Annotated in this window: 64 protein-coding genes (2 of these 64 running past the window's edge); 15 read left to right on the top strand and 49 right to left on the bottom strand. The window is 64.2% G+C overall.

What is annotated here, in order from left to right:
- From secY to rpsJ, 23 genes are all read right to left on the bottom strand, one after another.
- Positions 1-340, bottom strand: partial view of a preprotein translocase subunit SecY gene (secY, locus tag A8V01_RS26445; protein WP_103099213.1) — the 5' end (the start) only. It extends 1,028 nt beyond the left edge of the window; the window shows 340 of its 1,368 coding nt (coding positions 1-340); its start codon is at positions 338-340; its stop codon lies beyond the left edge, outside the window.
- A 242-nt stretch (positions 341-582) separates the two neighbouring features.
- Positions 583-1,062 (bottom strand): 50S ribosomal protein L15, encoded by a 480-nt coding sequence (gene rplO / locus A8V01_RS26440; protein WP_103099212.1) that lies wholly within the window; start codon positions 1,060-1,062, stop codon positions 583-585.
- 120 nt (positions 1,063-1,182) lie between these two features.
- Positions 1,183-2,382, bottom strand: coding sequence for an ankyrin repeat domain-containing protein (locus A8V01_RS26435; RefSeq protein WP_103099211.1), 1,200 nt, complete (start codon positions 2,380-2,382; stop codon positions 1,183-1,185).
- A 211-nt stretch (positions 2,383-2,593) separates the two neighbouring features.
- Positions 2,594-2,770 (bottom strand): 50S ribosomal protein L30, encoded by a 177-nt coding sequence (gene rpmD, locus A8V01_RS26430; RefSeq protein WP_103099210.1) that lies wholly within the window; start codon positions 2,768-2,770, stop codon positions 2,594-2,596.
- 5 nt (positions 2,771-2,775) lie between these two features.
- Positions 2,776-3,507: a 30S ribosomal protein S5 gene (gene rpsE / locus A8V01_RS26425; RefSeq protein WP_103099209.1), complete on the bottom strand. Its 732-nt coding sequence runs from the start codon at positions 3,505-3,507 to the stop codon at positions 2,776-2,778.
- Positions 3,508-3,509: 2 nt separating this feature from the next.
- Positions 3,510-3,848 (bottom strand): 50S ribosomal protein L18, encoded by a 339-nt coding sequence (gene rplR / locus A8V01_RS26420; protein ID WP_008828222.1) that lies wholly within the window; start codon positions 3,846-3,848, stop codon positions 3,510-3,512.
- Positions 3,848-4,381 (bottom strand): 50S ribosomal protein L6, encoded by a 534-nt coding sequence (gene rplF, locus A8V01_RS26415; protein ID WP_103099208.1) that lies wholly within the window; start codon positions 4,379-4,381, stop codon positions 3,848-3,850. The genes rplR and rplF overlap by 1 nt, the downstream gene beginning before the upstream one ends.
- On the bottom strand, positions 4,381-4,776 hold the full coding sequence (gene rpsH / locus A8V01_RS26410; protein ID WP_008828224.1) for a 30S ribosomal protein S8: 396 nt from the start codon (positions 4,774-4,776) through the stop codon (positions 4,381-4,383). Before rpsH ends, rplF begins: the two co-directional genes overlap by 1 nt.
- Positions 4,777-4,788: 12 nt before the next feature.
- Complete coding sequence (gene rpsN / locus A8V01_RS26405; RefSeq protein ID WP_008828225.1) at positions 4,789-5,094, bottom strand: 30S ribosomal protein S14; 306 nt, start codon at positions 5,092-5,094, stop codon at positions 4,789-4,791.
- Positions 5,095-5,120: 26 nt separating this feature from the next.
- A complete protein-coding gene (gene rplE / locus A8V01_RS26400) occupies positions 5,121-5,702 on the bottom strand; it encodes a 50S ribosomal protein L5 (RefSeq protein ID WP_103099207.1) in 582 nt (193 codons plus the stop codon).
- On the bottom strand, positions 5,695-6,012 hold the full coding sequence (gene rplX, locus A8V01_RS26395) for a 50S ribosomal protein L24 (RefSeq protein ID WP_103099206.1): 318 nt from the start codon (positions 6,010-6,012) through the stop codon (positions 5,695-5,697). The genes rplE and rplX overlap by 8 nt, the downstream gene beginning before the upstream one ends.
- Positions 6,012-6,380, bottom strand: coding sequence for a 50S ribosomal protein L14 (gene rplN / locus A8V01_RS26390; protein WP_103099205.1), 369 nt, complete (start codon positions 6,378-6,380; stop codon positions 6,012-6,014). The genes rplX and rplN overlap by 1 nt, the downstream gene beginning before the upstream one ends.
- Positions 6,381-6,575: 195 nt before the next feature.
- Complete coding sequence (gene rpsQ, locus A8V01_RS26385; protein WP_103099204.1) at positions 6,576-6,845, bottom strand: 30S ribosomal protein S17; 270 nt, start codon at positions 6,843-6,845, stop codon at positions 6,576-6,578.
- Positions 6,846-6,856: 11 nt separating this feature from the next.
- A complete protein-coding gene (rpmC, locus tag A8V01_RS26380; RefSeq protein ID WP_211295213.1) occupies positions 6,857-7,060 on the bottom strand; it encodes a 50S ribosomal protein L29 in 204 nt (67 codons plus the stop codon).
- Positions 7,060-7,494 carry a 50S ribosomal protein L16 gene (gene rplP / locus A8V01_RS26375; protein WP_103099202.1) on the bottom strand — a complete coding sequence of 145 codons (435 nt, stop codon included), beginning with the start codon at positions 7,492-7,494 and terminating at the stop codon, positions 7,060-7,062. The genes rpmC and rplP overlap by 1 nt, the downstream gene beginning before the upstream one ends.
- A 21-nt stretch (positions 7,495-7,515) precedes the next feature.
- Positions 7,516-8,211: a 30S ribosomal protein S3 gene (rpsC, locus tag A8V01_RS26370; protein WP_103099201.1), complete on the bottom strand. Its 696-nt coding sequence runs from the start codon at positions 8,209-8,211 to the stop codon at positions 7,516-7,518.
- Positions 8,212-8,214: 3 nt separating this feature from the next.
- Positions 8,215-8,592, bottom strand: a complete 378-nt coding sequence (gene rplV, locus A8V01_RS26365) for a 50S ribosomal protein L22 (RefSeq protein WP_103099200.1) — start codon at positions 8,590-8,592, stop codon at positions 8,215-8,217.
- The gene (rpsS, locus tag A8V01_RS26360; protein WP_008828234.1) at positions 8,589-8,870 is read right to left on the bottom strand and encodes a 30S ribosomal protein S19; all 282 of its coding nucleotides are present in this window, start codon (positions 8,868-8,870) and stop codon (positions 8,589-8,591) included. The genes rplV and rpsS overlap by 4 nt, the downstream gene beginning before the upstream one ends.
- 6 nt (positions 8,871-8,876) lie before the next feature.
- A complete protein-coding gene (gene rplB / locus A8V01_RS26355) occupies positions 8,877-9,713 on the bottom strand; it encodes a 50S ribosomal protein L2 (RefSeq protein ID WP_103099199.1) in 837 nt (278 codons plus the stop codon).
- Positions 9,714-9,719: 6 nt separating this feature from the next.
- Entirely contained in the window at positions 9,720-10,028 is a 309-nt protein-coding gene (locus A8V01_RS26350) for a 50S ribosomal protein L23 (protein WP_103099198.1), read from the bottom strand.
- Complete coding sequence (rplD, locus tag A8V01_RS26345) at positions 10,021-10,647, bottom strand: 50S ribosomal protein L4 (RefSeq protein WP_103099197.1); 627 nt, start codon at positions 10,645-10,647, stop codon at positions 10,021-10,023. The genes A8V01_RS26350 and rplD overlap by 8 nt, the downstream gene beginning before the upstream one ends.
- A gap of 2 nt (positions 10,648-10,649) precedes the next feature.
- A complete protein-coding gene (rplC, locus tag A8V01_RS26340; protein WP_103099196.1) occupies positions 10,650-11,405 on the bottom strand; it encodes a 50S ribosomal protein L3 in 756 nt (251 codons plus the stop codon).
- 338 nt (positions 11,406-11,743) lie between these two features.
- The gene (gene rpsJ / locus A8V01_RS26335; protein WP_007011873.1) at positions 11,744-12,055 is read right to left on the bottom strand and encodes a 30S ribosomal protein S10; all 312 of its coding nucleotides are present in this window, start codon (positions 12,053-12,055) and stop codon (positions 11,744-11,746) included.
- 227 nt (positions 12,056-12,282) lie between these two features.
- Between rpsJ and A8V01_RS26330 the strand changes: the two genes are divergently transcribed.
- Positions 12,283-12,768, top strand: coding sequence for a hypothetical protein (locus A8V01_RS26330; RefSeq protein WP_103099195.1), 486 nt, complete (start codon positions 12,283-12,285; stop codon positions 12,766-12,768).
- 145 nt (positions 12,769-12,913) lie between these two features.
- On the opposite strand, the gene tuf is transcribed toward A8V01_RS26330, so the two are convergent.
- From tuf to A8V01_RS28420, 5 genes are all read right to left on the bottom strand, one after another.
- Positions 12,914-14,104 carry an elongation factor Tu gene (gene tuf, locus A8V01_RS26325; protein WP_103099194.1) on the bottom strand — a complete coding sequence of 397 codons (1,191 nt, stop codon included), beginning with the start codon at positions 14,102-14,104 and terminating at the stop codon, positions 12,914-12,916.
- Positions 14,105-14,226: 122 nt separating this feature from the next.
- Positions 14,227-16,311 (bottom strand): elongation factor G, encoded by a 2,085-nt coding sequence (gene fusA, locus A8V01_RS26320; protein WP_103099193.1) that lies wholly within the window; start codon positions 16,309-16,311, stop codon positions 14,227-14,229.
- A gap of 161 nt (positions 16,312-16,472) precedes the next feature.
- Positions 16,473-16,943, bottom strand: a complete 471-nt coding sequence (gene rpsG / locus A8V01_RS26315; RefSeq protein WP_103099192.1) for a 30S ribosomal protein S7 — start codon at positions 16,941-16,943, stop codon at positions 16,473-16,475.
- Positions 16,944-17,032: 89 nt separating this feature from the next.
- Positions 17,033-17,404, bottom strand: coding sequence for a 30S ribosomal protein S12 (gene rpsL / locus A8V01_RS26310; RefSeq protein WP_007011879.1), 372 nt, complete (start codon positions 17,402-17,404; stop codon positions 17,033-17,035).
- Positions 17,405-18,028: 624 nt separating this feature from the next.
- On the bottom strand, positions 18,029-18,940 hold the full coding sequence (locus A8V01_RS28420; protein WP_146037396.1) for a hypothetical protein: 912 nt from the start codon (positions 18,938-18,940) through the stop codon (positions 18,029-18,031).
- A gap of 159 nt (positions 18,941-19,099) precedes the next feature.
- Between A8V01_RS28420 and A8V01_RS26300 the strand changes: the two genes are divergently transcribed.
- Positions 19,100-19,801: a hypothetical protein gene (locus A8V01_RS26300; RefSeq protein ID WP_245892844.1), complete on the top strand. Its 702-nt coding sequence runs from the start codon at positions 19,100-19,102 to the stop codon at positions 19,799-19,801.
- Positions 19,802-19,838: 37 nt separating this feature from the next.
- Here the strand turns inward: A8V01_RS26300 and A8V01_RS26295 are convergent, their stop codons facing one another.
- Positions 19,839-21,269 carry an aromatic ring-hydroxylating oxygenase subunit alpha gene (locus A8V01_RS26295; protein WP_245892843.1) on the bottom strand — a complete coding sequence of 477 codons (1,431 nt, stop codon included), beginning with the start codon at positions 21,267-21,269 and terminating at the stop codon, positions 19,839-19,841.
- A gap of 256 nt (positions 21,270-21,525) precedes the next feature.
- Here A8V01_RS26295 and katG point away from each other — a divergent pair, with 256 nt between their 5' ends.
- Complete coding sequence (katG, locus tag A8V01_RS26285) at positions 21,526-23,784, top strand: catalase/peroxidase HPI (RefSeq protein WP_103099188.1); 2,259 nt, start codon at positions 21,526-21,528, stop codon at positions 23,782-23,784.
- 67 nt (positions 23,785-23,851) lie between these two features.
- Here katG and A8V01_RS26280 read toward each other — a convergent pair whose 3' ends face one another.
- Both A8V01_RS26280 and A8V01_RS26275 read right to left on the bottom strand, forming a co-directional pair.
- Complete coding sequence (locus tag A8V01_RS26280) at positions 23,852-26,296, bottom strand: PhoX family protein (RefSeq protein ID WP_103099187.1); 2,445 nt, start codon at positions 26,294-26,296, stop codon at positions 23,852-23,854.
- A 137-nt stretch (positions 26,297-26,433) separates the two neighbouring features.
- A complete protein-coding gene (locus A8V01_RS26275) occupies positions 26,434-27,186 on the bottom strand; it encodes a Crp/Fnr family transcriptional regulator (protein ID WP_103099276.1) in 753 nt (250 codons plus the stop codon).
- A 281-nt stretch (positions 27,187-27,467) separates the two neighbouring features.
- On the opposite strand from A8V01_RS26275, the gene A8V01_RS26270 reads away from it, so the two are divergent.
- Together A8V01_RS26270 and A8V01_RS26265 are read left to right on the top strand one after the other, a co-directional pair.
- A complete protein-coding gene (locus tag A8V01_RS26270) occupies positions 27,468-28,034 on the top strand; it encodes a biliverdin-producing heme oxygenase (RefSeq protein WP_103099275.1) in 567 nt (188 codons plus the stop codon).
- Entirely contained in the window at positions 28,027-30,594 is a 2,568-nt protein-coding gene (locus A8V01_RS26265) for an HWE histidine kinase domain-containing protein (protein WP_103099186.1), read from the top strand. Before A8V01_RS26270 ends, A8V01_RS26265 begins: the two co-directional genes overlap by 8 nt.
- Before the next feature lie 53 nt (positions 30,595-30,647).
- Here A8V01_RS26265 and A8V01_RS26260 read toward each other — a convergent pair whose 3' ends face one another.
- The 4 genes from A8V01_RS26260 to A8V01_RS26245 form a co-directional block, all read right to left on the bottom strand.
- The gene (locus tag A8V01_RS26260) at positions 30,648-32,411 is read right to left on the bottom strand and encodes a putative bifunctional diguanylate cyclase/phosphodiesterase (protein ID WP_103099185.1); all 1,764 of its coding nucleotides are present in this window, start codon (positions 32,409-32,411) and stop codon (positions 30,648-30,650) included.
- A gap of 68 nt (positions 32,412-32,479) precedes the next feature.
- Positions 32,480-32,974, bottom strand: a complete 495-nt coding sequence (locus A8V01_RS26255; RefSeq protein ID WP_103099184.1) for a response regulator — start codon at positions 32,972-32,974, stop codon at positions 32,480-32,482.
- The gene (locus tag A8V01_RS26250; RefSeq protein WP_146037395.1) at positions 32,967-34,412 is read right to left on the bottom strand and encodes a sensor histidine kinase; all 1,446 of its coding nucleotides are present in this window, start codon (positions 34,410-34,412) and stop codon (positions 32,967-32,969) included. Before A8V01_RS26250 ends, A8V01_RS26255 begins: the two co-directional genes overlap by 8 nt.
- A 212-nt stretch (positions 34,413-34,624) precedes the next feature.
- Positions 34,625-35,116, bottom strand: a complete 492-nt coding sequence (locus A8V01_RS26245; RefSeq protein ID WP_103099183.1) for an asparaginase domain-containing protein — start codon at positions 35,114-35,116, stop codon at positions 34,625-34,627.
- Between the two features lie 116 nt (positions 35,117-35,232).
- Between A8V01_RS26245 and A8V01_RS26240 the strand changes: the two genes are divergently transcribed.
- Positions 35,233-36,435: an MFS transporter gene (locus A8V01_RS26240; protein ID WP_103099182.1), complete on the top strand. Its 1,203-nt coding sequence runs from the start codon at positions 35,233-35,235 to the stop codon at positions 36,433-36,435.
- Positions 36,436-36,445: 10 nt separating this feature from the next.
- Here the strand turns inward: A8V01_RS26240 and A8V01_RS26235 are convergent, their stop codons facing one another.
- A complete protein-coding gene (locus A8V01_RS26235; protein ID WP_103099181.1) occupies positions 36,446-37,435 on the bottom strand; it encodes a DNA topoisomerase IB in 990 nt (329 codons plus the stop codon).
- Between the two features lie 115 nt (positions 37,436-37,550).
- On the opposite strand from A8V01_RS26235, the gene A8V01_RS26230 reads away from it, so the two are divergent.
- Both A8V01_RS26230 and A8V01_RS26225 read left to right on the top strand, forming a co-directional pair.
- Positions 37,551-38,033, top strand: coding sequence for a hemerythrin domain-containing protein (locus A8V01_RS26230; RefSeq protein WP_103099180.1), 483 nt, complete (start codon positions 37,551-37,553; stop codon positions 38,031-38,033).
- 99 nt (positions 38,034-38,132) lie between these two features.
- A complete protein-coding gene (locus A8V01_RS26225) occupies positions 38,133-38,597 on the top strand; it encodes a pyridoxamine 5'-phosphate oxidase family protein (RefSeq protein ID WP_103099179.1) in 465 nt (154 codons plus the stop codon).
- A 107-nt stretch (positions 38,598-38,704) separates the two neighbouring features.
- On the opposite strand, the gene A8V01_RS26220 is transcribed toward A8V01_RS26225, so the two are convergent.
- The 3 genes from A8V01_RS26220 to A8V01_RS26210 form a co-directional block, all read right to left on the bottom strand.
- Positions 38,705-38,959 (bottom strand): hypothetical protein, encoded by a 255-nt coding sequence (locus A8V01_RS26220; protein WP_103099178.1) that lies wholly within the window; start codon positions 38,957-38,959, stop codon positions 38,705-38,707.
- A gap of 79 nt (positions 38,960-39,038) precedes the next feature.
- Positions 39,039-39,461, bottom strand: coding sequence for a response regulator (locus A8V01_RS26215; protein ID WP_245892842.1), 423 nt, complete (start codon positions 39,459-39,461; stop codon positions 39,039-39,041).
- A 16-nt stretch (positions 39,462-39,477) separates the two neighbouring features.
- The gene (locus A8V01_RS26210) at positions 39,478-40,134 is read right to left on the bottom strand and encodes a sigma-70 family RNA polymerase sigma factor (protein ID WP_103099176.1); all 657 of its coding nucleotides are present in this window, start codon (positions 40,132-40,134) and stop codon (positions 39,478-39,480) included.
- Between the two features lie 445 nt (positions 40,135-40,579).
- Here A8V01_RS26210 and A8V01_RS26205 point away from each other — a divergent pair, with 445 nt between their 5' ends.
- Complete coding sequence (locus A8V01_RS26205; RefSeq protein WP_103099175.1) at positions 40,580-41,371, top strand: response regulator; 792 nt, start codon at positions 40,580-40,582, stop codon at positions 41,369-41,371.
- A 39-nt stretch (positions 41,372-41,410) separates the two neighbouring features.
- Here the strand turns inward: A8V01_RS26205 and A8V01_RS26200 are convergent, their stop codons facing one another.
- Both A8V01_RS26200 and A8V01_RS26195 read right to left on the bottom strand, forming a co-directional pair.
- On the bottom strand, positions 41,411-41,758 hold the full coding sequence (locus A8V01_RS26200; RefSeq protein ID WP_103099174.1) for a PilZ domain-containing protein: 348 nt from the start codon (positions 41,756-41,758) through the stop codon (positions 41,411-41,413).
- Between the two features lie 74 nt (positions 41,759-41,832).
- A complete protein-coding gene (locus tag A8V01_RS26195) occupies positions 41,833-43,515 on the bottom strand; it encodes a CHASE domain-containing protein (protein WP_103099173.1) in 1,683 nt (560 codons plus the stop codon).
- A gap of 271 nt (positions 43,516-43,786) precedes the next feature.
- Between A8V01_RS26195 and A8V01_RS28415 the strand changes: the two genes are divergently transcribed.
- Both A8V01_RS28415 and A8V01_RS26190 read left to right on the top strand, forming a co-directional pair.
- On the top strand, positions 43,787-43,972 hold the full coding sequence (locus A8V01_RS28415; RefSeq protein ID WP_146037394.1) for a NepR family anti-sigma factor: 186 nt from the start codon (positions 43,787-43,789) through the stop codon (positions 43,970-43,972).
- Complete coding sequence (locus A8V01_RS26190) at positions 43,965-44,513, top strand: sigma-70 family RNA polymerase sigma factor (RefSeq protein WP_103099172.1); 549 nt, start codon at positions 43,965-43,967, stop codon at positions 44,511-44,513. The genes A8V01_RS28415 and A8V01_RS26190 overlap by 8 nt, the downstream gene beginning before the upstream one ends.
- 102 nt (positions 44,514-44,615) lie before the next feature.
- Here A8V01_RS26190 and A8V01_RS26185 read toward each other — a convergent pair whose 3' ends face one another.
- From A8V01_RS26185 to A8V01_RS26175, 3 genes are all read right to left on the bottom strand, one after another.
- The gene (locus A8V01_RS26185) at positions 44,616-45,218 is read right to left on the bottom strand and encodes a superoxide dismutase (RefSeq protein ID WP_103099273.1); all 603 of its coding nucleotides are present in this window, start codon (positions 45,216-45,218) and stop codon (positions 44,616-44,618) included.
- 255 nt (positions 45,219-45,473) lie between these two features.
- Positions 45,474-45,749: a hypothetical protein gene (locus tag A8V01_RS26180; RefSeq protein ID WP_103099171.1), complete on the bottom strand. Its 276-nt coding sequence runs from the start codon at positions 45,747-45,749 to the stop codon at positions 45,474-45,476.
- 130 nt (positions 45,750-45,879) lie between these two features.
- A complete protein-coding gene (locus A8V01_RS26175) occupies positions 45,880-46,149 on the bottom strand; it encodes a GlsB/YeaQ/YmgE family stress response membrane protein (protein ID WP_008830173.1) in 270 nt (89 codons plus the stop codon).
- A gap of 149 nt (positions 46,150-46,298) precedes the next feature.
- Here A8V01_RS26175 and A8V01_RS26170 point away from each other — a divergent pair, with 149 nt between their 5' ends.
- From A8V01_RS26170 to A8V01_RS26155, 4 genes are all read left to right on the top strand, one after another.
- Positions 46,299-47,048: an energy transducer TonB gene (locus A8V01_RS26170; protein ID WP_103099170.1), complete on the top strand. Its 750-nt coding sequence runs from the start codon at positions 46,299-46,301 to the stop codon at positions 47,046-47,048.
- A 129-nt stretch (positions 47,049-47,177) separates the two neighbouring features.
- The gene (locus A8V01_RS26165) at positions 47,178-47,630 is read left to right on the top strand and encodes an RrF2 family transcriptional regulator (protein ID WP_103099169.1); all 453 of its coding nucleotides are present in this window, start codon (positions 47,178-47,180) and stop codon (positions 47,628-47,630) included.
- A 103-nt stretch (positions 47,631-47,733) separates the two neighbouring features.
- Positions 47,734-47,910, top strand: a complete 177-nt coding sequence (locus tag A8V01_RS26160) for a YezD family protein (RefSeq protein WP_103099272.1) — start codon at positions 47,734-47,736, stop codon at positions 47,908-47,910.
- Positions 47,911-48,069: 159 nt separating this feature from the next.
- Entirely contained in the window at positions 48,070-48,843 is a 774-nt protein-coding gene (locus A8V01_RS26155; RefSeq protein ID WP_103099168.1) for a sulfite exporter TauE/SafE family protein, read from the top strand.
- Between the two features lie 28 nt (positions 48,844-48,871).
- Here A8V01_RS26155 and A8V01_RS26150 read toward each other — a convergent pair whose 3' ends face one another.
- The 5 genes from A8V01_RS26150 to A8V01_RS26130 all read right to left on the bottom strand — a co-directional run.
- Complete coding sequence (locus tag A8V01_RS26150; RefSeq protein WP_245892841.1) at positions 48,872-49,369, bottom strand: Csu type fimbrial protein; 498 nt, start codon at positions 49,367-49,369, stop codon at positions 48,872-48,874.
- Positions 49,369-51,702 carry a fimbria/pilus outer membrane usher protein gene (locus A8V01_RS26145; protein WP_103099167.1) on the bottom strand — a complete coding sequence of 778 codons (2,334 nt, stop codon included), beginning with the start codon at positions 51,700-51,702 and terminating at the stop codon, positions 49,369-49,371. Before A8V01_RS26145 ends, A8V01_RS26150 begins: the two co-directional genes overlap by 1 nt.
- 17 nt (positions 51,703-51,719) lie before the next feature.
- The gene (locus A8V01_RS26140; protein WP_103099166.1) at positions 51,720-52,418 is read right to left on the bottom strand and encodes a fimbrial biogenesis chaperone; all 699 of its coding nucleotides are present in this window, start codon (positions 52,416-52,418) and stop codon (positions 51,720-51,722) included.
- Positions 52,418-52,945, bottom strand: coding sequence for a Csu type fimbrial protein (locus A8V01_RS26135; RefSeq protein ID WP_103099165.1), 528 nt, complete (start codon positions 52,943-52,945; stop codon positions 52,418-52,420). Before A8V01_RS26135 ends, A8V01_RS26140 begins: the two co-directional genes overlap by 1 nt.
- Before the next feature lie 82 nt (positions 52,946-53,027).
- A protein-coding gene (locus A8V01_RS26130) for a CaiB/BaiF CoA transferase family protein (RefSeq protein WP_211295210.1) crosses the window boundary here: on the bottom strand, positions 53,028-54,237 show its 3' portion. Its footprint extends 26 nt past the window's final position; 1,210 of the gene's 1,236 nt are visible here — the last part of the coding sequence; its start codon lies beyond the right edge, outside the window; it ends in the stop codon at positions 53,028-53,030.

The following is a 54,237-nucleotide window of genomic DNA, read 5'->3' as shown; positions in this document are numbered from 1 at the left end:
CGCCTTCCTTCTTCAGCGCGACCAGCGCAGGATGCAGCGACGCGGCCAGCTGCACCACGATCGAGGCAGTGATGTAAGGCATCACGCCAAGCGCGATCAGGCTCATGCGCGAAAGCGAACCGCCCGAAAAGGTGTTGAACAGGTCAAGGATGCCGCCCTGCGTCTGCAGGTAGAGGTCGCGCAGCGCGACCGGGTTGACGCCCGGCAGCGGCACGAAGCTCAGGAAGCGGAACACGATAAGCGCGCCGATGGTGAACCAGATGCGGTTCTTAAGCTCGGTGGCTTTGGAGAAATTGGCCAGGCTGAGCGTGCTGGCGATGTTGTCGGCGCGTGAAGCCATGACGTTCTAGAAAGCCTCGAAGAATCTGATCGGACTCGCCCTTAGCGGCTCATGCCTGCCTTGTCGAACCCGGGAAGGAAACTGGCCATATAGACATTGGAACAAGGTCGGAAAGACCTGCCCCGCACGAATCGGCTCCAGTGTGCCGCCCGCGCATCACATTTGTCGCCACGTTACAGCAAGAGAGGGCGAAGCGCCCGGCGCCCGCCCTCTCCTTATGCCTTAGCGTGTCGCGCCGGAAATCAGGCCGCAGCCTCTTCCTTGGCGGGAACGATCACCGAACCGCCAGCCTTTTCGACTGCGGCAACAGCGGCAGCCGAAGCGCCCGCAACGTTGAAGGTGACCTTGGCGGTCAGCTCACCCTTGGCGAGCAGGCGAACGCCGTCCTTGCCGCCACGGGCCAGGCCCGCGCCCTGCAGGGCTGCGTGGTCGATAACGCCCGATGCGTCGAGCTTGCCGGCGTCGATGAACTTCTGGATCAGGCCCAGGTTCACTTCTGCGTAGTCCTTGGCGAACTTCTTGTTGTTGAAGCCGCGCTTCGGCAGACGCATGTGCAGCGGCATCTGGCCGCCTTCGAAGCCGTTGATCGAAACGCCCGAACGCGCCTTCGCACCCTTCTGGCCGCGACCGGCGGTCTTGCCCTTGCCCGAGCCGATACCACGGCCCACACGGATGCGGCGGTGACGGGCGCCGGCGTTGTCACGGATGTCATTCAGTTTCATGTCTTGCACTCGCTTTCGCTTTGAGTCGCGCTGATAGGAAGCGGCGCCCCTAGCGGATGAGCGCCGCATTGTCACGCCCTTTCGGCCCGGACCGCGTCACCGCCGCTCCTGCCGCTTGCCTCAGCTACCGCCGCCGAATCCGACCAGTAGCCTGGCACTTTCCGGCACGCGCGTGCCGAAAGCGTCGCGCGCAGGGGCCCAGCGCACGATCTCCACGGCAAGGCCACACAGTTCCTTGTCGAAGCCCGGCGCCACAGAGGCCGGATCCATCCTGCATTCGGTCGTGTTGCCCCGCTCGTCGACCTGGAAGTTCAGGTCGTAACGGCCGAACGGCTTGGCGCGCAGCTGACTGTCGTAGCGCTCCTTGAGTTCGGTGAGCGCGTGGTTGAATTCCACCAGGCTGGCATCGTCCCAGCGCGGCTTCTGGCGCAAGCTGGCGAACTGCTCTTCGGTCACCAGCGGACGCATCGCCCGGATCACGCCGTACCAGCGCATGACGCGGGCGATCTGAAGCGGCGACTGGCGATCGATGGTCGTCTGGCAGACACCTCCGATCGGGTTCGCCTTGGCGCGCAAAAGGGCCTGCGCGGCAGGCCAGCGATGATAGGCGACCGCCCAGCCCAGCGGGGTCAGGCCAAACAGATCCGGCTTGTCGATCGCCTTGGGATCGCGTTCAAGCAGGATGCCGATATCGCGGATCGAGCCACGCCGCGCCGCCGCGCCCAGCCCATGCTCCATGCGCGCGACGCCCAGTTCAGCGAAGCCGTAAGGCTGCTCGATCCCGGCGTCGGGGTTCTCCGGCAATGCCGGTTGCGCCCCCGCCTTGTCGACCGCACGGCAGACGTCAGCATAAGGATAGCGCGGGTCGGCCAGCATCGCGGCGTTGTAGCGGCGCCCGAAACCGGTGACGGTATCGTCCGGCTTCTGCTGCCCCCCCTCGACCTTGCCTTCGGGGACGAACGCTACCGCGCGCACGGTCCATGGCGACAGGCCACCCAACATGCGGCATTGAACGCCGTAGGCCTCGGTGGAGATGCCGGTCGCCGTCGTCGCTGCGATCAGGCGAAAATCGCCCATGTCGAGCGCCTTGTGCGCTTCGGCGACCGCGTTTGCACTCCCATCCTTGAGCTTGCGCCGCAAGCGGATGTCGCTGCTGCGCAACTTCCCGAGGAATGCGGTGTCCGCCCGCAGGTCGCCGCATTGGGTAACAGCAGCGCCTTCGACGCCGAGATTGCCTTCAGGCGCCTCGTTGGAACACGAAACCGCGCCCATCGCGCCCATTGCCAGGATCGTGGCCGTAAGGAGCCGCTTGCCGTTCAAGACCTATCCCCGAATGGAAATGCCAAGGCGCCCGCGCGGCGCCGATGAAGCCCGCGCGAATAGCATAGCGGGCCAAGGTTGGAAGAGCATTCGTTGCACATCGGGATCACCCCCGTCGCTGCAACTGCGATGGAGCGGCCGAAACGAGAAAAGGCCCCGGCGTTTCCGCCGAGGCCCTTCCTGATTTCGTTCAACGTGAACCGGTAACGGTTCAGTCGACGATCGCAACCATGTGCGGCAGCTTGGCAATGGCACCGCGCACTTCGGCGGTGTCTTCCAGCTCCACGACGCGGTGCATCTTGCCCAGACCCAGACCGATAAGGATCTTCTTCTGGCTCTCGGGGCGACGGATCGGCGAACCGATCTGCTTGATCTTGATCTTCGCCATGATGCTTACTCCACGATGGCTTCGGCGGCGGCTTCAGCCTCCACCTCAGAAGCACCACCGCGACCAAGCAGGTCAGCGACCTTCTTGCCACGACGCTGCGCAACCGACTTCGGCGAAGTCTGGTCCTGCAGCGCGTCGAAGGTGGCGCGGATCATGTTGTACGGGTTCGAGGTGCCCACCGACTTGGTGACGACGTCTGCGACGCCCAGGCTCTCGAACACGGCGCGCATCGGACCGCCGGCGATGATGCCGGTACCCGACGGGGCGGTGCGGACGCTGACCTTGCCGGCGCCGAAGTGGCCCTTGCCGTCGTGATGGAGGGTACGGCCCTCCTTCAGAGCGACGCGGATCATCTTCTTCTTGGCCGAGGCAGTCGCCTTGGTGATCGCTTCAGGAACTTCGCGAGCCTTCGAGTGACCGAAGCCCACGCGACCCTTGCCGTCACCGACGACGACCAGAGCTGCAAAGCCGAAGCGCTTGCCGCCCTTCACGGTCTTGGAAACGCGGTTGATGTGGACGAGCTTTTCGATGAGCTCTTCGCCCTGCTCTTCCTCAGCGTTGCCACGACCACGACGGTCGTCACGGCGGCCACGGCCACCGCGCTCACCGCCACGATCGTTGCCGCCACGGCCACGACCGCCACGGCCACGGCCGCCTTCGCGGTTACCCTCGAAGGGCGCGCCGCCCTGGGGCGCGTCAGCCGAAACCGGCTGCTGGTTGATGTTTTCGTCAGCCATGATCAGAACTCCAGCCCGCCTTCACGGGCGGCTTCGGCCAGCGCCTTGACGCGACCGTGATACAGGAAGCCACCGCGGTCGAACACGACCGAGGTAACACCCGCCTTCTTGGCGGCCTCGGCGAGTTCCTTGCCAACGCGGGTCGCGGCGTCGAGGTCGGTGCCCTTGGCGCCCAGCGTGTTGGCTGCAGCGACGGTGTGGCCCTGCGCATCGTCGATGATCTGCGCATAGATGTGACGGCCGGTGCGGTGCACCGACAGACGGGGACGACCACCCGAACGGGCCTTGAGCGCGGTGCGAACGCGGCGCGCGCGGCGATCGAAGAGAGACAGCTTTGCCATTACTTCTTCTTCCCTTCCTTGCGGAAGATGTACTCGCCACGATAGGCGATACCCTTGCCCTTGTAGGGCTCGGGCTTGCGCCAGCGGCGAATCTCGGCCGCAAGCTGGCCGACCTTCTGCTTGTCGATGCCGGAGATTTCGACCGTGGTGTTATCCGGGGTCTTGACCTCGATGCCTTCCGGCACGGCGATGTCCACGTCGTGCGAGTAACCGAGCTGCAGCTTCAGGGTCTTGCCCTGAGAATTCGCGCGGTAGCCGACGCCCTTGATTTCCAGAACCTTGCTGAAGCCGTTCGTGACGCCTTCGACGAGGTTGGAAACCAGAGTGCGCTGCATGCCCCAGTGGCTGCGGGCCTGCTTCGACTGGCTGATCGGCTGAACGGCGATCGAACCATCTTCCACCGCGTAGGTGACCTGGTCCGACAGGCTGAGGGTCAGGGTGCCCTTGGGACCCTTGACCGACAGAACGCCGTTGTCGATGGTGGCGGTGACGCCGCTAGGAACGGTCACCGGCTTCTTACCGATGCGGCTCATTAGAACACCTCCGCCAGCACTTCGCCGCCGACATTCTGCGCGCGGGCTTCGGCATCCGAAAGCACGCCGCGGGGCGTCGAGACGATGGTGATGCCAAGGCCGTTGCGCACAACCGGGAGTTCCTTCGAACCCGAGTAGACGCGGCGGCCGGGCTTGGAGACACGAGCGATGTGCTTGATGGCGGCTTCGCCTTCGAAGTACTTCAGCTCGATGCGCAGCTGCGGGTGGGCGCCGGTGGCGTCGTCGGAGAAGCCACGGATGTAGCCTTCACGCTGGAGCACTTCCAGGACGCGCGCACGCAGCTTCGAGGCCGGCGACAGGACGGAGTCCTTCTTCGCCTGCTGGCCGTTGCGGATGCGGGTGAGCATATCACCCAGGGGATCGGTCAATGCCATTGCTTCTAACCCTTACCAGCTCGACTTGGTCACGCCGGGGATCATGCCCTTGTTGGCAAGATCACGCAGCTCGACGCGGCACAGGCCGAACTTGCGGTAGTAACCGCGCGGACGGCCGGTCGTGGCGCAACGGTTGCGAACCCGGGTGGGGTTTGCGTTGCGCGGGATCTCGGCCAGCTTCAGGCGAGCAATGAGACGCTCGGTTTCATCGAGCGACTGATCGTCAGCGACCGCCTTGAGGCGTTCGTACTTGCCTGCATACTTCTTGACGAGCTTCTTGCGACGCTCATTCTTGTTCACGGAACTCAGTTTCGCCATGGACTTAAGCTCTCTTCCTCAGCGGCTCACGCCGCCTCCTGCTGTTCCGACTCTTCAGCCGGGAACGGGAAACCGAACAGACGCAGCAGCTCGCGCGCTTCGTCGTCGGTCTTCGCGGTGGTGGTCACGATGATGTCCATGCCACGAACCTTGTCGATCTTGTCGTAGCTGATCTCCGGGAAGATGATCTGCTCCTTCAGGCCCATGGCGTAGTTGCCACGGCCGTCGAACGACTTGGGGTTCAGGCCACGGAAGTCGCGGATGCGGGGCATCGCGATCGTGACGAGACGATCGAGGAACTCGTACATGCGCTCACGGCGGAGCGTCACCTTGCAGCCGATCGGCATGCCTTCGCGCAGCTTGAACTGTGCGATCGACTTGCGGGCCTTGGTGATGACGGGCTTCTGACCGGCGATGGCTTCCATCTCGGCAGCGGCAGTCTGGACCTTCTTCTTGTCCTGGCTGGCTTCACCGACGCCCATGTTGAGCGTGATCTTTTCGATCTTCGGGATTTCCATCACGTTCTTGTAGCCGAACTTCTCGGTCATCGCCTTGGCGATTTCCTCATCGAACTTCGTGCGCAGACGCGGGGTGTACTTGTCAGCCATCGATGGTCTCCCCGGACTTCACGGCCACGCGGACCTTGACGCCGTCCTTGGTTTCGAAGCGAACGCGGGTCGGCTTGCCGTCCTTGTCGGCAACGGCAACCTTGCTGATCGCCATCGGCGCCGGAACGCGGTCGATGCCACCCTGCGGGTTCTGCTGGGTCGGCTTGCGGTGCTTGGTCGCGACGTTCACGCCCTCGACGACAACCTTGCCGTCCTTGGGGAGAACCTGGAGCACGGTGCCGGTGCGGCCCTTGTCCTTGCCGGACAGGACGACGACGGCGTCACCCTTCTTGATCTTAGCGGCGGCCATTACAGCACCTCCGGCGCGAGCGAGATGATCTTCATGAAGCCACGGCCGCGCAGTTCGCGGACCACGGGGCCGAAGATACGGGTGCCGATCGGCTCCTCGTTCTTGTTGATCAGCACGGCAGCATTGCTGTCGAAGCGGATCACGCTGCCATCGTTGCGGCGCACGTCCTTGCGGGTGCGCACGATCACGGCGCGGTGCACGTCGCCCTTCTTGACGCGAGCGCGGGGCTGCGCCTCCTTGATCGACACCACGATGATGTCGCCGACGCCGGCGAAACGACGCTTGGAGCCACCCAGTACCTTGATGCACTGGACGCGCTTTGCGCCGCTGTTGTCCGCCACGTCGAGATTGGATTGCATCTGGATCATCGATCCGAGTCCTTCTCATCTGGCTTGCCGGAACAAGTCCGGCAGTTCCTAAAAAGACAGGCCCCCGAAGAGGCCCGAGTCGCCCTGCACGGGCGAAGGCGGCCCTTTGCCGCATTCACCCCGTCAGGTCAACACTTGTGTCAGGTAAGGCCAAAGCCGGGGCCTTGCGACCCCGGCTTCGATCTCCACCGAGGATCAGACCTCGGCTTCGAGCGCCGTACCCTTGCTCGCCTGAAGACGGTCAAGAACCTTCCAGGTCTTGGTCTTCGAGTACGGAGCGGTCTCCTCGATCCGGACCTTTTCGCCAATCTTGAAGGCGTTGTCCTCGTCGTGAGCGTGGTACTTCTTCGAGCGGCGGATGATCTTCCCGTAGAGGGGGTGCTTCACCTTGCGCTCGACGAGCACGGTAACGGTCTTGTCCGTCTTGTCGGAGACGACGGTCCCGCTAAGAATACGCTTGGGCATCGTGTTTCTCCTTACGCCTTCGCCGCTGCGGAACGCTCAGCCTGGAGCGTCTTGATGCGGGCGATGTCGCGACGGACTTCCTTGATGCGTGCCGGGGCCTCGAGCTGGCTCGTGGCAGCCTGGAAACGCAGGTTGAACTGCTCGCGCTTGAGCTCGACGAGCTCAGCGGTCAGCTGGTCGTCGGTCTTGGCGCGAAGATCTTCGGTCTTGGCCATTATTCGCCTCCCAGGTGGGTAGTGTCACCCAGACGGGCGACGACCTTGGTCTTGATCGGCAGCTTCATCGCAGCGCGGCTGAAAGCCTCTGCGGCGAGCGGACCGGCAACACCGTCGACTTCGAACAGGATACGGCCGGGCTTGACGCGGGCCGCCCAGTATTCGACCGAACCCTTGCCCTTACCCTGACGGACTTCGGCAGGCTTCTTCGAAACCGGCACGTCCGGGAAGACGCGGATCCAGAGACGACCCTGGCGCTTGAGGTGACGCGTGATCGCGCGGCGGGCCGCTTCGATCTGGCGGGCGGTGATCCGCTCGGGCTCCATGGCCTTGAGGCCGTAGGAACCGAAGTTCAGGTCGGTGCCACCCTTGGCGTCGCCCTTGATCCGGCCCTTGAAGGCCTTGCGGAACTTGGTCTTTTTCGGTTGCAGCATGGTGCTAACTCTATCCTAGACTCAGCGGGCCGGACGGACGCCGGAGGTCTGAGCCTCCATCATCAGTCGATCCTGCGCCATCGGGTCGTGACCAAGGATCTCGCCCTTGAAGACCCACACCTTGATGCCGATGATGCCATAGGCGGTCAGCGCCTCGGCAGCGGCATAGTCGATGTTCGCACGCAGCGTGTGAAGCGGCACGCGACCTTCGCGGTACTGTTCGACACGGGCGATTTCAGCGCCGCCGAGACGGCCGCCGCACATGATCTTGATGCCTTCGGCACCCAGACGCATGGCCGACTGCATCGCGCGCTTCATCGCACGGCGGAACGCCACGCGACGGATCAGCTGGTCCGCGATGCCCTGTGCGATCAGCTTGGCATCGACTTCCGGCTTGCGGATTTCGACGATGTTCAGCTTCACTTCGCTGCCAGTCATCGACGAGAGCTGCTTGCGCAGCTTTTCGATGTCGGCGCCCTTCTTGCCGATGATCACACCGGGGCGGGCTGCGAAGATCGAGATGCGGCACAGCTTGGCCGGACGCTCGATCACCACCTTCGAGATGGCAGCCTGGGGCAGCGTCTCGATGATGAACTTGCGGATCTTGAGGTCTTCCTCAAGCAGCTTGCCGTAGTCCCGGCCTTCCGCAAACCAGCGGCTGTCCCAGGTACGGTTGATCTGCAGGCGCAGACCGATCGGATTGCTCTTATGACCCATGGATCAGGCCTCCTCGACTTCGCGAACGACGATCCGCAGGCGCGAAAACGGCTTGAGGATGCGGGTGGACTTGCCGCGGCCACGAGCGTGGAAACGCTTCATGGTCACCGACTTGCCGACCGACGCCTCGGCGACGACGAGAGCGTCGACGTCGAGGTTGTGGTTGTTTTCCGCGTTGGCGATCGCCGAAGCGAGAACCTTGCGGGCATCCACGGCCATGGCCTTCTTCGAGAAGGCCAGGACGTTCATGGCGTCTTCTGCGCGCATGCCGCGGATCAGGGCAGCGACCAGGTTGAGCTTCTGGGCCGAACCACGAATGTTCGTGTTGACCGCGAGCGCTTCCTTGTCACCTACGCGACGGGGTGCTGCTGGCTTGCTCACTTGCGCTTGCCCTTCTTGTCGGCGGCGTGGCCGGGGAACGAGCGGGTGGGAGCGAACTCACCCAGCTTGTGACCGACCATGTCCTCGTTGACCGCAACGGGGATGAACTTGTGCCCGTTGTAGACCTGGAAGGTCAGACCAACGAACTGCGGGAGAATGGTGGAGCGACGCGACCAGGTCTTGATCGGACCAGCGCGGCTGCCGGCATCCTGCGCGACTTCGGCCTTCTTGAGAAGGTAGAGGTCGACGAAGGGGCCTTTCCAGACGGAACGTGCCATCGTGACTTACCTCTTCTTCTTGGCGTGACGCGAACGGATGATGAGCTTGTCCGTCTGCTTGTTGTTGCGGGTGCGCGCACCCTTGGTCGGCTTGCCCCAGGGCGTAACCGGGTGACGACCACCCGAGGTACGACCTTCACCACCACCGTGCGGGTGGTCGACCGGGTTCTTCGCGACACCGCGGGTAAGCGGACGACGGCCCAGCCAGCGACCGCGACCGGCCTTGGCGAGAGTCTGGTTCGAGTTGTCGGGGTTCGAGACCGCGCCAACCGTGCCCATGCAGTCGCCGCGCAGGTAGCGCTGCTCGCCAGAGTTCAGACGCACGATGACCATGCCGCGGTCACGACCGACGACCTGGACGTAGGTGCCTGCCGAACGTGCGATCTGGCCGCCCTTCTCGGGCTTCATCTCGACGTTGTGGCAGATCGTGCCAACCGGCATCTGCGACAGAAGCATGGCGTTGCCCGGCTTCACGTCGGTCTTTTCGCCGGCGACGATCACGTCACCAACGGCCAGACGCTGCGGCGCGATGATGTAGGTCTGTTCGCCGTCCGTGTACTTCACCAGCGCGATGAACGCGGTGCGGTTGGGATCGTACTCGATCCGCTCGACGGTGGCTTCCATGTCCCACTTGCGACGCTTGAAGTCGATGAAGCGGTACTTCTGCTTGTGGCCGCCAGCGATGCCGCGCGAGGTCACGTGACCCTTGTTGTTGCGGCCGCCGGTCTTGCTCTTGCCTTCGGTCAGCGCCTTGAGGGGCTTGCCCTTCCAGAGCGACGACTTGTCGACGAGGACCAGGCCGCGGCGAGCGGGGCTGGTCGGGTTGTAGTTCTTGAGTGCCATCGGAAATTAACCCCGCGCGCCTTCGGTGATGTCAATCGACTGGCCTTCGGCCAGCGTGACGATCGCCTTCTTCACGTCGCTGCGGCGGTAAGCCTTACCGCGCCAGCGCTTGGTCTTGCCCTTGACGACAAGCGTGTTCACGCCGGTCACCTTGACATCGAAGAGTGCCTCGACGGCAGCCTTGATCTCGGGCTTGGTCGCCTTGTCGGCAACCTTGAAGACGACCGCGTTCTGCTCAGAAAGCAGGGTCGACTTCTCGGTGATGTGCGGAGCGAGGATCACGTCGTAGTGACGGATGTCCACGGTCTTAGCCATTGAAACGCGCCTCCAGCTTTTCGACAGCGGCGCGCGTCAGCACCAGCGTATCATGCTTCAGGATGTCGTACACGTTCGCGCCGACAGCCGGGAGAACGTTCACGCCGACGATGTTGCGGGCAGCCAGGGCGAAGCCCTCGTTGACCTGCTCACCGTCCATGACGAGAACCTTCTTGCCGAAGTTCGCCTTGGCGAGCTGACCGGCGAGACCCTTGGTCTTGGTGTCTGCGATGTCGAGCGAGTCGACGATCACGAGGCCGTTCTGAGCCTTGGCCGAAAGAGCCATCTTCAGACCGAGCGCACGGATCTTCTTGTTCAGCGAGATGTTGAACTCGCGACGACGGGCACCGTGAGCCTTACCACCGCCGATGAAGACGGGAGCGGCGCGGTCGCCGTGACGGGCGGTGCCGCCACCCTTCTGGCGGCCGAACTTCTTGCCGGTGCGGGCAACTTCGGAACGCTCGCGGGTTGCGCGGGCAATACCGCGACGGTTTTCGAGCTGCCAGGTAACGACGCGGTGCAGGATGTCTGCGCGCGGCTCAAGGCCGAATACGTCGTCCGAAAGTTCGATGTCGCCGTTACCGGTCGAGCCGTCGATGTTGAGGACCTGAACCTTCATGATTAGCCCTCCTGGCCTTCGGTCGCTTCGGGCGCCGCGGTTTCAGCAGGCGTGTCGGCAGCGGCCGTGTCGTTGGTGTTGGCCACCGACTTGATGCCGGCGGGGTACGGAGCCTCGGCGTGACGGTTCACCTTGACGGCGTCCGAAACGGTGAGCCACGAATTCTTCGCACCGGGGACCGAGCCCTTGACGAAGATCAGGCCACGCTCGTCGTCCACGCGGACGATTTCGAGGTTCTGCTGGGTGCGCTGACGGTCGCCCATGTGGCCGGCCATCTTCTTGTTCTTGAACACCTTGCCCGGATCCTGACGGTTACCCGTCGAACCGTGTGCACGGTGCGAGATCGACACACCGTGGGTGGCGCGCATACCGCCGAAGCCCCAGCGCTTCATGGCGCCCTGGAAGCCCTTACCCTGGGTGTGACCGCCCACGTCGACGAGCTGGCCGGGGACGAAGTGCGAAGCCGCAATCGTCGCGCCAACTTCGAGGAGGGCGTCGTCGGCGACGCGGAATTCCGCGACGCGCATCTTGAGGGGAACCTGAGCCTTAGCGAAGTGCTCGCGCTGCGGCTTGGCAACGTTCTTCTGCTTGGCTTCGCCCGCGCCGAGCTGAACCGCGACGTAGCCGTCACGCTCTTCGGTACGGACAGAGACGACCTGGCAATCCTCCAGCGCCAGGACGGTGACGGGCACGTGGCGACCGTCCTCCTGGAACAGGCGGGTCATCCCGACTTTCTTTGCGATCACGCCGGTACGCATGACCTTACTCCTTACAGAGGCGTACGCAGGACCTTCCCCGCACGCATGTCCAACCCTGTATGTGATACGAACCCCGTCCGGGTCAGGTGTTCCCTGCAGGCCCCTTGCGGAACTTGCGGAAACGAGACGGGGGACGCATTCCCGAACGAAACCGAAAGCGGCATCGCCGGAGGTATCCCTTGTGTCCCTTCGGGCCATTCCCTCGGGGCGCTGTCCCTGCAGGTTTCTCCCTGCAAAGCCGGCATGCGAACGCCGACAAGATAATCCTCGATCTAGTTAAGGTCCGATCGGAAAGGACCATCGGGGCGACCTTTTCAGATCACCCCGTAAAACCGGCTTCAGGCCAGCTTGATCTCGACGTTCACGCCGGCCGCGAGGTCCAGCTTCATCAGAGCGTCGACGGTAGCGGCATTCGGCTGCACGATGTCAAGCAGGCGCTTGTAGGTGCGGACTTCGAACTGCTCGCGCGACTTCTTGTCGATGTGCGGACCACGGTTGACCGTGAACTTCTCGATCTTGGTCGGCAGCGGAATGGGGCCACGAATCAGAGCGCCGGTGCGGCGGGCCGTGTCAGCGATTTCGCCAGTAGCCTGGTCGAGCACGCGATGGTCAAACGCCTTCAGGCGGATACGGATGTTCTGAGCTTCCATTACCTACTACCGATGAGAAAGAGCCAAAGGACCGAAGTCCCGTCAAATTCGAACCGCGCCCCTACACGCGAAGGACGAGTCGGGCAAGCCCTGATTTTACGCGCATTGGCAGGTTTTCGGCGGGATGCGACGCGGTTCGTCGCATCCGCCCTTCCCTGCCGCTCATGCCGGGCGTAGGCTGACGCCGCGACGCCTAACAGAAGCCGCTATCAATGCCCTCAATCAACATGACTATTTCCAGCGCGTTAGCCGCGCTCGCCTTCGCCTGCCTGCCATCCGGCGCTGCTGCAGCCGGAGGCTCGGCCTACGGCCCTACCGGGACCGAAGTTCCGATCAATATCGATGACACCGACGTTCTCACCGCCGAAGTCAGCGTGCCCAGCCCTCACGGCGGGCCGGTTGACAACGCCTGCCTCAACGCCGCACGGGCGAGCAATGGTGGCAACGACGGCACCATCGTGGTGTGCTCTCATGGCGGGGATGGCGTCAGTCAGCGAGTGCCCGCCTCGCAGTCGGTCGAGGAGAGCACCCGGACAGGCGCCCTGCATCCACCCGACCTCTGGAACCTGCCCGGCTGCCTCGGCCCCTGCATCACGATCCCGTTCGGCAAAGTCCCACCGCCTGTCTATTACATCGACCTCAAATCAATTCCGGAAGCGCCCAAGGGATCGGACGCCTGGAAGATAGCGCAAGGCGAACTGCGACAGCCCTGAGGGCGCCTGCTCTCGTTTACCGCCACCCCTTGGTTTCGCCTCCAGGCACCATCAGCGGTGAATGTCCCCAAATACGCGAAAAGCCCGGCGCTCCTTTCGGAACGCCGGGCCAATCACTTTCAGCCGTAGTTGGCCGATCGACGAATTACTTCGTGATCGTGGCAACGACGCCCGAACCGACGGTGCGGCCGCCTTCGCGGATTGCGAAACGCAGACCTTCGTCCATCGCGATCGGAGCGATCAGCTTGACCGACAGCGAGACGTTGTCGCCCGGCATGACCATCTCGGTGCCCTCGGGGAGGATCACTTCGCCGGTCACGTCGGTGGTGCGGAAGTAGAACTGCGGACGGTAGTTCGCGAAGAACGGCGTGTGACGGCCACCTTCGTCCTTCGACAGAACGTAGACTTCTGCCGAGAATTCGGTGTGCGGGGTCACGGTGCCGGGCTTCGCCAGAACCTGGCCACGCTCGACGTCTTCACGCTTCAGACCACGAACCAGTGCACCGATGTTGTCGCCGGCTTCGCCCTGGTCGAGCAGCTTGCGGAACATTTCGACGCCGGTGACGGTGGTCTTCTGGGTGTTGCGGATGCCGACGACTTCGACTTCTTCACCAACCTTGACGATGCCGGTTTCCACGCGGCCGGTCACAACCGTACCACGGCCCGAGATCGAGAACACGTCTTCGACGGGCATCAGGAAGGGCTTATCGGTCGGGCGCGGCGGCTGCGGGATGAACTCGTCGACTGCCTTCATCAGAGCGAGGATCGATTCCTTGCCGATGTTGTCGTCGCGACCTTCGAGGGCGGCCAGAGCCGAACCCTTGATGACGGGGATGTCATCGCCCGGGAAGTCATACGACGAGAGCAGTTCGCGAACTTCGAGTTCGACCAGCTCAAGCAGTTCTTCGTCGTCGACCTGGTCGACCTTGTTCATGTACACGACCAGAGCGGGAACGCCGACCTGGCGGGCGAGCAGGATGTGCTCGCGGGTCTGCGGCATCGGGCCGTCAGCAGCGTTCACAACCAGGATCGCGCCGTCCATCTGGGCAGCACCGGTGATCATGTTCTTCACGTAGTCGGCGTGACCCGGGCAGTCGACGTGCGCGTAGTGACGGGCGTCGGTTTCGTACTCGACGTGTGCGGTCGAGATGGTGATGCCGCGCTCGCGCTCTTCGGGAGCCTTGTCGATGTTTGCGAAGTCAACCGCTTCACCACCGAACGTTTCCGACATCACCTTGGTGATGGCGGCGGTCAGCGTGGTCTTGCCGTGGTCAACGTGACCGATGGTGCCGATGTTGCAGTGCGGCTTGTTCCGCTCGAATTTTGCCTTGGCCATTTTCAAACCTTCTTTCGTCTTGAATTTGAATCCGCGGGTATCGGAGCGGCTCCCATGGAATCAGGCGCCGCCCCTAAAACCTTTCTTGCCCGCAGGCAAGCTTCTCCTTGGATAGCCCGCCCTTAGGCGAGCTTCTCCTTGACTTCGGCCGCGACGTTCGCCGGGACTTCGTCGTAGTGGGAGAAGATCATCGAATAGTTCGCGCGACCCTGGGTGAAGGAGCGCAGCGAGTTAACGTAACCGAACATGTTCGCGAGCGGCGTGTTCGCCTCCACGACCTGCGCGTTACCACGGGTGTCGGTGCCCTGAATCTGGCCACGACGCGAGTTGAGGTCGCCGATGACGTCGCCCATGAACTCTTCCGGGGTCACGACTTCGACCTTCATGATCGGCTCAAGCAGCTTGATGCCGGCCTTCTGGGCGACTTCGCGCATGGCACCGCGACCGGCGATTTCGAACGCCAGCGCGCTCGAGTCGACGTCGTGGTATGAACCGTCGTAAAGGACGATTTCGAAATCGATGATCGGGAAGCCGACCAGCGAACCCGAGGCTGCGGTTTCGCGCATGCCCTTTTCGATCGCGGGGATGTATTCCTTCGGAATGTTACCGCCCTTGATCTCGTCCTTGAAGGTGATGCCCGAACCGCGCTCGCCCGGCGTGACCTTGACCTTCACGCGGCCGAACTGACCGGTACCACCAGACTGCTTCTTGTGGGTGTAGTCCACGTCCACCGGCTTGCCGAGGTATTCGCGATAGGCAACCTGCGGCGCGCCGACATTGGCTTCGACCTTGAACTCGCGACGCATGCGGTCGACGATGATGTCCAGGTGAAGTTCGCCCATGCCCTTGATGATGGTCTGGCCCGATTCGTGATCGGTCGAGACGCGGAACGAGGGATCCTCGGCCGAGAGACGGTTGAGCGCGATGCCCATCTTCTCCTGGTCAGCCTTGGTCTTCGGTTCCACCGACAGTTCGATGACCGGCTCGGGGAATTCCATGCGTTCGAGAACGATCGGCGCGCGTTCGGCGCAGAGCGTATCGCCCGTGGTGGTTTCCTTCATGCCGGCAAGAGCAACGATGTCGCCTGCGTAGGCTTCTTCGATGTCCTTACGCTCGTTGGCGTGCATTTCGAGAATGCGGCCGACCTTTTCCTTCTTGCCCTTCACCGAGTTCAGGTACGAACCCTTCGAGAGCGTGCCCGAGTAGATGCGGCAGAAGGTGAGCGAGCCCACGAACGGGTCGTTCATGACCTTGAATGCAAGCGAGGAGAACGGTGCGTCGTCCTTGGGCGGACGGCTGTCGGCCTCGTCGCTGTCGACCTTGACGCCCTGGACGTCTTCAATGTCGAGCGGCGAAGGCAGGTAGTCGACGACAGCGTCGAGCAGGGGCTGAACACCCTTGTTCTTGAACGCCGAACCGCAGCATACCGGCACGAACGCGTGGCCCAGCGTACCCTTGCGGATCAGCTTCTTGAGCGTGGCGACGTCAGGCTCGTTACCTTCGAGGTAGGCTTCCATCGCCTCGTCGTCCTGTTCGACGGCGAGTTCGATGAGCTTGGTCCGGTACTCGGCGGCTTCGTCAGCGAGATCGGCCGGGATCTCTTCGTAGAAGAATTCGGCACCCAGCGATTCGTCCTTCCAGACGATCGCGCGGTTGTGGACGAGGTCGACGAGGCCCTTCAGGTCGGCTTCGAGGCCGATCGGGATGTAGAGCACGGCCGGGGTGGCACCGAGGCGGTCGATGATCGACTGCACGCAGTACTTGAAGTTGGCACCCGTGCGGTCCAGCTTGTTGATGAAGCACATGCGGGGAACGCCGTACTTGTCGGCCTGGCGCCACACGGTTTCCGACTGCGGTTCGACTCCGGCAACGCCGTCGAAGCATGCGACCGCACCGTCGAGCACGCGCAGCGAGCGTTCGACTTCGATGGTGAAGTCGACGTGGCCCGGGGTGTCGATGATGTTGATACGGTATTCCTGGCCTTCAGAGGTCCAGAAGCAGGTGGTGGCAGCCGAGGTGATGGTGATGCCGCGTTCCTGCTCCTGCTCCATCCAGTCCATGGTGGCGGCGCCGTCGTGGACTTCGCCGATCTTGTAGGACTTGCCGGTGTAGTAGAGGATACGCTCGGTCGTCGTGGTCTTGCCAGCGTCGATGTGCGCCATGATACCGATGTTACGGTACATATTCAGCGGATGGCTGCGTGCCATGGGAGAATCCTTGAGCGAGGGTTTCGGGAGCGGAAAGCGGCCTTCAGATAAGGCCAACCGCCCTGAAATAAAAGTGTGACGCCCGGATGACCACAAATCCTTCGACAAGCTCAGGATGAGCGGCCGAAAGACGAGCGGATCGTCCGGGCACCACGGTCACATTACCAGCGGTAGTGCGAGAAGGCGCGGTTCGCGTCCGCCATGCGGTGCGTGTCTTCGCGCTTCTTGACCGCGTTGCCGCGGTTGTTGGCGGCGTCGAGCAGTTCGCCCGAGAGGCGCGCGGCCATGGTGGTTTCCGGGCGGTTGCGCGCCGCGGTGATCAGCCAGCGGATGGCGAGAGCCTGCGCGCGTTCCGGACGGACTTCGACGGGAACCTGGTAGGTCGCACCACCGACGCGACGCGAGCGCACTTCGATCTGCGGCTTCACGTTGTTCAGGGCATCGTGGAACAGCTGGACCGGATCGGCCTTGGCGCGGGTTTCCATGGTGGTCATGGCGCCATAAACGATCGATTCGGCGACCGACTTCTTACCGTCGAGCATGAGGTTGTTCATGAACTTCGACAGGACCAGATCTCCGAACTTGGGATCAGGCAGGATTTCCCGCTTCTCGGGACGACGACGACGTGACATCGTTGATATTCCTTGTTCTTTCGGGCGGGAGCGTGAGCATCACCGGCCGGTAAATTCCATACCGTGCGGAGCGGACTCCGCGGGCCGGCTTACTTCGGACGCTTGGCGCCGTACTTCGAGCGGCTCTGCTTGCGATCCTTGACGCCCTGCGTGTCGAGCACGCCGCGCAGGATGTGGTAGCGAACGCCGGGAAGGTCGCGGACGCGGCCGCCGCGGATGAGCACGACCGAGTGCTCCTGCAGGTTGTGGCCTTCACCCGGAATGTACGAGATGACTTCGCGGCTGTTGGTCAGACGCACCTTGGCGACCTTGCGAAGTGCCGAGTTCGGCTTCTTCGGGGTGGTCGTGTAGACGCGGGTGCAGACGCCGCGCTTCTGCGGGTTCTGCTCCATCGCAGGAACCTTGGACTTGGCCTTCTGCGGTTCGCGGCCCTTGCGGACCAGCTGGTTGATAGTGGGCATCTATACTCTTCTTTCAAATGGGAGTGCGATGGATCGAGACCGAAACACATCGGCATCGACCCGTCGCACCCCGGTGGTCACCGGGCCGGGAGCACTGCAACTGCAGGTGACGGGAGAAGAGTAGACGATCACGGGAACCGCATTGAGGGACCAGCACCCCGGCATCGCCCCGGCAAACGCCGAAAACCACCGGAAGGCCGCCCTGCCCTTTTTCCCGAGAAACCGGAAAAGAAGGCCGCACCCGTGAGCCGAAAAACACTCCACCCGGCCGCCCTTGAGCACTGCCGGATTACTTTGCCGCCCGCCCGAGGATGCCCCCTCACCCGATTCGGATGATGCAGGCGATCCGAGTGCCCTGCGCCCCGCCAAGACCCGAAAGCCACGGAAAAGTCACAGGAAACGCGCCGGAACGGCAATGTTCAGCTCTGTTTATCCACCACGAGCAAGCCCGCGAGGGATGCGCGCCTTTAGGAGATTGGAGGGATGGGGTCAAGGGAAGGCTAGGGAGCGGCTACTTAGCGCTCGTCGCGGCCACTCGGAAGTTAGCCTTTCTTTGGCGAGCGCAAAATTGCAGCAGCCATTAAATCACAGATTTAAGAAGCAAATATAGTTATGAAAAAGTATTCATTTTGCACTATTGTGGAATGGAGATAGCCGCCACTCAAGACCTCCGACCTGATGCATCGGGCCCTCCGCATTCATTCGCTGCTCTATATCGCCAAATATTCCTACTCCAAGCGAGAAGCAAAATTGGGTAGAGCGAGCAACTCGAAAAACATCGCGATATTCGGTCACCCCGAATACAAAAAGAAATTTTTCATCATTACTCAGGTCCACAAGGTCAATAACATTTACATCTGCTGGACCATCAATCCCCCCCTCTGCTTCGTCCCCATTGTGAAGGGTGAACGCTGCTCCCATGCCCTGCGGCCTTTCAACGGCGCGCTCGAAGTAATCTGTTGCAGCTTCGACGGTCATGATCGCTATAGATCCGTAATGCACAACTTCATACGCGGGCGTATTTCCTCCGTTGCGCATTTTTACGCCAACGGAAAAACCGCCAAGCCCGCGATCCTTTATAATCAGGTGGTCAGGCTTTATGGAAACATAAGCGCGCAATTCAGCTCGCGAAGTGCTCCTTGTCTGCCAGAATGTGAGAAGCAAAAATATCGTTCCGATAACGCCGACAACAACACTGATCAAACCATAGATCGCAGCATCGCGGGCAGCATCTACCGTCATCCATTGCGCGCAAATTTCGCTATCGCGATTATCAGTACCATTGATACATCCAGCGTCGTTCTTTGCGATTGGCGCAGCATTTTTTATTGATTCAGAAATTGCGGTCGCCGCCGTGCGCACGTCATCCGAAGTCACTGGATTTCTCTGTGGGTGATCAGAAATTTTTGCCGGCGACGCTGCGCATAGCACGCATCCAGAGAATATAAAGATCACTCGCTTTAGATTTAATGCGCTGATAAATCTCATTTTTTCTCTCGGAATTTTATTAATACTTGATCGAAGTGCCTCCAGCACCTGCAGCCTCAGCTGTTCTCACGCAACGACTTCTAACCGGACATTTAGAAATCGGCCACCCCAGCCGCTCACAAACCATTTTCCTACACACCCCGGCCCGCGATACACAGGTCCGCCATGAGGGGCATCCACTCCGACAACCCATGGAGTTCCAGCCTTATGACGGACCGATCCTCTACGCCCGCACCCCGGCGGGGCGCCAAATCCTCTGTGTCTGCGCGCCGGGACAAGCGCGGGGAGGAAATCGGGTGCCCGTCGGTGCGGCCTTCGCGGCGCACTTCGGCTGCGGCCTTCTTCGAGGACTTGCCCGATGCGGACGATCCGCTGCTGGGCTTCGCGCCCTATCTGCACAAGGCGCCGCGCCGCAACTCGATCACGCCGGACCGGCAGCGCATGTTCATCGCCGCGCTTGCCGCCAGCGGGATCGTGACGCAGGCGGCCCGCGCGATCGGGGCCAGCCTTGAGGCGCTGTACAAGCTGCGGCAGATAAAGGGCGCCGAAGGGTTCAGTGCCGCGTGGGACATGGCGGTGGACCGGGGCATGCTGCGGCTGCAGGACTGCGCGCTCGAACGCGCGATCGTGGGCGAGGAACGTCCGGTGGCCAGCGGCGGCAAGGTGGTGGCCACTTATACCCGGCACGATACCGCGCTGATGCTGTTCCTGCTGCGCCAGCGCATGCCCGAACGCTATGCCATGCCCGCCGCGCCCGACGTGCGGCCGGGCTCTGCCCTCTACGAACGCATCCGGCGCGAAATTGCGGCCGAAGGGCCTTCGCTGGAGGAAATCCGCGCCAGCATCGATGCCAAGACCGCGCAGCTGCGCCGGGCGGTGGAGGCCCGGCGCAAGCGGGAAGAGGGCTGAGGGAAAAGGGCTGAGGGAACAGGGCTGAGGGGCGCCCTTACACCTCCAGCTTGGTAGGCGCGCCGCGACCGCCCATGAAGTTGGCAAGGTTGCGGTGAAGGTTGATGACCTTCTGTTCCTGATGCGGGTTGGGCAGCGGCCCGCGAAAGCCGCTGGACTTCATGCCTTTCTGCACGAACTGCATGTTGGAAAAGTCCTGCGCCAGCACCGATCCCCACAGCTCTCCGATCGGGTCGGCATAGGTCCACTCGGTCTGCGGCGCCTCGCCATCGGGGAAGCGTTCAAGGGCGTAGCTTTCGAAGACGCACTTGTCCGGGTCGTCCTTGTACGGCCGCACGCGGTAGCACAGCGCGAACGTCTCTCCGTGGAGGATGTTCTGGTTGGGGAACAGGCCCCAGGCAAGGCCGCCCTCCTTCTTGATATCGGGCGGCACGTCGGGCCAGATCACCCCGCGCGCGGCGTCGTCGGCCTTGGCGGATTTCAGCCAGTGCGCGATGCATTCCTGCGGGGTGGCATCCTCGGGCAGTTCGTGCTGCAGGCGGCTGGCGGCGTTCACCAGCGTTTCGGTGGAGGCGGAATAGTTCACCGTCTCGTAATTCTCGCGGATCAGCTCGTAAGTGGAGACGCGCGGGTCGTCGCCCTTGCCGGCGCGGGTGGTGCCGGCGCTTTCGCTCATCTGGAACTTGGCGTCGCGGGTGTCGTAGCTGGATACCGAATGCAGCCCGTACTGGCGGCTGAGCGCATAGTAATCGCCATAGGCCAGCAGCTGCGTATGCGTGCCCGCGACGTGGTAGGGTTCAAGGAAAGCCTCGATCGCGGTCTTCCAGTTGCAGTCGTAGATCGCCCACTGGCGCCACTTGTAGTGCATCTTCTCCAGCTGGAAGTGCGACAGGATCTCTCCGGCGCGGCCCATCCATTCGGCCAGCGGCACCGCGTCGGGGTCCATGGTGATGTAGATGTAGCCGCCCCAGGTATCGACCTGCACGTCGGACAGGCAGGTCATCTCGGCGGTCAGCTTGTTCTGCCAGTCCTGCGGGTCGAGGATGTAGGTGTTCTGCCCGTCAAGGTCGAAGGTCCAGCCGTGGAAGCCGCAGATGAAGTTGCGCCGGTTGCTGCCGCGCACGTCATGGACCCCCTTTGGATTTTTGGGCCCCGGCAGCATGTCCGGCACCGAGACGAGCTGCCGCCCCCGATGCGGGCAGACGTTGTGGAAGGCTTTCAGCGAACCGTCGTCCTTGCGCAGCACGATGATGGATTCGTCCGCGACGTCATAGGTAAGCCAGTCGCCGGGGTTGGGCAGGTCGCTTTCCCGCTCCACCATCTGCCAGACCTTGGGCCACAGCAGCTTCTTCTCGGCGGCGAGGTAATCCTTCGAGAGAAACGCCTCGGTCGGGTAGGTTGCCAGCACTTCCGCGTCCATGTCGGCAGCGGTCAGGCGGCTGGGCTCAAAGGCCTCGGGTGGGGTCACGCAGTCTCTCCCATGCGCGCTATTCAACAGACTTGTCTATTAAGTCAGGAAGACCTGCGTTTCCAGAGAGCCCCCCGCGCGCAACGCCCCGGCGATGGGCCGCAAACAAATCGCAGAATTTGCACAATTTTCCGATTTTGATCGCTCCGCCCGATCACTCTTATCGAGGAAGTGCACTAACGCACACATGTCCGAGAGGCGTATCCCGTTGGCGCCCCGCATGGGGCCAAAGCAACAGGAGGAGGACGCCATGTCCATGACCAACACCCCCCCGAAATCATCCCGTACATTCGCGCTTGTGCTGAGCGCCGCCTGCTGCGCGCTTGCCGCGCCCGCGCTGGCGGCGGAGGAAGCCGAAACGGTATCCGAAACCGCGACCGACGGGGGCACCAAGCCCGGCGGCATGTCCAACAAGGACTGGTGGCCGCAGAAGCTGGACCTGACCGCGCTGCGCCAGCACGAAGCGCAGTCCAACCCCTATGGCGCCGACTACGATTACGCGAAGGAGTTCGCCACGCTCGACCTCGACGCGGTCAAGGCGGATATCCGCAAGGTGCTGACCACCTCTCAGCCATGGTGGCCGGCCGACTACGGCCACTACGGCCCGTTCTTCATCCGCATGGCATGGCACAGCGCGGGAACGTACCGCGTGGGCGACGGGCGCGGCGGTTCTGACGGCGGCGAACAGCGCTTCGAGCCGCTGAACTCGTGGCCCGACAACGTCAGTCTCGACAAGGCGCGCCGCCTTGTCTGGCCGATCAAGCAGAAGTACGGCCGCAAGCTGTCATGGGGCGATCTGATGGTTCTGACCGGCAACGTCGCGCTGGAAGACATGGGCTTCAAGACCATCGGCTTTGCCGGTGGCCGCATCGACGCCTGGCAGCCGGACCTGGTGTTCTGGGGCCCGGAAACCAAGATGATGACCGACAGGCGCCGCGACGCGAAAGGCAACCTGAAAGGCCCCCTGGCCGCAACGCAGATGGGCCTGATCTACGTCAACCCGGAAGGTCCGAACGGCAACCACGATCCGATTTCCGCCGCCGCCGACATTCGCCGCGCATTCGGCAACATGGCGATGAACGATGAAGAGACGCTGGCGCTGATCGCGGGCGGCCACACTTTCGGCAAGGCGCACGGCGCGCATGATCCGAACAAGTGCATGGGCGCAGATCCCTCCTCCGCCGGGACCGAGAAACAGGGCCTTGGCTGGGAGAACAAGTGCGGCAAGGGCAATGCCGAGGACACGATCACCAGCGGCCTCGAAGGCGCATGGTCAGCCAACCCTATCAAGTTCACCTCGCAGTATCTCGACAACCTGCTCGACATGGAATGGGTGAAGACCAAGAGCCCCGCCGGTGCGACCCAGTGGGTGCCCACCGATCCGGCGGCGGCGAACATGGTTCCCGATGCCCACATCAAGGGCAAGACCCACGCGCCGATCATGTTCACCACCGATATCGCGGTCAAGGAAGACCCGGCTTTCCGCAAGATCGCGGACCGCTGGCACCAGAACCCGGAAGAATTCGCGCAGGCTTTCGCGCGGGCATGGTTCAAGCTGACGCACCGCGATCTTGGCCCGCAGGCACGCTATCTGGGCAAGGATATCCCGAACCAGACGTTCTCGTGGCAGGACCCGCTGCCGCAGGCGAGCCTTGCCCCCGTCAGCGAGGCTGATCAGACCGCGCTCAAGGCCAAGGTGCTGGCCTCCGGCCTGACGGCGCCGGAACTGGTGCGCACCGCATGGGCATCGGCATCGACCTTCCGGGGCACCGACATGCGCGGCGGCGCCAATGGCGCGCGCCTGCGGCTTGACCCGCAGCGCGGCTGGGCGGTCAACGATCCGGCCGAACTGGCCCGAGTGCTGGCGAAGCTGACCGCGGTGCAGGCCGACTTCGCGAAGAGCGGCAAGGCCGTGTCCATGGCCGATCTCATCGTGCTGGCCGGCAATGCCGGGATCGAACAGGCGGCAGGCAAGGCGGGCTACCGGGTAACGGTGCCCTTCACGCCCGGCCGCGTCGATGCCGCACAGGATCAGACCGACGCAGCCTCGTTCGCCTACCTTGAACCCAAGGCAGACGGTTTCCGCAATTACTATACGGCGGACTACCGGCTCGATCCGGCCTCGGCGCTGGTCGACAAGGCCGACGCGCTTGACCTGACGGTGCCCGAAATGACGGTACTGGTCGGCGGCATGCGCGCGATCGGGGCCAATTCGGGCAAGTCGGCCGCGGGCGTCTTCACCACCACGCCGGGCAGCCTCGACAACGCCTTCTTCGTAAACCTGCTGTCGATGGACACGGTCTGGTCGAAAAGCGCGACGGCGGGGCTCTACGAAGGCAAGGACCGCAAGACCGGCAAGCTGCGCTGGACGGCAAGCCCGGTGGATCTGGCCTTCGGGTCGAATTCCGAACTGCGGGCGGTGTCCGAAGTCTATGCCTCGGACGATGCGAAGCAGCAATTCGTGGACGATTTCGTCGCCGCGTGGACCAAGGTGATGAACGCCGACCGGTTCTGAAAAACGCGAAGGGAGGGGGCACCCGCCGGTGCCCCCTCCCCCCTGCATTCTCCCGAAGGAGCTTCGATCAGAGACCGATCACGCCACCGTCATTCTTGGTGATGGCGATCAGCGCCGAGCGCGGACGCACGCTGGCGGCCGGCGTGCTGCCGTCCTGCGTGTTGGGCCAGTGGCTCGACGGCGCGTCGTAGGAACCGCCCTCGCCCGGATGCTGGATGCCCACGAACAGGGTGCGGCCGTCCGGCGTCTGGTCGATGCCGGTGATTTCGCACTGGACCGGGCCGACAAGGAAGCGGCGCAGGTTCGCTGCGGTCGCCTTCGCGCCGACGAAGGTGTTCTGCGAATTGCCCGAATTGGTCACCGTATAGGCGCCGCCGTCACCGACATGGCCGGGGATACCCGCCAGCAGCATGCAGTTGGTCACGTCGGTCATCGCGCCGTCGTCGGTCTCGATCCAGAGCAGCGGGTTGATCTGGCCCGAAGGATTGGTCGAACGCGAGAAGTAGGCGCCATCCGGGCTGGAGAAGTCATTGCTGACATCGAGGCCCGAGATGTTGATGTTCGCCTGCTCGTCGGCGGTGTCGGTGTCGAGCGTGTCGGCGCCGAACATGTAGATGTCCCACTTGAAGGTGGTGGCGCTGGTGGTGTCGCCGTCTTCGCGCAGGCGCACGATATGGCCGTTCGGGTTGCCCTGCCCCCAGTACGAACGCGGGTTGGCCGCGTTGGTGTTGGTGACCGGACGGTTGGAGTTGTTCGAATTGGTCAGCGTCAGGTAGATTTCGCCGGTAACCGGGTTGCCCACGGTCCATTCCGGGCGATCCATCGGCGTCGCGCCCACCGCGTCGGCGGCGAAGCGGGTGTTGACGCAGATGTCGGCCTGGCTGGTGAAGGTGTACTCGGGGTACGAACCGCTTGCCGGGCGCGCCGGGACCGAGCCGTAGACCAGCGGCAGCCAGGTGCCGGTGCCATCCGCATTGAAGCGGGCGACATAGAGCGTACCGGCGTCGAGGTACTTGTCACCCACCGCAAGGCGGTCAGTGGCGTCGGCGTCGGCAGCCGCCCAGGTTTCGGTCGAGACGAACTTGTAGAGGTACTCGCCGCGCGAATCGTCGCCCATGTAGGCGCCCAGCTTCTGGCCCTCGGCAATGCGCACGAAAGCACCTTCGTGGCCGAAGCGGCCCAGCGCGGTACGCTTGCGCGGAGTGGAGGTGGCATCGTACGGGTCGATCTCGACGACCCAGCCGTACTGGTTCGGCTCATAGCGGAAGTCGTCGGCCGGGGTGGCGCCGCTGATCGTGGCGTTCCAGCGGGTGAAGCGGTCGTCGGTGCTCGACGCGGTCGACCAGCTGTAGTTGCCCGAACGGCTGGTGATGCCGTTGCGCTGGAGCGAAGCCAGTTCGGCCGCCGTGCGCTTGGCGTCATCCGACACGTCGCGGCGGAAGTAGCCGGCGTAGTTTTCCTCGCAGGTGAGGTTGGTGTTCCAGCCGGTCACGCCGTTCGCGCAGTTGTTGATGGTGCCGCGGCCCGCGGTGCCGTCGCTCGAATGCTTGGTGACAAGGTAGGGCGAACCCGCCGCCGGGCCGTGGAACGACATCGGCGTGTTGGGCGTGATGCGGCGGTTGAGCGCGCCGTCCTGCTTGTAGGTCCACTGGCGGTTGCCGTTGTCGACATACTCGACGATCGACACGCCATGGCACTCGATCTCCTTGAGCGCTTCGGCCAGCGGGCGCGGAGCGGCGCTGGGGCCGTTCACGTGCAGGTACGTCTCGGTGATGTTCTCGTGGTTCTGGACCATGAGGCCGCGCGTGGAGCTGTTGCGGTCCGGGGTGTTGCCGGTGGCGGCAAGGCCGAAGTAGTGCAGCGCGTCATGGTGATCACCGATGCGCTGGGCGAAGTTGTCGTCGGTGCCGTCGTTGGCATAGGCCGAGACGCCGGCCGCGATCGGGTCGCCAAGGCGGGTCATGACGGTGACCGAGTACCCTTCCGGCACCATCGCGACGTCGGCCAGCGAATGGGCGACGGCGGTGAAGCCCAGCACGCCCGGCGATACGCGCACGGTGGTGGTGGCGGTGACCGGCTCGCCGATCAGCGGCTTGGCGCTGAACTGGAAGACGAGGTCGGTGGCTGCTTCGACGGCCGGCGCGATGAAGGTCACGGTGGTGCCGCTGCCCATCAGTTCGACTTCGGGACCGGTGCGCTGGTTCCAGCCGGCGTCCTGCCCGTTGCCCGTGACAGTGCCGGTCAGCGTGACGACGCGGCCCGCGCTGGTGGCGGCGTTGCTGCCCGCCGAAACCGAGACGGCGCCGCCAAGGCTGCCGCCTTCCCCATCGTCACCGCAAGCGGCGAGAAGGCTGGTGCCCATGAAGGCCATCGTGGTCGCCCCGGCGCCACGGAACATCGCCTGACGGCGCGAGTAACGCTCTGCCGCCATGCTTTCGAGCGAGCGCTGCGCAGTGTCATTGGTATCTACGTCACCATCCGTATAGGTGGTGACCGGATTCATCTCGGTCATGGATATGCCCCCTTATTGGTCGCGCTTGTTGGTAGCGGGGGCGATTGCTAGGGCCGTTTCATGACGCGAAAGTGCAGATTTGGTGGCAAATCGATGGCGTTATTCTGACGATAGTGCGACGAGAGCCCGCTGGCGCTTCATGCACCGCCGGGATAGACGTCAGCCAGCACGCGGCGGAAGTGCCCCTCCACCTGATCGTTGCACGCGCAGGCGCGGCTCCGCAGGCCGTCCCGGTCGAGCACCTCGATACCGCCGCGCCGGGTCCGCACCAGGCCGTCGCGCTTGAAACGCTGCAGCACGCGGCTGGCATAGCTGCGCCCGATCCCCATCATCGAGGCGAGCTGCTCCTGCGTCATCGTCACGTCATTGCGCCCGATCCGGTCGACGGCGGCCGAAAGCCACTTGGCCGCGCGCTGTTCGATGGTGTGGACGGCATTGCAGGCGATCGACTGGAACACTTGCGCCATCACGCAATCGGCATAGCGCGCGAACAGATGCGCGATCGCGGGCGAGCGTTCCTTGGCGGCTTCCAGATCGCGCGACGCGATGCGCAGGAACACGCCGTCGTGAAGCACGTTGGCGCGGGCATAGGCAGGCAGCGAGCCCTGACTGACGATGCCCCCAAGCGCACCTTCACGGCCGACAAGGATGGTTTCCACCGCGGTGCCGTCCTCCATTTCCACGAAATAGGAACACATCGCGCCGCCGGTGGGGAAATAGCAGTAATCCACGTTGTCGCCGGGGTTGTAGATGATCTCCCCGGACTTCAGCCGACACTCCCCCAGCCTGGCCTCGATCAGCGCGAGATCGCTTTGCCGCAAGGCGGTGAGCAGGTCGCTGCCGGCGATCGCGGCGGCTGATACCGGGCTTGACTGCGGGATTGTGCTCATCTGTTGTCCTTGGGCGGCGACCTGTTCATCGGCGGAGGCGCGGGCACGAAGGGCCGCATTCCCACGCCATTCGCAAGCGACAACCCTGCGGAGGCCATGCGGTTCCAAGATGCGGTCATAAGTGAACAGACCGCGGGTGTCAGACATGATATGTGTTACTGAGGAACATTACCGGGGATCACGTGTTCCCGGACCAGGCGCGTCGCACCCGGCTCGCTTGCAATCGCCCCGAACGGGGCATTAATCGGATGCCCATGCAAGAATCCTTCGGATCGCCCGTAATGCCCGATATGCTCATCGTGCTTCGCGAAGCCACCGGCCCCTCTCACGAGCGGCTGGATGCATCGTTCGGTGCGCTTGACCTGCAGACGCGCGAGGGGATCGGACAATTCCTTGCAGCCCACGCGGCCGGTCTGGACCCGATGTTCCCGGCTTTCCGCGCTTTCATCGAAGGCGAACTGGGCCTTGAATGCCCGGACTATCCGGCCATGCTGCGCGCCGACCTCGATGCGCTTGGCATTGCTGCGCCGCCGACGATCGAACCTGCCCCCGGCCTTGACGTGGCGGGCGGCGAAGCGGGCATCGCCTATGTCGTTTCCGGTTCGCGGCTGGGCCTCGTCGTCATTCGCCAGCGTGGATACTGGGGCGAAGGCAAGGGCTTCCGCTCCGCCTACATGAGCGACGGGCGCGGCCACGATGCGTGGAAGGCGCTTGTCCCGGTACTGCGGACTCGCACGTATGCGCCCGAGCAGGCAGAGGCCCTGCGCACCGCCGCCCTTGCCGCCTTCGAGACGTTCTCACGCGCCTTCGCCGCCAGCAACGGCCTGAAGGCGCGGGTCGATGGCTGAGGCCATGCACCAGGTCGATCTGTCCACCTGCGATCTTGAACCGATCCACATCATCGGCCGCATCCAGAGCTTCGGCTGGCTGCTTTCCTTTTCCAGCGACTGGATCATCAACCACGTATCGGCGAACTGCACCGATCTGTTCGGCCGCCCCGCGCAGGATCTGGTCGGCCTTTCGGCCACCGAGTTCCTGTCGCCTGACGCGCTGCACGATATCCGCACCCGCCTGCAGATCCTGGGCAGCGGCAACACCGTCGAACGCATGTTCGAGGTGGACCTGATCGGCGACGGACGCGCTTTCGACGTCGCGGTCCACAACTCGGGCCGCTCGTTCGTGCTGGAAATCGAACCGCACGAAGGCGGCAAGCGCCGCGATTTCGTGTCCTACGTGCGCCCGATGATCGAACGGCTGCGCACCGCGCCCACCATCGAACAGCTGTGCACCAGCGCCGCGCGCCACTTGCGCGGGCTGACCGGGTTCGACCGCGTCATGGTCTATCGCTTCGAGGGCGACGGCGCGGGCGAAGTCATCGCCGAAAGCCTCAACGGCATGGTGGACAGCTTCAAGGGCCAGCATTTCCCCGCCTCCGACATTCCGGCGCAGGCGCGAAAGCTCTACACCCGCAACCTGCTGCGCATCATCACCGACGTGGATGATCCCACGGTGCCGATCATCCCCGCCACCAACCCCAACGGCGATCCGCTGGACCTGTCCATGTCGGGCCTGCGCGCGGTGTCTCCGATCCACATCGAATACTTGCGCAACATGGGCGTGAAGGCGTCGATGTCGGTATCGATCATGCGGCGCGGCAAGCTGTGGGGGCTGATGGCCTGCCACCACTATTCGCCACTGACCCTGTCCTATTCGGTGCGCACCGCCAGCGAACTGTTCGGTGAATTCTTCTCCTACCTGCTGGAGCAGAAGGAGACCGATTTCTCGATGGAAAAGCGCGCCGAATCGATGCGCCTGCATGACGAGATCATGGCGCGCGTGGCCGGCGGCGGATCGCTGCTGGAAGCCTTCGACGATTTCACCGATTCCATCCGGCAGGTGATCCCCTTCGACGGCGTGGTCGGCTGGGTGGACGGGCGCTTCGTCGGCCACGGTGCCGTGCCCGAACAGGCACAGTTCGCAGCACTTGCACGGTTCCTCAACACCGCGGGTGCCAGCACGGTATGGGCGTCCGACAATATCGGCTCGGTCTACCCGCCCGCGGCCGAATGGGGAGACAGGATAGCGGGCCTGCTTGCCCTGCCGGTCAGCCGCTCTCCGCGCGATTACATCGTCCTGTTCCGGGGTGAGGCCGTGCGCGAGGTGAAATGGGCGGGCAACCCCGAAAAGGCCGTCGAGCTTGGCCCCAATGGCGCGCGCCTGACCCCGCGCAAAAGCTTCGAGATCTGGCGCGAGGAACGGCGCGGCTATTCCATTCCCTGGACCGATGAAGAAGTATCCGCTGCCGAAGCGCTGCGCATCACCCTGCTCGAAGTGGTGCTGCGCCTGTCCGACGCGGCCAACGCCGAACGCGAACAGGCCAGCCAGCAGCAGGACATGCTGATCGCGGAACTGAACCACCGCGTGCGCAACATCCTCAACCTCATCCGCGGCCTCGTGGCGCAGAGCAAGGAAGGCGCGCGCACGATCGACGAATTCGCGGAGATCGTCGGCAGCCGCATTCACGCCCTTGCCCGCGCGCACGATCAGGTGACGCGCAAGGACTGGTCGCCGTCATCGCTCTACGACCTGATCCGCACCGAAACGGACGCCTATGCCAGCAATTCGCTGGACCGCGTGGTGATCGAAGGGCCGGACGCGCTGATCGCGCCCGCCGCCTTCACCACGCTGGCGCTGGTGATCCACGAACTGATGACCAATTCGTGCAAGTACGGCGCCTTGTCGGACTCGCACGGGCAGGTCACCGTCTACCTGGGCCGCAGCGACGACGGCGCGCTGGAAATCGACTGGCGCGAGGAAGGCGGCCCGCCGGTGAAGGAACCGACCCGGCGCGGCTTCGGCTCGACCATCATTGAGCGCACGATCCCGCACGAACTGGGTGGATCGGCCTCGGTGATCTACCCGGTGGAGGGCCTGAAAGCGCTGTTCCTGATCCCGTCCGACCACGTCTCCGGCTTCGAGACGCCGGGCGCGGTCATGCGCGAACCTGCCGTCGAACCGCCCGAAGCCGCCGAGTTCGCCGAAGAGCTGGCATCCGGTGCGGCGCTGATCGTCGAAGACAACGTGATCATCGCCATGGAGGCCGAGGACGTGCTGCGCGGCTTCGGCTTCACCGACTGCCGCATCGCCGGGTCCGTCAACGCGGCGCTGGGCATCCTTGAGGGTTCGGATGTCAGCTTCGCGATGCTTGACGTCAATCTGGGCAAGGACACCAGCGAGGCGGTCGCGCACCAACTGCAGGAACGCGGGATACCGTTCATATTCGCCAGCGGCTACGGCGAACGCTCGTTGCAGTCCGGGGCGTTCAAGGGGGTGCCGATCGTGACCAAGCCCTATGGCGAACGCGACGTGCGCCTCGCCATCGGCCGCGTGACGAAGGGGCGGGGTTAACCCTCCCCTTCTCAGGCCCTTTCCCTCAGGCCCTTTTCCTCAGGCCCTTTCCCTCAGGCCCGCATCCGTTCCTCGTCGTGGGCGGCGTTCCAGCCGTCCACCCAGCCGCGCACGTCCTCGTAAGGCATCGGGCGGCAGATGCCGTAGCCCTGCCCGCAGGTGCACCCCATCGCCACCAGCATCGCCTGCGTCTCGGGGTTCTCCACCCCTTCGGCCACGAGCGGGATGCCAAGGCAGTCGCACAGCACCACCAGCGAAGTCACCAGCGACTGGTCGAACCGGTTCTCCGTAAAGCGCGATATGTACGAACGGTCGATCTTGATCTCGCGCACCGCGAATTCGCGCAAGTACCCGAACGAGGTGAAACCGGCGCCGAAATCGTCGATCGAAAGCGATACGCCGTTGTCCTGCAACTGCTCGATCACGCGCTTGGCCTGCGAGGGGTGGGCGATCAGCGCAGTCTCGGTCAGTTCGAGGACCACGTGTGCGGGATCGACCCCGTGCTTGCGGATTGCTTCCACTACCCGGCCCACGAAGCCCGGCCGTTCCAGCATCCGGGCCGAGACGTTGATCGAAATGCCCGCACCGTCCAGCCCCGGCTCCAGCCGCGCGTATTGCGCCAGCACGGTGTCCAGCGTCAGGTACGTGAAGTCTTCCAGCAGGTGCGACTGCTCCACCGTCTCGATCAGGGCATCGGCCGGGACCGGCCCGTTATCCGGGTGAGTCCAGCGCACCAGTGCCTCGAAACCCAGCACCTGCCCTGAACGCATGTCCACCTTGGGCTGCCAGTGCCAGTTGAACGCGCGCGCGCCCATCGCATCCTCGATGTCGTGCAGCAGTGTGCGTTCGTCCTGCCGCAGCGGCCGGCGTTCCTCTCCCTTCGCGATCTGCGCCTTCGTCATGCCGCGCTTGGCTTCGTACATGGCCTCGTCGGCGGCCTCGGTCAGACCTTCGGGCGAAAAGCCCAGCTGCGGGCACAGCGCGATGCCCATCGAGGCCCCGACATAGAGCAGCCGCCCTTCGTAGACGATCGGCTGTTCGATCAGTTCGGTCAGCTTGGTGGCGACCGCAAGCGCGGATTCCTCGCTGTCGACATTCTGCAGCAGCACCGCAAACTCGTCCCCGCCCAGCCGCGCGACCGTGTCCACTTCGCGCAGGTGTTCGCACATCCGGCGCCCCAGAGTGATCAGCACCGCGTCCCCGGCGGCGTGGCCAAGGCTGTCGTTGATCTCCTTGAACCGGTCGAGGTCGATCATCACCAGCCCGAACGGGTCGCCGCTGCGCCGCGCCCGCGCGCAGGCCTGCGCCAGACGGTCCGAGAACAGCGTGCGGTTGGGCAGGTCGGTCAGCGGATCGTGAAGCGAACGGTGCGTCAGTTCCTCTTCCGCGCGGCGCATGTCCTGCCGGTACTTGCGCCAGGCGATGCCTTCTTCCACCGAAGCGGCGACCCGCTCGGGCGAAAGCGATCGCTTGGACAGGAACTCGGTCATGCCCGACTTGATCGAATCCGCCGCGATCTGCTGATCCACATGCCCGGTAACGGCGATGATCGGAATGTCGGGATCGATCTCCGCCCGAATTTCGGGAAGCAGGTCGCGCCCGTCCCCGTCCTTGAGCCCGAAGTCGAGGAACACGATGTCGAAATGCGCCTGCGGATCGCGGATCATGTCCAGCGCCTCTGCCTGCGAGGCGGCCTGCTCCACGGTGATGTTGCGCGGAACCCGCCGCAGCAGGCGCAGCAGCTTTTCCCGATCCACGTCGTCATCGTCCACGATCAGCGCGTGAATGTCCTGAGTACCGTTATGCAGGTGGTCCATGGGAGGAAGGATCCTTGCGTGCAAAAGAGGGGGCGTGCAAAAGAGGGGGCGCGAAAGAGGGACCGCCTTCAGGGCAGTTCCTGGGTACGGGCGTACTTGCCGATGAAATCGGCAAGCCGGGCGAACTGGGGACCGACGGCGGACTTGACCATGTAACCCGCGACATGACCGTCGTAGGCGCGGCTGCGATCCTGATCGCGGGCCGAAGTCGTCAGCACGAAAACCACCGTGCGCCGCAGGTCCGGGTCGGCACGCAGGGCGTCGAGGAACTGGAAACCGTCCATCCCCGGCATGTTGAGATCCAGCAGCACGATCACCGGCGTATCGACGTGCTTGTCGGGGTGCGCGCCGGTCAGGATCGACAGCGCTTCACGTCCTTCTCCCGCCGTCACCACGCGGCAAGGCACCTCATGCTTGCGGAACGAGCGCAGCACCCCTTCGCGGGCCACATCGTCATCATCGACCAGAAGCACCGTCACGTCTGTCAGGTTGGCCCCGAACTTGCCCTGGCCCTGCGGAGCGGTGGACTTCGAAGCAGCGGGCTTTGCAACCAGATCAATCATCGTCTTCGTTCTCTCGCAGAAGAATGCGCGGCCAGTGGACTTCGAACCGGGCACCACCGAGCGGCCCCTTGCCCTGAGCGGTGACCATGCCGCCGTGCGCGTTGATCATGCGGCGCGTGAAGGCGAGGCCGACGCCGTCGCCATCGGTCTTGGGTGACGCACGATGGAACAGCTTGAAGATGCGATCTTCGTTCTCGGGCGCGATGCCCTGCCCGTCGTCCTCCACCGCGAAGACCGAAAACCGCCCTTCCTCGCGCATGGAAATGCGAATGCGGCCTTCCGTGCCGCCATGATGCTTGACCGCATTGGACAGCAGGTTGCGCAGCGAAGTGGACAAGGGCGCGCGCGGGGCAAGGATTTCCCCGCCCTGCACATCGACGTCGACCTCGAAGCCCTCCGGGATGGCCGTAAGCTCCAGCGCCTCTTCGACAAGTTCGTGCGGATCGATCCGCTGCAACCGGGAATCGCGCACCCCGGCCCGCGCGTAGCTGAGCAGGTCGTCGATCATCTGTTCGGACCGTTCGATGCGCTGGGTTATCCGGTCGAAATTGTGCAGCACGTCATCCGACAGTTCCACGCCTTCCAGATCCTCGCGGATCCAGCTGACCAGATCGGCGATGCCACGCAGCGGAGAACGCAGATCGTGGCTGGCGACGTAAGTGAATTCTTCAAGCTGGGCATTGGTCTGCTGCAGCGCGCGCTCCGACCGCTTGCGGTGCGAAATGTCGCTGACGATCGCCATATAGAGCGGCTGCGCCGTACTTTCGAAGCGGGTCAGCGCCACTTCCACCGGCAGTTCGCGACCATTGCGATGAAGCCCGGTGACGTCCCGGTCCCCGCCCATCAGGCGCGATCGCGGCGTGCTCGCGTATGACGCCACCTGATCGACGTGCGCCTCACGGTAGCGTTCGGGCAGCAGCATCTCGATCGACTGGCCGATCATCTCCTCCACCTTCCAGCCGAACTGGTTGGACAGCGTGGCATTGGCCTGTGCGATGCGGCCCTTCCCGTCGACCACCACCACGCCCAGCGGCATGCTTTCGAACATCTGGGTAAAACGGCGTTCCGCGGTGATTTCACGCGTCATGTTGCGCAGATAGACCACCGCGCGGTCGCCATCCTCGCCCGCGACCGGGGCCAGCGTCATGGTCACTGTCGGGCGCGATCCATCGGCCCCGTGAAGCACCATCTGGCGCGACCACGAGCCGCGCGTCTCCATCGGCACCTTGAAGAAGACGTCGAACATCTGCCGCAGCGTCTCCGCGTCGTCCTCGCAGAACCGCACGAAGAACAGGCTGAGCCGCAGCGCGTCGACGTCAGGTTCGGCCAGCAGCGCTGCCGCGGCCGCGTTGCCCCATGACACCACGCCCGCACCATCGACGATCAGCGCTGCGATCGGGGCATGAACCAGCGGCGCGTGGATGTCGGTTGTCGTCATCGGCGTCGCCAGCATCGCGTGTCCTGTCATGCCGGAGACGCGCGCGACGCTTCGTTGCGGGGCGCGCGTCTCCGTATGGAGCGCCGGGGACCGCGAACCGGCCACCGTACCCGAAAAAGGTACTAAGGCCCGGTTATTGACCTGCGAACCCGGACCTAGGGAGCTGTCCCTAGACCCGGCGGTTCACAACGATTGCAATAGTTAAGGGAGGCTTATCGGGCGACGAACTTGCCCGCCTCGCGGTCCTTGCGGACCTTCAGCGCATCGAAAACGGTGCCGCTCATCGTGATCCAGATGCCCGGTCCGGCCGACTGGCAGCAGCCGAACGCCATGCCCAGATTGAAAGCGGCGTCGCTTTCGGCAAAGCGGGCGGGCTGCATGGCGCCGCACATCACCACCGTCTTGCCCTCGATCGGGGCCAGCACGGCGGCGGTATCGGTCATCGTGTCGGTGCCGTGAGTGATGACGACGTGGCTTTCCGGCGCGCCTGCCACCGTCGCGGCGATCAGCGCGCGGTCCTCGTCGGTCAGTTCAAGGCTGTCCTTGCGCAGCAGTTCGACGACGCGGAACGGATGCGCCACGCGCGCGGTGGCAAGCAGCTTGCCGATGACGCTTTCGACGATCTGGTACTCGCTCAGCGCGTCGAAGTACTGCTTGTCGATGGTGCCGCCGGTGGTGATGACGAGAATGGGTGCCTGGATCATGCGCGTTCCTTACTGCGGGACGCGCCGGTTTCCAATTGCTTCGTGGATGTTCGCCCTGCGGCTTCGCCCCATTTCGCAGCTGCACAACGGCGCTGGTTCGTGGCACCGATGTCAGCATGAGCAACCTTGCGCCCCCATCGCCTTCGGCCCGTAGCGAAATCGCGGCCGGGTGGCCCACCGTCCTTGCCGCCGCGCTCGCGATCGGGGTGGGGATGATGGGGGTGGGGTTCTATTCGCTCGGCCTGTTCGTGACGCCGCTGCAAGCCGACTTCGGCTGGACCCGCGCCGAAGTTTCGGGCGCGGCGACCTTCCAGCAGCTGGGCATCTTCCTGTCGGCACCAGTCGTCGGCCGCCTTGCCGATCGCTTCGGCAACCGCACGATCGCCATCGCCAGCTACATCGCAACGCCGCTGGCCTTCCTCGCGCTGGCGGAGACGGGACCGTCGCTGACGGCATGGTACGCGCTGTGGCTGCTGGTATCGCTGGCCGGCTGCGGCACGACCCCGGCGATCTGGGCGCGCGTGGTATCGCTGCGCTTCGACGCCGGGCGCGGCTTCGCGCTGGGGCTGATGCTGACCGGATCGGGCATCGCCGCGATCCTCGCGCCCGCCCTGCTCGGCCCGGTGATCGCGGCGCAGGGCTGGCGCACCGGCCTTCACGCCATCGCCATCGTGATCGCGGTGATCGGCATCCCGGTAAGCCTCCTGACCGGGCGGGGCGAGCGTATCGCGGCCACCGACGCGCGCAAGCGCGGCGGGCGCATGGAGATCACCCGCAAGACCCTGCAGATCGCGCTGATCGGCTTCCTGCTGGGCGTCATCGTCGCGGCTCTCATCGTCCATCTCGTGCCGATGCTGGTGGACCGGGGCGTGCCGCCCGCGCAGGCCGCAGGGGTGGCCGCCTTCATCGGCATCGCGGTGGTCTTCGCCCGCGCCTTCGTCGGCTGGCTGTTCGACCGCTTCCACGCCCCGCGCGTGGCGGTGCTGTTCCTGACCTCTCCTGTGATCGCCTGCGTGATCCTGTGGCTTGACGGACCGGCGGTCCCCGCCGCCCTGCTGCTGGGTCTTGCGGCCGGCGCCGAAGTGGACATGCTTGCCTACTTCACCAGCCGCTATGCCGCGCTGGAGAACTACGGCGCGACTTATGGCCTGATCCTTGGCCTGTTCAGCCTTGGCGCCGCATTCGGGCCGCCGCTGTTCGGGTGGATGGTGGACTCGACCGGCAATTCAGACCTCGCCCTTGCATGTTCGGGCGTGGCGCTCGTCGGCGTGCTGGTGCTGATCGCGACGCTGGGCGCCTACAAGACGTCGTCGCGCTAGGCAAAAAGGGTCACGCGCTTTCGAGAAACGCCAGCAACCCCCGCTCCTCGCGCGTCATCCAGCGGGTCTTGCGCGGCAGGCTTCGGGGTGTGGCCACCTCTCCCTTGGCCGCGGCGATCACGGCCGGGTGGACGTAGGACTTGCGCGCGATCGCCGGCGTATTGCCAAGGCACTGCGCCACTTCATCCAGCATCGCCTTCAGCGACAGGCCCGGATTGGCCACCAGCATCGTGAAAGCCATCGTGCTGGCCGCCCAGGTGCGAAAGTGCTTGGCAGTGAAGCCCTCTCCCATCGTTTCGGCAAGGTATTCATTCACGTCATGGCTGTGGACGGGAACAGCCGCGCCGTCTTCGTCGACGTAGCGGAACAGGTGCTGGCCGGGCAGATCCTGCATCTTCCTGACGCAGCGCACGAGCGCGGGATCGTCGCAGGCGATCTCCTGCTGCTTGCCCGACTTGCCCCTGAAGCGCAGCAACAGCGTGCCCCGTTCTATCTTCGCGTGGCGTTTGCGCAGGGTGGTTGCACCGAAGCTCTTGTTGGTGCGCGCGTAGCACTCGTTCCCCACGCGGATCGCCCCGGTATCGAGCAGCGCGACGACCGAGGCGATCGCCCGTTCGCGGGTCAGCCTGCGTGATGCGATGTCGGCATCCACCCGCGCGCGCAGTACCGGCAGGGCTTCGCCGAACAGGACGCAGCGGTCGAACTTCATCGCCTCGCGCGATAGCCGCCAGTCGGGATGGTAACGATACTGCTTGCGCCCCCGCGCGTCATAACCCGTCGCCAGCAGGTGGACGTCCGGATCGGCGGAGAACCAGCACCGCTCGTAAGCGGGCGGCATGGCGATGGCGTTGAGCCGGTCGATCTCTTCCCGGTCCTTTATCCGCGCACCCTCGGTATCGAAGTAGGCCCACTTGCGCCCGCGCATCGCCTTTCGCGTGATGCCGGGCGCACCGTCGTCGGCAAATTTCAGGCGCGTAAGTGTCTGGCGGGTCATCAGCATCCGGTCTGTCCATTGCCCCTCCCTGTCCAGAACGCGCGAGCCGCAAACGGGTTGTCGGAAACCGGAACGCCTTCCCGCCGTTCCTTCAGGCAAAGACACAACACAGGAGACACCCATGGCAGACGCACGCATCTTCCGCGATCTCAAGGCCGATCACGACAAGCACCGCAAGCTGCTTGATCAACTGGGCGACACCCAGGGCGCCAGCGACGAGCGCAAGGAACTCTTCGAGGAACTGCGCAAGGAACTGCAGGCCCACGCCGCCGCCGAAGAGGAATCGCTTTACGCCACGATGCTCGGCAAGCCCGACTTGCGCGACGAGGCGCGCCACTCGGTTTCCGAGCACAAGGAGATCGACGATTTCCTTGGCGAACTGTTCGAGATCGACATGAGCTCGTCGGCCTGGCTGAGCAAGTTCAAGGAAATGCGCCACCGCTACCTCCATCACATCGACGAGGAAGAGGAGGAGATGTTCCCCGAAGCCGCCGAGGAACTGTCCAGCGCCGAGGAAAAGAAGATCGCCGAGGTGTTCGAGGCCCGCAAGCCTCGCGAACTGGCGATGGCCGAAAAGGAACTGCCGGGCGACGCGCGCGAATAAGCCCTGCCGCCGGGCCGGGCTTCCCCTGCGATGAACGCGGGGGAACGCCAGCCCTTGATGGCGCGTTGGTCTGGCAAACAGTCACAGAGGAGACGGACGATGGATCACGATATCCGCGAACAGTTCTGGAAAGCGTTCCAGGCCAGCCCCTTCATCATGATGAGCCTGCAGAGCGGCCATTCTCACGCTGAACCGATGACCGCGATGCTGGACAAGGAAGCCCATCACGCGATCTGGTTCTTCACCAAGCGTGACAACCGCATCGGCAGCGGCGGCAAGGCCATGGGCCAGGTCATGACCCGTGGCCACGAGGTCTTCGCCTGCATCGACGGCACTCTGGTGGAGGAAACCGATCCTGCGGTGCGCGACAAGCACTGGAGCAACGCGGTCGAGGCATGGTTCCCCGAAGGCAAGACCGATGCATCCGTGGTCATGCTGCGCTTCGATATCGAGGACGCCGAAGTCTGGACTTCGGACATGGGCCTTAAAAGCGCCTTCAAGCTGTTGACCGGCAAGCCCATCAGGCAGGGTGAAGCCGGAGAGCACGCGCTCGGCGCGGTCTGAAACCCTCTAGGACCGATGCCTGAGCAGCGGGGGCGTGGTGGCTGCGGCTGCCACGCCCTTCGTTTTGCGTGACCGGCTCGCTTGAACAAGCCCAGCCGATGCCAAGATTATTGCCTCCGCCGCAGCAGATAGCGCCATACGCCCACGCAGTTGATCGCGAACAAAGCCACGTTCTGAAGGCCGATCCCCGCGGCCTGATCGTCAAGAAAGCCCCATGCGACAAGCGCGATCGAACTGGTAACGAAGATCACGAAGCCCCAGCCGGTCCATTTGCGGCCAAGGTCGAGCGATACGATAAGCGCCGCCACGGTTCCCGCAGCGGCGCCATAGTATTGCAGGCTTTGCAGGACGACTTGGTTCATCCTCTCGCCTTCTTCTCACGCCCTGTTGTGTTGTATCGGGCGCGGGCTCTTATGGCCCCTCTCCTAAATCGTGAATTCGTCAGGCGGTTTGCTGTCGCAGCGGCTCCAGCTCCAGCGGACGGGCGCTGTCCGGGCACCCTGCAAGAGCGTAGGAGATCGCGGCGAGGATCGCCTGCCGGGTAAAAGGTTTCTGGACGACCCCGATGGCGGTGGCGGCCGGGGTATCTATCTGTCCGGGATTGGCCGTGACATAGATGACGCGCGCACCGTAGCGGCCCGAAAGGTCGTGGGCGATAGCGGGGCCGGTCAGCCCGTCCCGCAGGTTGAGATCGACAAGCGCGACATCCGGAACATCGCCCAGGCTTCCCAGTGAAGCCATGTCGGGCACCGTACCGACGACGGCATGACCGCCATCGGCAAGAATGTCCTCCAGTTGCAGCGCGACAAGAAATTCGTCCTCTACGATGAGTATCTTGCCGGCGCTGGAAATGACGGAGCCCAAGGCGACTTTTTCCTGATCAGGCGGCCACGCGCTGGACAAGGCTCGCATCGACATTGGCGATCTTTGCAAGTTCGCCGAAGAAAGCGTCGATAGCCTCGCCGCCGAGGACGAAGTTGTGGCGGAAGTCCGGAAGCTGACCGGATTCGATGATCTTGGACAGCATCGCGCGGGCGCGGCAGATGCGGCTCTTCACGGTGCCAAGAGCAATACCGCAGATCTCGGCGATTTCCTCGTAGGAAAGATTGCCGGCCGCAACGAGCACCAGGGCTTCGCGATAGGTTTCAGGGATAGCCGTCAGCGCGCGCAGGACGTCAGCCAGTTCAATGGCGCTTTCCTGACCGGCTTCGGCACGCAGGATGCGTTCCGCAGCCAGTTCATCGTACTCGCCATGAAAGCGGGCGCGACGGGCTTCGGAATAGAAGTGATTGCGCAGGATCGTGAAGGTCCACGCCTTGAAATTGGTGCCGGCGGCATAACGCTCACGCGCGGCCCAGGCCCGCAGCATGGCTTCCTGCGCCAGATCGTCCGCACGGTCACGGCAGCCGCACAGACCGCGTGCGAATGCACGCAGATGCGGCGCTACCTCTGCCAGTGCGCGGCGGAAATCACGGTCGCTGAGTGCGACCTTCTCGGGCTGGACCCCTTCGACGCCTGCTTCGACCACGGTCGACATTGCGTTACCCTCCTCTGAGAAAACCAGTCGGGTAGCTAACGGCGATGCGATGAATTTGGTTCCCGGAGCCGCCAATTTACCGCGCGTCGACGGTGGAGCCGAAAGAAAACAGCGACGAACCGAATATTCCCCCCGCCATATCACTCCTTCGCGGGAACAAACGGAGCGCATAAAAATTGAGGCCCCCGACCACCTTGAGAGTGGTCGAGGGCCTCCGGGATCGGATCACCACCGGTTTGCGGGGGGGGGTGGGGGAGCCAGTGGTGATAATGTGGGAACGTAGCGCCCCCTCGTTGGTTCCCGAGAAAGCGTCTCGTCGCAAAAAATTTTCCGGTTGCCCTATACGCCCGGCGGAGTCAGACAATCGACACCGGCCTTCAGGCGCAAGGGCGCCCGTTCGACGTACAATCGGGAAGCTGACTTCCCCTAGGCCTGAGGAACTTGAATGTCCGTCTCTGATCAGATTGCGATCCAGCTGCCCTACCTGCGCCGCTACGCGCGTGCGCTCACCGGCTCGCAGCATTCCGGCGACGCCTATGTCCGGGCCACGCTCGAAGCTGCGCTGGCCGACCGCTCCTTGCGCGATGCGATCGCGCACAGCCGCGCGGCCCTCTACGAAGCCTTCACCCGCATCTGGTCCACCGGCCATGTCGAAGAACCGACCGGCGAGGCAGGCGGCGCACACGAACAGGCGGCCCGCGAACGCCTTGCCGCCGTTGCCCCCACTCATCGCCAGGCGCTTCTGCTGACCACCGTGGAAGAATTCACGCGTGAGGAAGCCGCTGTCATCCTGGGCCTTGAACCGCAGGAGGTCGATGTTCTGGTCGCACAGGCGATCACGGAAATCGAAGGCGAAACCGCCACGCGCGTACTCATCATCGAAGACGAGCCGCTTATCTCGATGCAGCTGGAGGGCCTTGTTACCGATCTTGGCCATACCGTGGTCGGCACCGCTGCCACGCACGAACAGGCAGTCGAGATCTTCGGTCGCCACCCGGCGGGCCTCGTCCTTGCCGACATCCAGCTGGCCGACGGCAGTTCGGGCATCGATGCGGTGGAAGACCTGCTGCGCTTCGGCGACGTGCCGGTGATCTTCATCACCGCCTATCCCGAACGCCTGCTGACCGGCGAACGGCCGGAACCGACTTATCTGGTCACCAAGCCGTTCCAGGAAAACACCGTGCGCGCCGCGATCAGCCAGGCGCTGTTCTTCAACTCGACCCGCACCCACGCCTGAGTTCCCGGAGCGGCCCCTTGCGCGCCGCCGCTTGCCCGATCAGGGTTGCGGCGGCAGCGGGTGGCCGCCCCGGTCCCGCGGCAACTGCGCGCAAAACGCCTCTGACGGCGGAACAAACCCCAGCCGGCGCACCACCGCTTCGGGTATCAGCGCATCGAAGCGCAGCCCCACGCAGCGGCCGATCTGCCAGACGACCTGGCCCTCCATCGTTCCGTTGTCATGAAGATCGAGGGTGACCGCGCGTTCGCGCACGTCGCGATCGCGGTCCATCTCGAACATGCAGCCGCCGATCGAAAGGTCGTAGAGGAAGGCCTTTTGCCGTTCCCCACCGACAAGGCAGGCAACATCCTTCTCGACGATATGACGGCTCCAGCTTCGCGCTTCCATGGCGTAAGGCCCCCGATGATCCTCAGGGGGCTTTACGCCAGCGCCGATTAAACAATCGATAATGGCGCCGCGCCTCAGCGGCGTTCGTTCCTCAGCACGAATTCACGCGATGCGCGCACCGGCACCTTGAGGCGGCATTCCACGCCGCCGGGCTCGAAGCGCAGGTCCACTTCCGATTTCAGTTCATGCGCGACGATCTTTTCGATCAGGTCGCGCCCGAAACCGCGCTTCGTTGGCGCGACGACGGGGGGGCCGCCTTCCTCGCGCCATTGGATTTCAGCCAGATCGGACGAGAGCAGTTCCCAACGCACGTGGATGCGCCCTTCGATCGTGCTCAGCGCGCCATATTTGGCCGCATTGGTCGCGAGTTCATGGATGGCAAGGCCCAGCGACATGGCGTCGTTCGGCGCAAGCTTGATCATCGGCCCTGCCATGACGACGTGGCTTTCGTTGCCTTCCATGTAGGGCGCCAGCTCAGAGCGAACGATGTCACCCAGCGCCGCGTTGGCCCAGTCCGACTGCGACAGCAGATCGTGAGTCGCCGAAAGCGCCCTTATGCGGGCGGTCAGGCTTTCGGTGAAGTCGTCGATCCCCTTCGAACGGCGGCGCGTCAGGGCGGCGATCGACAGGACGTTGGCCAGAGTGTTCTTGACGCGGTGGTTCAGTTCGCGGGTCAGCGAGTTGCGAATCGATGCCTGGCTGGTCAGCCATTCCAGCACCACGCGATCTTCCGCCGCGCGCTTGGTGATCAGCCGACCGATCGCCATGACCATCAGCGATGCAAGCGCACCGAAGAACAGCGTCAGCCGCGACAGCGGCGAGAGCGCGTTCGCCCTGCGATCGCTGACTTCGACGATCCACGACTGCCCGCCGACGTCGATCCGGCGGCTGATCGTCGGCCCGGCAAGCCCTTCGGCACTGTGCTGCTCGGCGAGCAGCGCTTCAGGCGCGATGTGGTTGTCGTAGATGGCAACGTCGATACTGTCATTGCGGTACAGTTCGCTGGCCGAGGCCAGGAATGTGCGCGCACGGAACGGGCTGTAGACGAAGCCCTTCACCCAGCGTCTGCCGCGACGCTCGACGGCGACCGGCATGTAGATGAGGAAGGCCGCTTCTGCCTGCGGGTCCTCCCTCTCCGAACGGTATCCGTCCTGAGCCAGATGAACCACGCCCGTCGCCGCCGGGCCGCGCCGCTCCATTGCCTGCTCCATGGCACGGCGACGAACGGGGTCGGAATACATGTCGAACGCAATCGCGCGCACATTACCGGCCGACTGCGGCTCAAGGTAATAGACAGGGACCACGTACTTCTGGCCCGCCTCGGGCCGGGGGTCGACGCTGAATTCCATTCGGCCGGCGGCCTGGGTCGCGACTTCGAAATCGGCCAGCCGATCAACCGGGATCAGCGGCGCCCAGCCCACGCCAAGCGAACCGTAGAGCGTGCCGTCACCTTGCAGATCGCGGGCGAATTCGGAAAACTGATCGGCGGAAACCACGTCCTGCGTCGCGAAAAGGGCGCCTCCGGCCCGCAGCAGCGCGATATTTTCCGTCACCCTGCGCTGCAGCGCGGATGAAATCTCTGTAAGGTTACGTTCCAGATCGATGGCGCGCGTCTGCTTGTCCGCACGCTCGATCGCCATGACCGACACGGCGGTGGTCATGCTGGCGATGATGAACAGAAGAAACGGCCAGCCGCGCGGATACTTGTGGAACCACGCCTGCTTCTGAACCCTGTCGAGCAAAGCCTGGTCGATCACCCGACAACGTCCTGCACGTGTTACTCCGTCGCGTTACGATCATTTTTGATCACAGCATTTGCGCTATGCCAACACTTTACGCCGAGGGGAACCATGGTCGACCTTGATTGTTCCATGTGCTGATGACGTCCGCTCGACTTGCAGGCCGGACGATGCCCGCGACAGCGCCCGCTCCGCCCCCATATGCGCGAGGAAGAGCGTACCGCGCGCGCTGGACTTGACCGCATCCCGGTCTCGACGCAAGTGTGATTTCGGTGAAAGGGAGTTCGTGTTGAATCAGCCCAATGGACGTGGCACCCCCGGCCGAATGCCGGGCCTGCCGCCCGAAGTCCGCAGAGATGGTGAACCCGGCTGGGCCGGGGGGTTGAGGAAGCTCTACAACTCCGTGGTGGAAGAGCCGCTGCCGGACAGCTTCAAGGATCTCCTGAAGAAGCTGGACGACGACGGCGATGCCTGATCGGATATCGCCCAGCGCCGCTGACGAAGGCTTCCGCAAGGAACTGCTTTCCGTCCTTCCCCATCTTCGCGCATTCGCACGCGGCTTGTCCGGCAGGGCCGACTTTGCCGACGATCTTGTGCAGGAAGCCGCGATCAAGGCCTGGACGGCCCGCGAACGCTACCAGGCCGGCACCAACATGCGCGCCTGGACCTTCGCGATCCTGCGCAATCACTATCTTTCCGAACTGCGCCGATCCAGACGCCAGACCGACCTTGACGAAGGCGTGGTCGAGAAGATGCTGGTGATGGACGCGGATCAGGAAGCCCCGCTCCACCTCAACGACATGGAAGGCGCGCTGCAGAAGCTGGCGCCCGAACGGCGCGAAGCGGTGCTGCTCGTCGGTGCATCCGGCTTCAGCTATGAAGAGGCGGCAGAGATTGCGGGCTGCCCGATCGGCACCATGAAAAGCCGCGTCGCCCGCGCCCGCGCCGACCTTGCACGCATGCTTGACGAAGATGACGTCCAGCAGGTCGAGGTCAGGACCCGCAAGGCAAGCTGATCGCAAGCCCGATCTGACAGCAGATACAACAAGGCCCCCGTATCCCTTGCCGGATACGGGGGCCTTTTGATGCCGACCGTTGAGGCCGGCCCGGCCTTCGGCTTACGCCGGGTAGGTCCAGGCGGTGCCGCGGTCGAAGTTGTCCGAAGCGAACTTCCAGTTGAGGATGTTCTCAAGCACTGCCTTCACGTAGGCGGGGCGCTTGTTCATCTGGTCGATGTAGTAGGCGTGCTCCCACACGTCGACGGTCAGCAGCGGGGTCACGTCCTTGACGAGCGCGCTGTCGGCGTCGTGGGTCGAGATGACCTTGAGCTTGCCGCCTTCGACGACCAGCCAGGCCCAGCCGTTGGAGAAGTGGTTCACCGCTTCGTTCGAGAGCGCTTCAAGCAGCGCGTCCATCGAGCCGAAGTCGTTGGTGATGGCAGCTGCCAGGCTTTCGCTCGGCGCGGTCTTTTCCGGCGACAGCGAGTGCCAGTAGAAACCGTGGTTCCAGGTCTGGGCCGAGTTGTTGAACAGCGGGCCCGAAGCAGCCTTGGCGATTTCCTCGACCGACTTGCCTTCGTTTTCGGTGCCGGCGATCGCGGCGTTCAGCTTGTCGACGTAGGTCTTGTGGTGGGCGCCGTGGTGGATTTCCAGCGTCTTGCTCGAAATGTGGGGTTCGAGCGCATCCTGCGCATAGGGCAGCGGCATGAGGGCGATGGTCATGGTCATGTCCTTTTTCAGGTTATCGATGCTGGGTCGCGTCGCGGCGACAAGCCGCGAAGCATATAAGATAGCGCGGCTTATGTCTGACGTGCGGCGCAACAATTCAAGCGCGCAATCGCGCGATTTCGAAATTCTCATGCGAAAAAGGATGGCGGGGTCACCGCCATCCTCTCCCGTGGCCACCGTCGTCCTGCAAGGGGAGCAAACGCCGGCGAGCCAACCTTTACCGGCCGTGTGATCCGGCCGTTAGGTTTTTCAGTTCTGCTTGTCGGCGGCGTCCTTCATCGCGTCGGACTTGGCTTCGCCTGCCTTTTCGACCGCATCGGCCTTGTTCTCCAGAGCGTCTTCGGCGGCGCCGGTGGTGGCGTCGGCCTGCGCATCGATCGCATCGGCGGCGGCATCGGACTGGGCCTCAACGGCGTCAGCCGCCTTGTCGGTCGCTTCCTGCTGCGGGCTGTTGCAGGCTGCAAGGCCCAGCGAAGCTGCTGCGACGGCGATCATGGCAAGACGCGAAGTGGCAATGGCTTTCATGGCGAGGAATCCTTTTCCCTGTTTATGATGTCGGACGCGTTGGTAAAGACGGTGTCGTCATCGGGGGAAGACGCGCCAGCCTCCCCCCAATTTCAATACCCGCTGCGGCGGGCTTCGGTCGCGCCGGTTCTTAGCGAACCGAACCGCGGCGGAAGAGGTTCACGATCGCCAGCAGGACCACCGCACCCAGGAACGAGGCGAACAGCGACATGATGTCGAACGCGCCGCTGGTGATGGGTGCACCGCCGATGAGCGGGGTGATGATGAAGCCTGCGATCACTGCGCCGACAACGCCGACGACAATATTCAGGAAGATCCCCTGCTGTGCATCGGTGCGCATCAGGATGGAAGCGAGCCAGCCGATGATGCCGCCGACCAGCAGGATAAGAAGGAGGGTCATGGTATCGTCTCCAAATTGAGTTTGCTGATCCTGATAACGGGCAGTCGGGCGCAAGGTTCCGCAACGATACGATCGTCTCGTCGCAACATCCACTTTGCCGCAACCATGGGCGTGCCGTTCGTGTTCTTGTCTGCAAGGAGGCGCCAGACGTGTTTACTTCGGTTCGCGAGCGCGCAATATCCGCCCTCGCCGCGTTGCTGGTGGTGGCAGGCGGATTGGCGGCGGTGATTGCGGGACTGGCCGCACAGATGACCCCGCAGGAACGTCGCCAGACGCTCGCCGCCATCATCCCGCTGCACGACGAGCCGGAAAAGCCCCGGCAAAAGGAGGTTCCCGCCAAAGCGGATTCCACGGCGGCGAAAGGGCGCCCCTCCCCGCCCAACTTGCGCAACCGGGCAACGCAGATCGTCGCCCCACCACCCCGGCTGCCGCCGCTGATCGTGCCGCCTCCGGTCATGACCGCCACGCGGGCCGGCACAGGCACGGCAGCGCAGAGCGGCGCATCCGATCGCCTCGGCCCCGGACAGGGCGCGGGCGGCATCGGCGATGGCGACGGAGGAGGCGGCAACGGCGACGGCGCGGGAGAAAGGGACGACGATGCACTTACCCGCCCCCGCCAGATCCGCGGCCGCCTGCATTTCTCCGACCTGCCGCCGGACCTGCGCGAAGCCAAGACCGGCGGCGAACTCAGGCTGCAGTACCGAATCGGAGTGGACGGGCGCGTCAGCGACTGCCGCATTCTGACGTCAAGCGGCCGGCCGGATCTTGATGCCACAACCTGCCGCCTGATCACCCAGCGGTTCCGCTTCAAGCCCTCGCGCAACCGGGCGGGGGAGCCGGTCGCCTCGATCATGGTGGAAACCCACGGCTGGTATTTCCCGCCGGAAGAAGCGCCCTGATCCGGACGCCATCGGCAACCCGCGCCCGCCCTCGCACGTTACCCCCGGTAATCCACCTGCCCGCGGCTTGACGCGGCGGCGTCCAAGAGAGCAAACCACCCCTCCGAAGTCCTCGCGAGAATTGCACCGATGCTTTCGCAGAAAACACGTTATGCGATCCGGGCCATGCAGCACCTCGCGGACAAGTACGGCCAGGGCCCGATCCCGCTGACCGACATTGCCGAGACCCAGAACATCCCGGCCAAGTTCCTCACCGTCATCCTGTCCGAACTGTCGCGCTACGGCATCGTCGCCTCGCAACGCGGCAAGGATGGCGGGTACTGGCTGGGCGTGCCGCCGATCGACATCACTTACGGCGATCTCATCCGTGTCATGCGCGGGTCGCTGGCGCTGGTGCCCTGCGCCAGCCGCTTCGCACACGAAACCTGCAAGAACTGCGTCGAGGAAAAAGACTGCCGCACCCGCGCGCTTATGCTGCAGGTGCGCGACGCCACCGCCAACCTGCTTGACGGGATGCGGCTGTCCGACAGGATCGATCCCGTGCCCGCTGCCGAAGGTCTGGAAGCGGTCGAAGACCTCTGAGCTTTAGCGCCTGAAAGCAAAGCTTCTCCCACAACCCCATTGTCAACTTTTGAGATAGAGAATACCAAGTTCGCATTCGCCCCCGCTGCGAGAGGAGATGCGCATGCGAATTACCAAGCCCGCCGATGCGACCGCCGCCGAGCATCCGCTGCTCAACGAAGGCGTCCAGCACGTGATCGAGGCGCTTCAGCGCCTGCGTTTCGGCGTGATCCAGCTGACGGTCCATGACGGCAAGCTGATGCAGGTCGACGTGACGGAGCGCCGCCGCTTCAATCACTGATCGACCGATCTGGGATCAAAGCCTGATACGCCGGACGACCGGACGGCTTTTTCCCGCAATTTGATCCGCGCGGTTTCCATCTGCGCGGCTATCGCATAGCCAGTATGCGGCTGTCACCGGCCGCAACCGGATCCAACCTGCGCCCCAGGAGGAACACGAATGCTCGATTCGCTGCCGACGCTAGCTGAAATCGCTCCCTTCATCGCCATCGGTTTCGCTGCCCAGATCGTCGACGGTGCGCTTGGCATGGCCTTCGGGGTGATCACCCAGACGCTGCTGGTCAGCATTGTCGGCGTTCCCCCGGCCGCAGCATCGGCAAGTGTCCATGTGGTCGAACTGTTCACCACCGGCACTTCGGGCATCAGCCATATCCTGCACCGCAACGTGAACTGGGGCCTGTTCCTGCGTCTGGTTCCGGCAGGTGTCGTGGGCGGCGTCAGCGGCGCCTACCTGCTGTCCAGCATCGATGCCTCGGTGGCGAAGCCTTATGTCATGATCTATCTGACCGGCATCGGCATCTACCTGATGATCCGCTCCATCCGCATGCGCAAGCCCAGCTTCGCCGACCCCAAATATACGGCCCCGCTGGCGCTTGCGGGCGGCTTTCTTGATGCGGCGGGCGGCGGCGGCTGGGGCCCGGTGGTCACCTCCAACCTGCTGATTCAGGGCGGCGAACCGGCCAAGACCATCGGCACCGTCAACACCGCGGAGTTCCTGCTGACGACGTCGATCTCGATCGCGTTCATCTCGACCATCGGCCTGTCCGCCTTCACGATGGCCACGGTCGGCCTGATCGTCGGCGGCGTCATCGCTGCGCCCTTCGGCGCCCTGTTCGCCAAGCGCATCAAGCCGCGCACCCTGCTGGCCGCCGTATCGGTGGTGCTGATCGCCACCAGCGTGTTCAGTATCTGGAAGTCCTGGCCGATCTTCTGAAGGCGATCCTGCCTGATCAGAATATGCTCTAGAACGTGAAGGTCACGATGATCGAATCCGAATAGACCCCGGTCTTGACGTACTGCTTGGCCGGAATGCGGCCATAAGCGGTCTTCGTGCCGGTGAACGACAAGAGATTGACGATCTGCATCGACTGCGCGGTCCCGCCATTGCTGCCGTTGCCCCAGACGGTGGTATAGCCTGCATCCTGATAGATGTTGTAATTCAGCCGCGCGGTGCCATTGGCCATCTGCCGCGCCGCAGCGTTCCCGGACGTGCCCGCACTCAATGCAAAATCCACCGTGGCGTTCATCGCCAGCGTGACCGAGATGCAGTTTGCCGTGGCCGACGCCGTCGCCGTCGTAGGCGCGCTGTTCGCGGGATTGTATGTCCCGAAGTTCAGGCTGGTGACAGAGATCGAGCAGATGCAGACCGTACAGCCCGCCGCTTGGGCGCTTACCGGGGGCATCACTCCCCCGGCCAGGGCGCCAAGCGCCATGATAAGGCGAATGGCCAGCTTCATCATCACGTCCTTTCGTTCTCGCGCACGCACGTTACCGCAGTGGCGGCAAGGCGCGCATCATCGGCCACGACCGGGACTGCAGCCCGGCAAAGGCCGCCGTCGCCGGAAATGGTGAGGGTTCCCGCACTGCGCCGGTAGCCTTCGAGCCAGACCTCGCCGTCATGACCTACGACGCTCAACCCACCGGCCCAAGCAACGCTCGATCCGGTCTGGACCGGAACGCCGTGGGTATCGAGCACGCGCAGGCGCAACCCCTGCCCGCCGATCGTGCCGAAGCGCACCCGCACCGCCTGCCGCCAGCCCGGCGCCACCACATGCTGCGCGGTGTCGAGGTCTTCCTGGATCGGCACATCGGCGGCATCCACACCGATCCGGTTTTCGGCGTAAGGCTGCAGGCCCGTGACGATCACGTCCTTGCCCTGCGCCGCCTTCGTCGGACGCGGCCGGTTCTCCACTGTCACGGTAACGGGCGTGTCGCTTTCCACTTCGACCAGCGCGAAGCCATCGTCGAGATGCTGTCCGGCAACAAGGTTGCCATCGACGCGCAGCAGGCTGCCGCGCACGTTCAGTTGTGCTCCGCTCTGCCCGCGCCGCTGCGCTGCGTCGAAGCGGATATCCCCGGCACCGCTGCGATAGGCGATGCCGCCTTCCACCCACGCCTCGCCCCGCTCCCGCCCGGCCAGTGCACGCAGACCGAAGCCGCTGCGATCAGGCAGGCTCTGGTTGAAGGTGGCGGCGGCGCGGCCCGGTTCAGCGACGATGGAGGCATTGCGACGGGGCCCAAGCGGGACCGTCAGCGATCCGAACAGCCCCGTGCTGCGGCGACCGTCGCGATAGGCCGTGTATTGCACGCCAGCCGAAAGGTACGCGCCCCGGATGTTTGCGGTGTAGTAAGCCGAGGCGAGGTCGAACCGGGTCGATGCCTCGGCGCCGATGCCCTGCGTCAGCCGCGCGTAGCTGGCATTGAGGCTGCCGATGTCGCCAAGCGACACCCCGGCGGCGACTGCCAGTTCGCTGCGCCCACCGCCGTTGAAGCGCCCCTCGCCCACCTGGCGAAAGCGGGCATCGGCGCGCTCGTAGCTGGCGGTCAGGGTGTAGACCGGGGTTACACGCTGGGCCTGCGCGCGCACCAGCACGCCGGTGCCCGCGACGCCCTGCGACACCGCGCCTGCCACCGACACCTCGCCCACCGCGCCGATCACCATAGCGCCGCCCAGACCCGCCATGCGCGTCTTGCCGCTGACTTCGATGCGTCCTTCAAGGGTGAGCCGGCTGGTGATACCCCTGCGCACCCCACCCGCGGCGAACATCGGACCATAGGCGAAGCTGTCGAAACCGAAGCCCTTGCGCAGCGCCCCGGCTTCGAATGCGAATTCGGTAAGGCCCGGCCGCAGCAGGCTGGGGCTGGCGTAGAAGCTGCGCGTCACCTGCCGCGTGTTGCCGGCCATGTCGCGCACGCTCATCGTCACCTGCCCGGCCCCGGTCAGGCGCGGCTGCAGCGTCAGGTCGAAAGCGCCCGGACCGACATCCATCGACTGGCGCGATGCCTGTGCCATCAGTTCCACCGTGGAGGCCGTAAGCGCACTGCCTGAAATGACCGGAAGCGGAAAGTTTATGCTCTGCGGGTCGAGCGAAAAGTCGGTGCCGAGAAAGACGCCGCCGTAGCGCACCGGGCGGCTCCACGGCGCACCCGCGCCAACCGCGTCACCCACGACAAGCCGCATGCGTCGTTCGGGAAAGTCGCGGCGCAGGGCCGTGTCCAGCCGCACCACGCCGCCCCTGTCGCTATCGACAAGGAAGCTGGAATCGGCCACGCCCCATGGCCCCGACAGGCCCGCATCGACGAAGCCGCCAAGCCTGGCATGGCCGTTCCAGTCGGACAGCGTCATATCATAATCGAGGAACTGCGCCGGGATCGTCTGCGCCAGCGGCACGACATGGCGGCCGGGATCGAACGTGAAGCGCGGAAACAGGCTGACGTCGGCATCGACCAGCAGTGTCGCCCCATCTCCGTCAAGCCGTGCGACCAACCCCTTCACCCGGTCCAGCGCGACGTAGCTTTCACCATCAAAGGTTTCGGCATTGCCTCCGGATGCGTTCAGCGAATGGGCGGCAAGGCCCCAGCTTTCCATGTCGCTGCGCCGCGCAAGCAGGCGCCCTTCACGGATCACCAGCAGGCCGGGCTGGGCGATCGTCTGCCCATTGAGCACGACGCCTACCGGCAGCGGCTCGATCGCGGCGACCTGCTGCGCGCATGCCGGGCCTGCCCCTGAAACGGGCGGCAGGGCAAGCGCGGCCACAAGGGCCGCCACCCAACGGCGCATGGCGGGTTTCATCGGCGGCGGCCATCAGGTCACGGCGCGGAGACGGTGACCGTATAGTCACCCTCTTCCGCACGCACGTGAATGGAGGACAGTCCCTTGGGGAGACGCTCGGCCGGGACCACCTGCGCGCCGCCTGCCAGCAGGTAGAACGGCTTGTCCAGCGTCACCGTGCCGCCCTGCCCCTGCAGGGTCAGCGCGATCACCTTGGCATGGCCGCTGCCCGGATTGCCCAGCCGCAACCCTTCACCGCCAAGCGAGGCGGTGAATTGCGGTGCCACGTCCGCATCGCCCCGGAACACCGGCACGGAAAGTCGCAGCAGCGTCTGCACCACTCCCGGCTGCGCCTGCGTGGGATCGGGAAGTTCATCGACGATCAGGCGCCACTGCTTCTCGACGTGCGCGCCCGCATCGGCCGGCAGGCTGCAGCGCACCAGTCGGCTGCCGTGGGGCGCGATGGTGGCGATCGGCGGGTTGACGACGAAGCCCTCGTCGGCCGTCAGGATATCGACACCCCCTTCGTCGCGACTCCAGGCGAAGCCCCGGACCTGCACCGTCACCGGCCGGTCGGAGTCGTTGCCCAGAGTCAGCGAACAGAACCGGCGGCCCGAAGGCACGTCGACACGCACCGGCATCACGCTGAGCGATCCGGCTCGTGCCGGGGCGGCCCAGCCGCCCCCGATGGCAACGAGCGCGGATGCCAGCAGCGCCAGGGCGGGCCGCAGGCTCATCAGTAGGTGACCGTCACGGTGACAGAGTCGGTATAGGCTCCGGCGGTCGTGTTCTGGCTGCCGGGAATACGGCCGTAAACGGTATAAGCGGTCGCCGAAGTGCCTGCCGTACCGGCAACGGTATCGGTGCTGACGGTGTTGCCCCAGTTCGTGGTGCGGCCCGAATCCTGATACAGCGCGTAATTGAGCGTATGGCCCGAGGAATTGAGCTTGCGCACCGTGGTGGTGCCGCCGGTGGTCGTGCCCGCGTTGAGACCCACGTTATAGGCCGTGCCCTGCGTGCAGGTGACGTTGACGGTCGTGGTCGCATCGACGTTGGAGGACGAAGTCGGGTTGTAGTTGCCAAAGGCCAGCGGGCTTGCGGCGACGACACAGGCCGACTGCACCGTCGCGGTGACCGTAATGGTGTCGGTCACCGTCGCCGCGGATGCGGCCTGAGGCGCGAGGAGGAAACCTGCCGCAAGGACTGCTCCTGCGGCAAGCGGGCGAAGGCGGCGAGCGCCGCGGGCGTGGTGAACGTTGCTCATGGCAATCGTTTACCAAGACAGGGTTGCCCACCCTTCCAACGCCATCCCCGTTGCTTCCCCTAGAAGACCGGCAAACCGGTGTTCAGGCCGAGATTGCCGCAGCCACCACGCCGCTCTTGACCCAGACGTCGATCTGTTCGTCATCCAGGCCCATTTCACCCAGAATTTCCGCGGTATCCCGCCCCATCGTCGGTGCGCAGCGCGGTGTGACAGGCAGCGGACTGCCGCCGAACGAGACCGGGCCTGACACGACCGTCACCGGCGTGCCGTCTTCCACCACCACATCGAAAAGCGAATCGTTCGCCAGCCCCTGCGGGTCGGTGACGAGTTCGCGCAAGTTCTGCACGACCTCCCAAGGCGCATCCCAGCCCGCGAAGACACCGCGCCATTCATCGAGCGTACGCGCCGCGAATGCTTCGTCCAGCGCCTCAAGCAGCGCGTCGCCATGCTCGACCCGGCTCTCCACCGTCGCGAACCGCGCGTCCTGCAACAGACCTTCGCGATCGATGCGGCGGCACAGTTCCGGCCAGTAGCGCTCCGGATCAAGGAACATGAGTTGCAGAAAGCGTCCGTCCGCCGTTTCATAAGCGCTTGTCAGAGCATGGCGTCCGGGATTTGCCAGCCTGGCCAATTGTTCGTCCGACAGCGCCGCGCCCATCGTCACGTCCGCGGACAGTATCCATAAAGCCGAAGACAGCAACGACACTTCCACCGTAGTCGCTTCCCCGGTGCGTTCACGGTGGAACAGGGCGCTGGCGATACCGAAGGCGACGTTCATCGCGCCTGCGTGGTCCCCCAGCGCGGGCCGGGGTCGCGTCGGGCGTTGCCCCGGCACGGCCAGCATATGCGCAAAACCGCCGCGCGCCCAGAAGCACGATGCGTCGTAACCCGCCCGGTCTGCCTGCTCTCCCCGAAAGCCAAGACCGTTGCCATGGGCGTAGACGATGCGCGGATTGCGCGCGCGCAGCACGTCCAGCGTCAGCCCCAGCCGTTTCAGCGCCGCCGGACGGATCGAAGTGAGGAAAACGTCAGCGGTTTCCACCATCCGCAGCAGCAGTTCGCGCCCCTCCTCGGTCTTGAGATCGATCGCGACGGAGCGCTTGTTCCGGTTGTTCAGTTCCATCGCGAGGTTCGCCGAGGCGGTCTGGCGGCCATCGGTGATCTTGAGGCGCCGATAGGGGTCGCCCTGCGTCATCTCGATCTTGATGACGTCTGCGCCAAGGTCCGCCAGCACCGCGCCGGCTGCCGGGACGAACACGAACTGCGCCAATTCCAGCACCCGCACCCCTTTG

It is taken from the genome of Novosphingobium guangzhouense (assembly GCF_002896965.1).
GTDB lineage: Bacteria > Pseudomonadota > Alphaproteobacteria > Sphingomonadales > Sphingomonadaceae > Novosphingobium > Novosphingobium guangzhouense.
Note: the sequence above shows the minus strand (reverse complement) of the source record. Positions and strands in the feature narration are given on the sequence as shown.

Bases quoted from the DNA above. Each gene is read 5' to 3' on its own strand.
- A8V01_RS26265 (WP_103099186.1), top strand. From the start codon at position 28,027: ATGGCTGAGGCCATGCACCAGGTCGATCTGTCCACCTGCGATCTTGAA.
- A8V01_RS26135 (WP_103099165.1), bottom strand. From the start codon at position 52,945: ATGAGCAACGTTCACCACGCCCGCGGCGCTCGCCGCCTTCGCCCGCTT.
- A8V01_RS26205 (WP_103099175.1), top strand. From the start codon at position 40,580: ATGTCCGTCTCTGATCAGATTGCGATCCAGCTGCCCTACCTGCGCCGC.
- A8V01_RS26225 (WP_103099179.1), top strand. From the start codon at position 38,133: ATGGATCACGATATCCGCGAACAGTTCTGGAAAGCGTTCCAGGCCAGC.
- A8V01_RS26350 (WP_103099198.1), bottom strand. From the start codon at position 10,028: ATGGCTAAGACCGTGGACATCCGTCACTACGACGTGATCCTCGCTCCG.
- A8V01_RS26140 (WP_103099166.1), bottom strand. From the start codon at position 52,418: ATGAGCCTGCGGCCCGCCCTGGCGCTGCTGGCATCCGCGCTCGTTGCC.
- A8V01_RS26220 (WP_103099178.1), bottom strand. From the start codon at position 38,959: ATGAACCAAGTCGTCCTGCAAAGCCTGCAATACTATGGCGCCGCTGCG.
- A8V01_RS26245 (WP_103099183.1), bottom strand. From the start codon at position 35,116: ATGATCCAGGCACCCATTCTCGTCATCACCACCGGCGGCACCATCGAC.
- A8V01_RS26255 (WP_103099184.1), bottom strand. From the start codon at position 32,974: ATGATTGATCTGGTTGCAAAGCCCGCTGCTTCGAAGTCCACCGCTCCG.
- rplR (WP_008828222.1), bottom strand. From the start codon at position 3,848: ATGGCAAAGCTGTCTCTCTTCGATCGCCGCGCGCGCCGCGTTCGCACC.
- rplX (WP_103099206.1), bottom strand. From the start codon at position 6,012: ATGGCCGCCGCTAAGATCAAGAAGGGTGACGCCGTCGTCGTCCTGTCC.
- A8V01_RS26260 (WP_103099185.1), bottom strand. From the start codon at position 32,411: ATGGACCACCTGCATAACGGTACTCAGGACATTCACGCGCTGATCGTG.
- A8V01_RS26185 (WP_103099273.1), bottom strand. From the start codon at position 45,218: ATGACCATCGCCCTCATGCCGCTGCCCTATGCGCAGGATGCGCTCGAA.
- rplE (WP_103099207.1), bottom strand. From the start codon at position 5,702: ATGGCTGACAAGTACACCCCGCGTCTGCGCACGAAGTTCGATGAGGAA.
- A8V01_RS26270 (WP_103099275.1), top strand. From the start codon at position 27,468: ATGCCCGATATGCTCATCGTGCTTCGCGAAGCCACCGGCCCCTCTCAC.
- A8V01_RS26200 (WP_103099174.1), bottom strand. From the start codon at position 41,758: ATGGAAGCGCGAAGCTGGAGCCGTCATATCGTCGAGAAGGATGTTGCC.
- rplP (WP_103099202.1), bottom strand. From the start codon at position 7,494: ATGCTGCAACCGAAAAAGACCAAGTTCCGCAAGGCCTTCAAGGGCCGG.
- A8V01_RS26160 (WP_103099272.1), top strand. From the start codon at position 47,734: ATGCGAATTACCAAGCCCGCCGATGCGACCGCCGCCGAGCATCCGCTG.
- A8V01_RS26250 (WP_146037395.1), bottom strand. From the start codon at position 34,412: ATGACGACAACCGACATCCACGCGCCGCTGGTTCATGCCCCGATCGCA.
- rpsL (WP_007011879.1), bottom strand. From the start codon at position 17,404: ATGCCCACTATCAACCAGCTGGTCCGCAAGGGCCGCGAACCGCAGAAG.
- rplC (WP_103099196.1), bottom strand. From the start codon at position 11,405: ATGCGTACCGGCGTGATCGCAAAGAAAGTCGGGATGACCCGCCTGTTC.
- A8V01_RS26235 (WP_103099181.1), bottom strand. From the start codon at position 37,435: ATGCTGATGACCCGCCAGACACTTACGCGCCTGAAATTTGCCGACGAC.
- rpsG (WP_103099192.1), bottom strand. From the start codon at position 16,943: ATGTCACGTCGTCGTCGTCCCGAGAAGCGGGAAATCCTGCCTGATCCC.
- rplD (WP_103099197.1), bottom strand. From the start codon at position 10,647: ATGAAGGTTCAGGTCCTCAACATCGACGGCTCGACCGGTAACGGCGAC.
- A8V01_RS26190 (WP_103099172.1), top strand. From the start codon at position 43,965: ATGCCTGATCGGATATCGCCCAGCGCCGCTGACGAAGGCTTCCGCAAG.
- rpmC (WP_211295213.1), bottom strand. From the start codon at position 7,060: ATGGCCAAGACCGAAGATCTTCGCGCCAAGACCGACGACCAGCTGACC.
- rpsE (WP_103099209.1), bottom strand. From the start codon at position 3,507: ATGGCTGACGAAAACATCAACCAGCAGCCGGTTTCGGCTGACGCGCCC.
- rpsQ (WP_103099204.1), bottom strand. From the start codon at position 6,845: ATGCCCAAGCGTATTCTTAGCGGGACCGTCGTCTCCGACAAGACGGAC.
- A8V01_RS26230 (WP_103099180.1), top strand. From the start codon at position 37,551: ATGGCAGACGCACGCATCTTCCGCGATCTCAAGGCCGATCACGACAAG.
- rpsJ (WP_007011873.1), bottom strand. From the start codon at position 12,055: ATGGAAGCTCAGAACATCCGTATCCGCCTGAAGGCGTTTGACCATCGC.
- A8V01_RS26155 (WP_103099168.1), top strand. From the start codon at position 48,070: ATGCTCGATTCGCTGCCGACGCTAGCTGAAATCGCTCCCTTCATCGCC.
- rpsH (WP_008828224.1), bottom strand. From the start codon at position 4,776: ATGGCATTGACCGATCCCCTGGGTGATATGCTCACCCGCATCCGCAAC.
- A8V01_RS26145 (WP_103099167.1), bottom strand. From the start codon at position 51,702: ATGAAACCCGCCATGCGCCGTTGGGTGGCGGCCCTTGTGGCCGCGCTT.
- A8V01_RS26240 (WP_103099182.1), top strand. From the start codon at position 35,233: ATGAGCAACCTTGCGCCCCCATCGCCTTCGGCCCGTAGCGAAATCGCG.
- A8V01_RS26300 (WP_245892844.1), top strand. From the start codon at position 19,100: ATGACGGACCGATCCTCTACGCCCGCACCCCGGCGGGGCGCCAAATCC.
- A8V01_RS26280 (WP_103099187.1), bottom strand. From the start codon at position 26,296: ATGACCGAGATGAATCCGGTCACCACCTATACGGATGGTGACGTAGAT.
- A8V01_RS26165 (WP_103099169.1), top strand. From the start codon at position 47,178: ATGCTTTCGCAGAAAACACGTTATGCGATCCGGGCCATGCAGCACCTC.
- A8V01_RS26275 (WP_103099276.1), bottom strand. From the start codon at position 27,186: ATGAGCACAATCCCGCAGTCAAGCCCGGTATCAGCCGCCGCGATCGCC.
- A8V01_RS26330 (WP_103099195.1), top strand. From the start codon at position 12,283: ATGACTATTTCCAGCGCGTTAGCCGCGCTCGCCTTCGCCTGCCTGCCA.
- rpmD (WP_103099210.1), bottom strand. From the start codon at position 2,770: ATGGCGAAGATCAAGATCAAGCAGATCGGTTCGCCGATCCGTCGCCCC.
- rpsS (WP_008828234.1), bottom strand. From the start codon at position 8,870: ATGGCACGTTCCGTCTGGAAAGGCCCCTTCGTCGACCTCTACCTTCTC.
- fusA (WP_103099193.1), bottom strand. From the start codon at position 16,311: ATGGCACGCAGCCATCCGCTGAATATGTACCGTAACATCGGTATCATG.
- rplN (WP_103099205.1), bottom strand. From the start codon at position 6,380: ATGATCCAGATGCAATCCAATCTCGACGTGGCGGACAACAGCGGCGCA.
- rplB (WP_103099199.1), bottom strand. From the start codon at position 9,713: ATGGCACTCAAGAACTACAACCCGACCAGCCCCGCTCGCCGCGGCCTG.
- tuf (WP_103099194.1), bottom strand. From the start codon at position 14,104: ATGGCCAAGGCAAAATTCGAGCGGAACAAGCCGCACTGCAACATCGGC.
- A8V01_RS26180 (WP_103099171.1), bottom strand. From the start codon at position 45,749: ATGAAAGCCATTGCCACTTCGCGTCTTGCCATGATCGCCGTCGCAGCA.
- rpsC (WP_103099201.1), bottom strand. From the start codon at position 8,211: ATGGGTCATAAGAGCAATCCGATCGGTCTGCGCCTGCAGATCAACCGT.
- rplO (WP_103099212.1), bottom strand. From the start codon at position 1,062: ATGAAACTGAATGACATCCGTGACAACGCCGGCGCCCGTCACCGCCGC.
- rpsN (WP_008828225.1), bottom strand. From the start codon at position 5,094: ATGGCGAAACTGAGTTCCGTGAACAAGAATGAGCGTCGCAAGAAGCTC.
- A8V01_RS26150 (WP_245892841.1), bottom strand. From the start codon at position 49,369: ATGATGAAGCTGGCCATTCGCCTTATCATGGCGCTTGGCGCCCTGGCC.
- A8V01_RS26175 (WP_008830173.1), bottom strand. From the start codon at position 46,149: ATGACCCTCCTTCTTATCCTGCTGGTCGGCGGCATCATCGGCTGGCTC.
- katG (WP_103099188.1), top strand. From the start codon at position 21,526: ATGACCAACACCCCCCCGAAATCATCCCGTACATTCGCGCTTGTGCTG.
- A8V01_RS26210 (WP_103099176.1), bottom strand. From the start codon at position 40,134: ATGTCGACCGTGGTCGAAGCAGGCGTCGAAGGGGTCCAGCCCGAGAAG.
- rplF (WP_103099208.1), bottom strand. From the start codon at position 4,381: ATGAGCCGCATCGGTAAGAAGCCGGTGACCGTTCCTAGCGGCGTCACC.